The 55697-nt window shown below is 72.0% G+C and carries 56 protein-coding genes (2 of these 56 only partly in view); 21 read left to right on the top strand and 35 right to left on the bottom strand.

Going from position 1 to position 55697, the window contains the following annotated elements; translation table 11 throughout:
• Nucleotides 1-189 carry the 3' portion of a potassium channel family protein gene (locus J2X26_RS09960; RefSeq protein WP_307491876.1) on the top strand. 486 nt of this gene lie to the left of the window's left edge, so 189 of the gene's 675 nt are visible here — the last part of the coding sequence; its start codon lies beyond the left edge, outside the window; the stop codon is at nt 187-189.
• Here the strand turns inward: J2X26_RS09960 and J2X26_RS09955 are convergent.
• The 4 genes from J2X26_RS09955 to dut all read right to left on the bottom strand — a co-directional run bounded on the left by J2X26_RS09955 (nt 122) and on the right by dut (nt 2561).
• Nucleotides 122-889: a DUF3159 domain-containing protein gene (locus J2X26_RS09955; protein WP_307491875.1), complete on the bottom strand. Its 768-nt coding sequence runs from the start codon at nt 887-889 to the stop codon at nt 122-124. The two genes, J2X26_RS09960 and J2X26_RS09955, sit on opposite strands and share 68 nt — an antisense overlap.
• Nucleotides 882-1250, bottom strand: coding sequence for an OB-fold nucleic acid binding domain-containing protein (locus tag J2X26_RS09950; RefSeq protein ID WP_056584684.1), 369 nt, complete (start codon nt 1248-1250; stop codon nt 882-884). Before J2X26_RS09950 ends, J2X26_RS09955 begins: the two co-directional genes overlap by 8 nt.
• On the bottom strand, nt 1247-2026 hold the full coding sequence (locus J2X26_RS09945; protein ID WP_307491874.1) for a DUF3710 domain-containing protein: 780 nt from the start codon (nt 2024-2026) through the stop codon (nt 1247-1249). Before J2X26_RS09945 ends, J2X26_RS09950 begins: the two co-directional genes overlap by 4 nt.
• A 64-nt stretch (nt 2027-2090) precedes the next feature.
• Complete coding sequence (dut, locus tag J2X26_RS09940) at nt 2091-2561, bottom strand: dUTP diphosphatase (protein WP_307491872.1); 471 nt, start codon at nt 2559-2561, stop codon at nt 2091-2093.
• A gap of 38 nt (nt 2562-2599) precedes the next feature.
• On the opposite strand from dut, the gene J2X26_RS09935 reads away from it, so the two are divergent.
• Nucleotides 2600-3079: a DUF3093 domain-containing protein gene (locus tag J2X26_RS09935; RefSeq protein WP_307491870.1), complete on the top strand. Its 480-nt coding sequence runs from the start codon at nt 2600-2602 to the stop codon at nt 3077-3079.
• 70 nt (nt 3080-3149) lie between these two features.
• Here J2X26_RS09935 and J2X26_RS09930 read toward each other — a convergent pair whose 3' ends face one another.
• From J2X26_RS09930 to J2X26_RS09920, 3 genes are all read right to left on the bottom strand, one after another.
• Entirely contained in the window at nt 3150-3449 is a 300-nt protein-coding gene (locus J2X26_RS09930; protein ID WP_055913906.1) for a DUF4193 domain-containing protein, read from the bottom strand.
• Nucleotides 3450-3610: 161 nt separating this feature from the next.
• Nucleotides 3611-4420, bottom strand: coding sequence for an inositol monophosphatase family protein (locus J2X26_RS09925; protein ID WP_439897843.1), 810 nt, complete (start codon nt 4418-4420; stop codon nt 3611-3613).
• A gap of 59 nt (nt 4421-4479) precedes the next feature.
• Nucleotides 4480-5112: a trimeric intracellular cation channel family protein gene (locus tag J2X26_RS09920; protein WP_307491865.1), complete on the bottom strand. Its 633-nt coding sequence runs from the start codon at nt 5110-5112 to the stop codon at nt 4480-4482.
• Nucleotides 5113-5250: 138 nt separating this feature from the next.
• Here J2X26_RS09920 and sepH point away from each other — a divergent pair, with 138 nt between their 5' ends.
• A complete protein-coding gene (gene sepH, locus J2X26_RS09915; protein ID WP_307491864.1) occupies nt 5251-6288 on the top strand; it encodes a septation protein SepH in 1038 nt (345 codons plus the stop codon).
• Nucleotides 6289-6293: 5 nt separating this feature from the next.
• Here the strand turns inward: sepH and J2X26_RS09910 are convergent, their stop codons facing one another.
• From J2X26_RS09910 to J2X26_RS09895, 4 genes are read right to left on the bottom strand one after another with little or no spacing between them, the layout of a single operon-like run.
• Entirely contained in the window at nt 6294-6953 is a 660-nt protein-coding gene (locus J2X26_RS09910; protein WP_307491862.1) for a thymidine kinase, read from the bottom strand.
• Nucleotides 6953-8161, bottom strand: coding sequence for an alkaline phosphatase family protein (locus tag J2X26_RS09905; RefSeq protein WP_307491860.1), 1209 nt, complete (start codon nt 8159-8161; stop codon nt 6953-6955). Before J2X26_RS09905 ends, J2X26_RS09910 begins: the two co-directional genes overlap by 1 nt.
• A complete protein-coding gene (locus tag J2X26_RS09900) occupies nt 8158-8733 on the bottom strand; it encodes a DUF5998 family protein (RefSeq protein WP_307491858.1) in 576 nt (191 codons plus the stop codon). The genes J2X26_RS09905 and J2X26_RS09900 overlap by 4 nt, the downstream gene beginning before the upstream one ends.
• A gap of 49 nt (nt 8734-8782) precedes the next feature.
• Complete coding sequence (locus J2X26_RS09895) at nt 8783-11509, bottom strand: bifunctional acetate--CoA ligase family protein/GNAT family N-acetyltransferase (protein ID WP_307491856.1); 2727 nt, start codon at nt 11507-11509, stop codon at nt 8783-8785.
• A 105-nt stretch (nt 11510-11614) separates the two neighbouring features.
• Here J2X26_RS09895 and J2X26_RS09890 point away from each other — a divergent pair, with 105 nt between their 5' ends.
• On the top strand, nt 11615-14086 hold the full coding sequence (locus J2X26_RS09890; protein WP_307491854.1) for a DNA gyrase/topoisomerase IV subunit A: 2472 nt from the start codon (nt 11615-11617) through the stop codon (nt 14084-14086).
• Between the two features lie 4 nt (nt 14087-14090).
• Here the strand turns inward: J2X26_RS09890 and J2X26_RS09885 are convergent, their stop codons facing one another.
• The 3 genes from J2X26_RS09885 to J2X26_RS09875 all read right to left on the bottom strand — a co-directional run bounded on the left by J2X26_RS09885 (nt 14091) and on the right by J2X26_RS09875 (nt 18164).
• Nucleotides 14091-14837: a lysoplasmalogenase gene (locus J2X26_RS09885; protein ID WP_307491852.1), complete on the bottom strand. Its 747-nt coding sequence runs from the start codon at nt 14835-14837 to the stop codon at nt 14091-14093.
• Nucleotides 14838-14956: 119 nt separating this feature from the next.
• Entirely contained in the window at nt 14957-16009 is a 1053-nt protein-coding gene (locus J2X26_RS09880) for a GNAT family N-acetyltransferase (RefSeq protein ID WP_307491850.1), read from the bottom strand.
• 28 nt (nt 16010-16037) lie between these two features.
• The gene (locus J2X26_RS09875) at nt 16038-18164 is read right to left on the bottom strand and encodes a DNA gyrase/topoisomerase IV subunit B (RefSeq protein ID WP_307491849.1); all 2127 of its coding nucleotides are present in this window, start codon (nt 18162-18164) and stop codon (nt 16038-16040) included.
• Nucleotides 18165-18327: 163 nt separating this feature from the next.
• Here J2X26_RS09875 and J2X26_RS09870 point away from each other — a divergent pair, with 163 nt between their 5' ends.
• Both J2X26_RS09870 and J2X26_RS09865 read left to right on the top strand, forming a co-directional pair.
• On the top strand, nt 18328-18537 hold the full coding sequence (locus J2X26_RS09870; RefSeq protein ID WP_055915761.1) for a DUF7455 domain-containing protein: 210 nt from the start codon (nt 18328-18330) through the stop codon (nt 18535-18537).
• Between the two features lie 140 nt (nt 18538-18677).
• Nucleotides 18678-19043, top strand: a complete 366-nt coding sequence (locus J2X26_RS09865) for a PH domain-containing protein (RefSeq protein ID WP_055915759.1) — start codon at nt 18678-18680, stop codon at nt 19041-19043.
• Between the two features lie 150 nt (nt 19044-19193).
• On the opposite strand, the gene J2X26_RS09860 is transcribed toward J2X26_RS09865, so the two are convergent.
• The 3 genes from J2X26_RS09860 to J2X26_RS09850 all read right to left on the bottom strand — a co-directional run bounded on the left by J2X26_RS09860 (nt 19194) and on the right by J2X26_RS09850 (nt 22626).
• Nucleotides 19194-20768 carry an RNA polymerase sigma factor gene (locus tag J2X26_RS09860; protein WP_307491846.1) on the bottom strand — a complete coding sequence of 525 codons (1575 nt, stop codon included), beginning with the start codon at nt 20766-20768 and terminating at the stop codon, nt 19194-19196.
• A 242-nt stretch (nt 20769-21010) separates the two neighbouring features.
• The gene (locus J2X26_RS09855; protein WP_055913870.1) at nt 21011-21406 is read right to left on the bottom strand and encodes a universal stress protein; all 396 of its coding nucleotides are present in this window, start codon (nt 21404-21406) and stop codon (nt 21011-21013) included.
• 95 nt (nt 21407-21501) lie between these two features.
• On the bottom strand, nt 21502-22626 hold the full coding sequence (locus J2X26_RS09850) for a DUF4192 domain-containing protein (RefSeq protein WP_307491843.1): 1125 nt from the start codon (nt 22624-22626) through the stop codon (nt 21502-21504).
• A 122-nt stretch (nt 22627-22748) separates the two neighbouring features.
• Between J2X26_RS09850 and J2X26_RS09845 the strand changes: the two genes are divergently transcribed.
• Nucleotides 22749-23303, top strand: a complete 555-nt coding sequence (locus J2X26_RS09845; protein WP_307491841.1) for a hypothetical protein — start codon at nt 22749-22751, stop codon at nt 23301-23303.
• A 9-nt stretch (nt 23304-23312) separates the two neighbouring features.
• The gene (locus J2X26_RS09840; RefSeq protein ID WP_307491839.1) at nt 23313-24434 is read left to right on the top strand and encodes a polyprenyl synthetase family protein; all 1122 of its coding nucleotides are present in this window, start codon (nt 23313-23315) and stop codon (nt 24432-24434) included.
• A 35-nt stretch (nt 24435-24469) separates the two neighbouring features.
• On the opposite strand, the gene J2X26_RS09835 is transcribed toward J2X26_RS09840, so the two are convergent.
• Nucleotides 24470-24883, bottom strand: a complete 414-nt coding sequence (locus J2X26_RS09835; RefSeq protein ID WP_307491837.1) for an Rv2175c family DNA-binding protein — start codon at nt 24881-24883, stop codon at nt 24470-24472.
• 144 nt (nt 24884-25027) lie between these two features.
• On the opposite strand from J2X26_RS09835, the gene J2X26_RS09830 reads away from it, so the two are divergent.
• Both J2X26_RS09830 and pknB read left to right on the top strand, forming a co-directional pair.
• A complete protein-coding gene (locus tag J2X26_RS09830) occupies nt 25028-26167 on the top strand; it encodes a lytic transglycosylase domain-containing protein (RefSeq protein WP_307491835.1) in 1140 nt (379 codons plus the stop codon).
• 48 nt (nt 26168-26215) lie between these two features.
• Complete coding sequence (pknB, locus tag J2X26_RS09825) at nt 26216-28255, top strand: Stk1 family PASTA domain-containing Ser/Thr kinase (RefSeq protein ID WP_307491833.1); 2040 nt, start codon at nt 26216-26218, stop codon at nt 28253-28255.
• A 52-nt stretch (nt 28256-28307) separates the two neighbouring features.
• Here the strand turns inward: pknB and J2X26_RS09820 are convergent, their stop codons facing one another.
• The 3 genes from J2X26_RS09820 to J2X26_RS09810 all read right to left on the bottom strand — a co-directional run bounded on the left by J2X26_RS09820 (nt 28308) and on the right by J2X26_RS09810 (nt 31757).
• Entirely contained in the window at nt 28308-29660 is a 1353-nt protein-coding gene (locus tag J2X26_RS09820) for a class II 3-deoxy-7-phosphoheptulonate synthase (protein ID WP_307491830.1), read from the bottom strand.
• Entirely contained in the window at nt 29657-30877 is a 1221-nt protein-coding gene (locus tag J2X26_RS09815; protein ID WP_307491829.1) for a pyrophosphate--fructose-6-phosphate 1-phosphotransferase, read from the bottom strand. The genes J2X26_RS09820 and J2X26_RS09815 overlap by 4 nt, the downstream gene beginning before the upstream one ends.
• Before the next feature lie 79 nt (nt 30878-30956).
• Nucleotides 30957-31757, bottom strand: coding sequence for a lysophospholipid acyltransferase family protein (locus tag J2X26_RS09810; protein ID WP_235518366.1), 801 nt, complete (start codon nt 31755-31757; stop codon nt 30957-30959).
• 134 nt (nt 31758-31891) lie between these two features.
• Between J2X26_RS09810 and J2X26_RS09805 the strand changes: the two genes are divergently transcribed.
• Complete coding sequence (locus J2X26_RS09805; protein ID WP_307491826.1) at nt 31892-32542, top strand: hypothetical protein; 651 nt, start codon at nt 31892-31894, stop codon at nt 32540-32542.
• A 36-nt stretch (nt 32543-32578) separates the two neighbouring features.
• Here the strand turns inward: J2X26_RS09805 and J2X26_RS09800 are convergent, their stop codons facing one another.
• Nucleotides 32579-33526, bottom strand: coding sequence for an ROK family glucokinase (locus J2X26_RS09800; RefSeq protein WP_307491824.1), 948 nt, complete (start codon nt 33524-33526; stop codon nt 32579-32581).
• 209 nt (nt 33527-33735) lie between these two features.
• Between J2X26_RS09800 and J2X26_RS09795 the strand changes: the two genes are divergently transcribed.
• A complete protein-coding gene (locus J2X26_RS09795) occupies nt 33736-35550 on the top strand; it encodes an AMP-dependent synthetase/ligase (protein ID WP_307491822.1) in 1815 nt (604 codons plus the stop codon).
• 4 nt (nt 35551-35554) lie between these two features.
• On the opposite strand, the gene J2X26_RS09790 is transcribed toward J2X26_RS09795, so the two are convergent.
• The 4 genes from J2X26_RS09790 to J2X26_RS09775 form a co-directional block, all read right to left on the bottom strand.
• A complete protein-coding gene (locus tag J2X26_RS09790) occupies nt 35555-35785 on the bottom strand; it encodes a hypothetical protein (protein ID WP_307491821.1) in 231 nt (76 codons plus the stop codon).
• A gap of 35 nt (nt 35786-35820) precedes the next feature.
• Nucleotides 35821-37110 (bottom strand): NYN domain-containing protein, encoded by a 1290-nt coding sequence (locus tag J2X26_RS09785; protein WP_307491820.1) that lies wholly within the window; start codon nt 37108-37110, stop codon nt 35821-35823.
• An 88-nt stretch (nt 37111-37198) separates the two neighbouring features.
• Nucleotides 37199-38692, bottom strand: coding sequence for a S1 family peptidase (locus J2X26_RS09780; protein WP_307491818.1), 1494 nt, complete (start codon nt 38690-38692; stop codon nt 37199-37201).
• A 77-nt stretch (nt 38693-38769) separates the two neighbouring features.
• Nucleotides 38770-39735, bottom strand: a complete 966-nt coding sequence (locus tag J2X26_RS09775; protein WP_307491816.1) for a LysR family transcriptional regulator — start codon at nt 39733-39735, stop codon at nt 38770-38772.
• Nucleotides 39736-39841: 106 nt separating this feature from the next.
• Here J2X26_RS09775 and J2X26_RS09770 point away from each other — a divergent pair, with 106 nt between their 5' ends.
• Together J2X26_RS09770 and J2X26_RS09765 are read left to right on the top strand one after the other, a co-directional pair.
• Complete coding sequence (locus tag J2X26_RS09770) at nt 39842-41767, top strand: DEDD exonuclease domain-containing protein (RefSeq protein WP_307491815.1); 1926 nt, start codon at nt 39842-39844, stop codon at nt 41765-41767.
• A gap of 8 nt (nt 41768-41775) precedes the next feature.
• On the top strand, nt 41776-42057 hold the full coding sequence (locus J2X26_RS09765) for an Lrp/AsnC family transcriptional regulator (protein WP_307491813.1): 282 nt from the start codon (nt 41776-41778) through the stop codon (nt 42055-42057).
• 26 nt (nt 42058-42083) lie between these two features.
• Here the strand turns inward: J2X26_RS09765 and trpD are convergent, their stop codons facing one another.
• Entirely contained in the window at nt 42084-43151 is a 1068-nt protein-coding gene (gene trpD, locus J2X26_RS09760) for an anthranilate phosphoribosyltransferase (protein WP_307491812.1), read from the bottom strand.
• A complete protein-coding gene (locus J2X26_RS09755) occupies nt 43148-43579 on the bottom strand; it encodes a hypothetical protein (RefSeq protein ID WP_307491811.1) in 432 nt (143 codons plus the stop codon). The genes trpD and J2X26_RS09755 overlap by 4 nt, the downstream gene beginning before the upstream one ends.
• A gap of 299 nt (nt 43580-43878) precedes the next feature.
• Here J2X26_RS09755 and ctaE point away from each other — a divergent pair, with 299 nt between their 5' ends.
• From ctaE to J2X26_RS09730, 5 genes are all read left to right on the top strand, one after another.
• Nucleotides 43879-44526, top strand: coding sequence for an aa3-type cytochrome oxidase subunit III (gene ctaE, locus J2X26_RS09750; protein ID WP_307491809.1), 648 nt, complete (start codon nt 43879-43881; stop codon nt 44524-44526).
• Nucleotides 44527-44595: 69 nt separating this feature from the next.
• Nucleotides 44596-45381 (top strand): cytochrome bc1 complex diheme cytochrome c subunit, encoded by a 786-nt coding sequence (gene qcrC, locus J2X26_RS09745; RefSeq protein ID WP_307491807.1) that lies wholly within the window; start codon nt 44596-44598, stop codon nt 45379-45381.
• Complete coding sequence (qcrA, locus tag J2X26_RS09740) at nt 45378-46418, top strand: cytochrome bc1 complex Rieske iron-sulfur subunit (protein ID WP_439897833.1); 1041 nt, start codon at nt 45378-45380, stop codon at nt 46416-46418. The genes qcrC and qcrA overlap by 4 nt, the downstream gene beginning before the upstream one ends.
• Nucleotides 46415-48151, top strand: a complete 1737-nt coding sequence (gene qcrB, locus J2X26_RS09735; protein WP_307491805.1) for a cytochrome bc1 complex cytochrome b subunit — start codon at nt 46415-46417, stop codon at nt 48149-48151. The genes qcrA and qcrB overlap by 4 nt, the downstream gene beginning before the upstream one ends.
• 122 nt (nt 48152-48273) lie before the next feature.
• Nucleotides 48274-48900 carry a superoxide dismutase gene (locus J2X26_RS09730; protein ID WP_307491803.1) on the top strand — a complete coding sequence of 209 codons (627 nt, stop codon included), beginning with the start codon at nt 48274-48276 and terminating at the stop codon, nt 48898-48900.
• A gap of 69 nt (nt 48901-48969) precedes the next feature.
• Here J2X26_RS09730 and J2X26_RS09725 read toward each other — a convergent pair whose 3' ends face one another.
• The 5 genes from J2X26_RS09725 to ctaC form a co-directional block, all read right to left on the bottom strand.
• Complete coding sequence (locus J2X26_RS09725) at nt 48970-49356, bottom strand: META domain-containing protein (protein WP_307491802.1); 387 nt, start codon at nt 49354-49356, stop codon at nt 48970-48972.
• Nucleotides 49353-49751: an META domain-containing protein gene (locus J2X26_RS09720; protein ID WP_307491801.1), complete on the bottom strand. Its 399-nt coding sequence runs from the start codon at nt 49749-49751 to the stop codon at nt 49353-49355. Before J2X26_RS09720 ends, J2X26_RS09725 begins: the two co-directional genes overlap by 4 nt.
• A gap of 69 nt (nt 49752-49820) precedes the next feature.
• Nucleotides 49821-50219 carry a cytochrome c oxidase subunit 4 gene (locus J2X26_RS09715; protein ID WP_307491799.1) on the bottom strand — a complete coding sequence of 133 codons (399 nt, stop codon included), beginning with the start codon at nt 50217-50219 and terminating at the stop codon, nt 49821-49823.
• On the bottom strand, nt 50216-52024 hold the full coding sequence (gene ctaD, locus J2X26_RS09710) for an aa3-type cytochrome oxidase subunit I (protein WP_307491797.1): 1809 nt from the start codon (nt 52022-52024) through the stop codon (nt 50216-50218). Before ctaD ends, J2X26_RS09715 begins: the two co-directional genes overlap by 4 nt.
• On the bottom strand, nt 52024-52905 hold the full coding sequence (ctaC, locus tag J2X26_RS09705; protein WP_307491795.1) for an aa3-type cytochrome oxidase subunit II: 882 nt from the start codon (nt 52903-52905) through the stop codon (nt 52024-52026). Before ctaC ends, ctaD begins: the two co-directional genes overlap by 1 nt.
• Nucleotides 52906-53225: 320 nt before the next feature.
• Here ctaC and J2X26_RS09700 point away from each other — a divergent pair, with 320 nt between their 5' ends.
• A complete protein-coding gene (locus J2X26_RS09700) occupies nt 53226-54344 on the top strand; it encodes a cysteine desulfurase family protein (protein WP_439897842.1) in 1119 nt (372 codons plus the stop codon).
• Entirely contained in the window at nt 54341-54562 is a 222-nt protein-coding gene (locus J2X26_RS09695) for a sulfurtransferase TusA family protein (RefSeq protein WP_307491792.1), read from the top strand. Before J2X26_RS09700 ends, J2X26_RS09695 begins: the two co-directional genes overlap by 4 nt.
• A 45-nt stretch (nt 54563-54607) precedes the next feature.
• Here the strand turns inward: J2X26_RS09695 and erpA are convergent, their stop codons facing one another.
• Both erpA and J2X26_RS09685 read right to left on the bottom strand, forming a co-directional pair.
• Nucleotides 54608-54970: an iron-sulfur cluster insertion protein ErpA gene (gene erpA, locus J2X26_RS09690; protein WP_056026956.1), complete on the bottom strand. Its 363-nt coding sequence runs from the start codon at nt 54968-54970 to the stop codon at nt 54608-54610.
• Between the two features lie 112 nt (nt 54971-55082).
• Nucleotides 55083-55697: the 3' portion of a glycerate kinase family protein gene (locus J2X26_RS09685; protein WP_307491786.1), read on the bottom strand. It continues 567 nt past the right edge of the window; only the last 615 of its 1182 coding nucleotides appear in the window; its start codon lies beyond the right edge, outside the window; it ends in the stop codon at nt 55083-55085.

Raw genomic sequence — 55697 nt, 5'->3', positions numbered from 1 at the left:
GTGCGGGTCGGTCAGATCGAGTGGCCCACCGACACGGTGCTCGCGTGCATCGTGCGCGACGCCCGCCCCATCGCACCGAGCCCCGACGACACGCTCGAGGGCAGGGACGAGCTGCTGTTCGTCACGGCTCGGGAAGCGGACGAGTCTGCTCTCGAGCAGCTGCTGACCCACGGACCAGCAGCCAGCTGACCCAGAGCGCGAGGGCTGTACCCGGTACACCCATGACGAGCTTCGCGGTGCCCAGCCAGGTGACCTCGGAGCTGAAGTAGAGCGGCAGCTGGACCGCCAGGCGCAGGCCGAAGAGCGCCACGAAGGGCACGGTGGCGAGCGCGTAGCGCCTCCGCAGCGGGCGGTCCTGACGCCAGGCGACGGCTCCGGCCCAGGATCCGCCCTCGTTGAGCGGACCGGCCTTCGAGAACAGCCCGACGACGAGACCGACGAGCGGCCAGCCGATCACGATGGTCAGCAGGGTGCCGAGGAACCACGAGACGTTCACCCACAACCCGTAGGCGAAGAAGTCCTTGGCATCCCCGGTGCGCCACGCCCACAGCACGCCGATCCCGACGCCGAGGAAGCCCCCGAACGCTTGGGTCGGAGCCTGCCGCTGCAAGAGCCGCACGGCGACCGTGATGACGGCCACCGAGAGAGCGACGACGAGTGCCGGTGCGAGCGTCTGTCCCGTCGCGATGTACACGACGACGAAGAGCATGCCCGGCGCGACGGACTCGATGATCCCGCGCACGCCCCCGACGGCGTCGGACGCCGAGAAGGTCTCCGACGACAGCACCCGCATCCCGCGCACGGGGCCGTCCTGGGGGTCCACGACGTCGTCGACCGCCTCGAGGAGATGCTCCCCGTCGACCGGGTCCCGGCGCTCCGGCTCACTCACCGGGACGCGGCCTGAGCTCGTAGCGGGGGTTGAACACCGTCCGTCGGCCGTCGATCAGGCACACGAGACCCTCGATCTTGAGCCGGCGACCGGGGGTGACACCGCCGATCTCCCGTCGACCGAGCCAGACCAGGTCGAGCGCGCCGCTGCCGTCGTACAGCTCGGCCTCCAGGGCTGGTACACCCTCGCGCGGCCGCAGCGTGACCGATCGGATGACACCGGAGACGCTGGCGCGCGAACGGTCCGCCAGCTGGTCGACGGGGGTGCAGCCGACCGAGCGGTGCGCGTCCGCGCGCTCCTCGTCGGCCTCGATCTCTGCCTGGGACGCGACAGCCTTCTTCAGGCGCTCCTTGAGGCTCATCGGATCTCCGTGATCTCCGGGCCGCGGGTGAGCGGGTCGAAGTCAGGAGCCGCAGGCTTCGCGCCGTCCTCAGTCTCCGGGGGTGCCGGGTTGTGCGTGAGGTTGGGCGCGCCCGGTCCCGGCAGGGTCAGCGTGAGCAGGTCCCGAGGCGGACGGGCGTCCGTGCCCCGGACCACGACGATCCCGCCGAACAGCTGCTCGAGCGCGGTCGCGGCCGACGGGTCGACCGCGGCGCGACCGGTGATCACGCCGCGCACGAACCACCGCGGACCGTCGGCACCGATGAACCGGGCCGGACGGTGCCCCGTGCGCCCCTCCGGCGTCCGGACGGGAAGCCGCGCCAGGAGCTCGCGACCGAACGGGCCCGGCAGGTCGTCGGCCGAGCCACCCTGCTGGGTCACGGACTCGGCGATCTCGGCCCGGATCTCGTCCCAGATACCGTCGGTGCGGGGTGCGGCGAACGCCTGCACCTGCAGCGAGGAGCCGTCCAGGAGGATCGACGCGGCGGACACCACGTTCGTCGCCTTGTCGATCTCCATCCGCAGCTCCATGCCCTGCACACCCGGCAGGAGGATGGCACCGAGGTCGACGCGCGGCAGGTCGTCGTCGACCTGCGAGGCGTCCCACGGGCCACCCGTGCGCTCGACGGGCTCGGGTGACGGCTGCGCGTCGTCGTCGAGCTCGGGACCGTCGTCGACGACCGTCGGCTCGTCCGTCTCGGTCTCCACCGCGTCTTGGGGGGCGGGATCCTTCCCACCACGCCGGAACAGCGCCACGTGCTCACTCCTCTTCGACGCGCTCGCGCGCATCAGTTGCCTACAGATCGACAGTAGTCCCGACCTAGCGCGTCGGCGCAGCCTTCCAGCCGCCGCTGGACCCGAAACCGCCGTCGCCGCGGTGCGACCCGGGCAGCTGCTCGGCCTCCACGAACCGCACGCGCTCGACCCGCTGGATCACCAGCTGCGCGATGCGGTCGCCGCGGTGCAGCTCGAGCGCGTGCTCGACGTCCGTGTTCAGCAGCGTCACGGCGATCTCGCCGCGGTAGCCGGCATCGACGGTGCCGGGGGCGTTGACGATGGTCAGGCCGTGCCGCATGGCCAGCCCCGAGCGCGGGTGCACGAACGCGGCGAACCCGTCGGGCAGCGCGATCGCCATGCCGGTGGGGACGGTCACGCGGCCCTGCGGGGGGATGACGACGTCGATCCTGGAGACCAGGTCGGCGCCGGCGTCACCGGGGTGCGCGTAGGCGGGCACTGGAAGTTCGGGGTCGAGGCGCAGCAGGAGCACCTCGATACTGGGGTCGGCCGTCACGGGGCCCGACCCTACCCGCCGGATGGGATGCTGGGTGCATGCCAGAAGCTCCCGGTGGAACCCCGCTGCCCTCGTCCCGGGCGACCGCTCCGACGTACGCCGAACGGTTGTGGCTCGGACCGCTCGGCTGGGTCCTGCTCGTCGTGTTCGCGGCCATGATGGCCGTCGCGTTCGTCCCGGTGGACCCGCGAGTCGCTGCCCTGGTCGGCATCGTCGTCCTGGTCGTCGGCGCGGTCGTCCTGACAGGGCTGGCGCCGAGGATCGAGGTGCGCGACGGCGTCCTGCGTGCCGGCGGGGCGCACATCCCGGTCGACCTGCTCGGCGCAGCGGTCGCGCTCGACGCGGAGGCGACCAGGGCCGAGCTGGGTCCGCGGCTGGACGCGCGTGCGCACGTCTGCCTGCGCGGCTGGATCCACACCGCGGTCCGCGTCGAGGTGGACGACCCGCAGGACCCGACGCCGTACTGGGTGGTGTCCACCCGTCGGCCGGACGCGCTCGCCGCAGCCGTGCACGCCTGAGGGTCGGCCGCCCGGTCGTGCTGGGCGGCCGACCCTCAGGTGAGCCGAATCTTCTTCTCGGTGCAGACGGTCAGGCAGCGCACTCCGAGCAGACGGGACGACCGTCACGCTCGTAGGCCAGCTGGCTGCGGTGGTGGACCAGGTAACAGCTCGAGCAGGTGAACTCGTCCGCCTGCCGAGGCAGCACGCGCACGGAGAGCTCTTCGCCGGACAGGTCCGCGCCCGGGAGCTCGAACCCTTCGGCCGCCTCGGTCTCGTCCTCGTCCACCACGCCCGAGTTCTTGTCGGAGCGCCGAGCCTGAAGCTCCTGGAGCGAGTCCTCGCTCAGGTCCTCCTCGGTCTTGCGCGGGGCGTCGTAGTCGGTAGCCATGTGTGGCGTCACACTCCGTGGTCTTGATGGAAACTCATACGCGGGATCAATGCACGCGACGCGCTTTTTGTTCCCGCGCGCGGTGGGATTCTGCACCACTTTCGAGCGCGGTGCGAACCGGACGCGCGACCGATTTCGTCACACGTGCTGTGAGAGCGTTTTCATGCGTCGGAGTCGGCGTCGAGCGCCTCGAGGAACGCCCTCAGCTCCTCGACCCGACCGGGCAGCCCCGCCACGGTCATCGCCTCCTGCGCCGCCTGCCCGCGGAGGCCCGTGACCTGCGCACCTGCCTCCTGGGCGACGAGCGCCCCGGCCGCGAGATCCCACGGCTGCAGCCCGCGCTCGTAGTACAGGTCGAGGGTTCCGGCGGCGATCCCGCACAGGTCGAGTGATGCGCAACCCACGCGACGAATATCACGTACCTGCGGCAACAGTTCTGCGACGATTCGTCCCTGCACCCGTCGCCTCGACGACACGTATCCGAAGCCGGTGCCCACGAGCGAGTCGATCAACGGTCGCGCGGAGCCGACGCGCAGGCCGACCCCGTCCAGCGTCGCACCGAGCCCACGACCCGCCGTGAACGTCCGCCCGTCCTCCGGGGCGAACACGCACCCGGCGAGCGCGGTCCACGTGGCCGGGTCGGGGGCGACCGTCGGGTCGGGACCGGTCACGGCGGCGACCGAGACCGCGTAGGCCGTCGACCCGTACAGGTAGTTGACCGTGCCGTCGATCGGGTCCACCACCCAGGTGATGCCCGAGGTGCCCGGCCGGAAGGCCTCCTCCTCGCCGAGGATCGCGTCGTGCGGGCGCAGCTCGGCCAGCCGGCTCCGCAGGAGCGACTCGGACGCGAGGTCCATCGCCGTCACCACGTCCTGGTCGCTGGACTTCGTCGCCGCGACGGTGACGAGCCTGCGCCGCCCGTCGCGGACGAGCGCACCGGCCTCCCGGGCGAGCTGCTCGGCCACCTCCATGAGCGTGCGGACCAGGTCAGGAGAGTCGGGTTTCACCCGCCCATCCTCGCAGCGCGCGGTCAGCGCACCGTCCCTCGCCACGGCCCCGGTGCCTTCAGCTGGAACCGCAGGGCGCTCACCCGCAGCACGAACACCAAGATCACGACGACCACGCTCGTCGCGGTGGTGATCACGCCCTGCCACCACAGGATCGCCGTCACGGTCGACCCGAGCAGCGCGGGGATCGCGTAGAGCTGCCGGTGGTGCAGGACCACGGGTACCTCGCCCGACAGCAGGTCGCGCAGCACTCCCCCGCCGACGCCGGTCATGACGCCGACGATGACCGCAGCGGTCAGCGTCGTGCCGTACTCGAGCCCCTTGATGGTGCCGACCACGCTGAACAGGGCGAGCGCCCCGGCGTCCAGCACGACGATGAAGCGGCGCGCCCGCTCGAGTCGCGGGTGGAAGAAGTAGATGAGGGTCGCGCCGGCGACGGCGGTCGCGATGAACCGCCAGTTCGAGATCCCGACCGGGGGCACGGCACCGATGAGGACGTCGCGCAGGATGCCGCCGCCCAGCCCGGCCGCCCAGGCGAGCACCATGATCCCGAACACGTCGAACTGCTTGCGCACCGCGGCCAGCGCCCCGGACATCGCGCCGACGAACACACCGACCAGCTCGAGGATCGGCTCCAGGGGGATGTCGGTGTGCACGGCGCCGATCATCGCAGCGGGACGCCGCTGGACGTCGCAGGCGGGCCGTCATCGCGGCGATCGTGCGCCGCACCGCCCGGGGTGCACGCCGACGGGCCGGATCGGTGGCAGGCTCGTGCCGAGTTCCCGGGAGGTCGCATGGGTGAGCTGGAGCTGGTGGGTCTGCACGAGGACGGGGAGCACCTCGTCCTGGTGGCCCCGGACGGGGCGCGCTTTCGTGTGCGCATCGACGAACCGCTGCGCGCGGCCGTGCGCCGCGACCGCCCGCAGCTCGAGCAGCTGCGCGCGGAGAGCGCCGGGACGTTGAGCCCGCGGGAGATCCAGGCGCGCATCCGTGCGGGCGCGACGACGCAGGAGGTCGCGGACTCCGCCGGCCTGCCCGTGGAGCGCGTCCGGCGGTACGAAGGTCCGGTCCTCGCCGAGCGCGAGCACGTGGCGGAGCAGGCACGCGGCACGCGCGTCGGCCGGGACGTCGGTGCACCGACGCTGGGTGACCTCGTGACCGACCGTCTCGCCGCGCGCGGCGTCGACCCCGCCTCGCTCGCGTGGGACGCCGCACGCGACGCGTCCGGACCGTGGGTGGTCCTCGCGCGGTTCGCGGTGGGAGACGTCGAGCACGAGGCCCGCTGGACCTTCGACCTCGCCAAGCGCACCGTCGTGGCCGACGAGGACGAGGCCCGCTGGCTCTCGGAGACCGAGCTGCCCGACGAGCCCGTGTCGCGCCGTCACCTTGCGGCCGTGCGCGACGTGGTGTTCGACTTCCAGGGCGACGGCTCCCTGCGCACCCCGCAGGACCTCGACGCCGAGGAGCCCGCCCCCGAGCCCGTGCCCGACCCGCAGGAGGAGACCGCGTCGCTGCTGGACGACCTGCGCAGCCGACGCGGCGTCCGGCAGGCCGTGGAGCTCGACGACGACACCGAGGAGTTCGAGGGCTTCGGGCCGCAGCACGCGTTCGACTTCGGACGGCCCGATTCCACCGTGCCCGGTGCCCATCCCGTCGATGCCGACGACGCGGCCGAGGCGCAGGTCTACCCGGCGCCCGTCGCCGTTCCCGAGCCGGTCACGACCCCTGCCGCGGAGGCCGAGGACGCCGAGCGACCTCGGGCGGCGGCGCGCCGCGGTCGCGCCAAGGTGCCCAGCTGGGACGAGATCGTCTTCGGCGCGAAGCCGGAGTAGAACCGTCAGATGCTGAGCTCCTCCGCGGAGCTCAGGGTCTGCGGGCTCGGCGAGGACGCCCGGGCCGTGGCCGCGGTCATGTGTCGCATGTGGTGCCGACGGCACAGGACCTCGTAGCCGACCTCGTCGGCACCGGCCTCGACGTCCCCGACGACGACCTGCGCACCCTCGACCACCATGGTCCCGCCGATGGTGCGGGCGTTGTGCGTCGCCCGTGCGCCGCACCAGCACAGCGCGCGGACCTGCAGGATCTCCACCCGGTCGGCCAGCTCGACCAGCCGGGCGGCACCGGGGAAGAGCCGGGCCCGGAAGTCCGTCGAGATGCCGAACACGTAGACGTCCACCCCGAGCTCGTCGACGACGCGTGCCAGCTGCTCCACCTGGTCCGCGGTGTAGAACTGCGCCTCGTCACCGATGAGGTAGTCGACGGGTCGACCGAGCGTGCGGCGGGAGATGACGTCCGACCAGAAGTCCGTCGAGTCGTCCACCTCGTGCGCCTGCTGCGTCAGCCCCAGCCGTGAGGAGATCGTTGCCGCGCCGGCGCGGTCGTGCCGCGTGAACAGCACGCCGTCGCGTCCGCGCGCCGCGTGGTTGTGGTGCATCTGGAGCGCCAGCGTCGACTTGCCGCTGTCCATGGTCCCGGAGAAGAAGACCAGCTCGGCCATCAGGCCACCACCAGGCACGGCACGAGCATCTCGTGGCGGGTCAACGACCCGTGCACCCCGACGAGGTCCATCGACCCAGGCGTCTGGGTCCGGGAGTCGACGACGGTCGCGCGGCCCGTCATCGCCACCACCACGTCCCCGATCACGGGCAGGACGTGCTCGGCGACGTCCCCGAACCACGCGTCCGACATCGCCTCGTCGCGGGTCACGACGACGGCCGCGGCGCCGAGCGTGTCCCGCCACCGGTCCGCCACCTGCAGCGCGTCTGCTCCCGGCTCGAGGTGCAGGTGCAGTGCGCGGGGCTCCCCCGCGACGAGCTCGACACCGGCGCCGAGGGCGGCGTCGGTCGCGACGTCCCACCGCTGCGACCGGTCCACGTCGACCATCCCGTGGTCGGCGGTCACCACCAGCACGGTGTCCCGCGGCAGCAGGCGCGCGAGCCTGCCCAGCTCGGCGTCGAGCTCGGCGAGCGCGTCACCCCACTGCCACGACCCCCACCCGTGGTGGTGGCCCGCCTTGTCGACGTCCCCCCAGTACAGGTACGCAACGCCCGGCCGGCGCAGCGCGTCCACGGTGGCGTCGACCCGGGCCGCCAGGGACTCGGCCGCCTTGTAGGTGGGGCCGCGCAGCGCTGCCTCGGTGAGCCCCGAGCCCGCGAACCGTGCCGGCCCGATGCTGGTCACGCTGGTGCCCGCCGCGACGAGGCGCTCGAACACGGTCGTCTCGCGCTGCCACTGCCGCGCGGGAGGCAGCCCGGTCCAGCTGACCAGGTTGCCGAGCTCCCCGGTCGCGGGGTCACGGACGGTGTACCCGAGCATGCCGGTGCGGCCGGGCGGCAGCGCGACCCCGAAGGTGCCCATCGCGGTCGCGGTCGTGGAGGGGAACGTGCTGGTCAAGGGGGTGGAGTCGCCGAGCCGACGACGCAGGAACGGTGCGTGGCCGGCGCGCTCGGCGAGGTTGGTGTGCCCGAGCCCGTCGACGAGCACGACGCAGACGCGGGTCGCGTCGGGCAGACCCAGCATCCGCTGCGAGCTGCTCGCGTCGGGCACGTCGAGCAGCCCGAGCGCGCCGGCGACGGCGGGGAGCACGCGGCCCAGGCACGGGTGGTCGGAGCCCGGCGCCACGAGGTCGGCCGCCTGGAGCGCGGCGCGCACCCGCGGCGGAACCGTCGACAGCGCTGTCGTCGCGGGTGCCTCGAGGTCGGTCATCGGGCCCGGGCGCTCGCGGCGGACAGCTGCCGGGCGAACGCCGTGGCGGCGCGCACCGAGTCGAGACCCTCCGCGGCGGCACTGACCCGCACGACCACGTCGTCGGGCGCGAGGGTGCCGGTCAGGCCGTGGTCCGCGTCGCAGTTCGGGTCGCCGCACGTGGCCGGCTCCAGGTCAACCCGCGAGACCGCGCCCCAGCCGATCACCAGGGTCAGCTCCTGCGCGGGCCGGCCGCGCTCGTGCTTCTCCGGCAGCGGCACGACGTGGGTCAGCGCGACCGACGTGAGCTGCGCCAGCGGCACGGCCTCGGTCGTGGCCGACGCGGACGCCGAGGGGTGCTCGGAGTCGGCCGGGTGGTCGTCGACGTGGGCGACGATCAGCCGCGTGGGCGTCAGCACCAGCACGGTGACGTGGCGGCGCACCTCGGCGGCGTCGAACGTCGTCTCGGGGTGGACCAGGTGAGCCACGACCTCTTCGTCCGCGAGGGCCACGTCGAGCACGTCGACGACGAGCTCGGGGTAGTAGCCGGCACGGTGGAGGTCGTGGTGCAGGGCAGGAGCAGCAGCGGGCACGTGCCCATCCTCCCACCCCAGCGGGCGTGTCCGGCGAGCGCGCACAGGGTCACACCCTCGGCAGGCGTCGGGTGGCGTCCGCGCGGTCGGCGCGGGACACCGAGGCACGGGCGCCGAGGACCGCCGCACCGTGCTCGGAGACGACCACCGGGTTGAGCTCGAGCGAGCGCAGCTCGGGGAGGTCGTCGGCGAGCACGGCGACGCGCGCGATGATGTCCTCCAGCGCGGCGACGTCGAGCGCCGGCAGACCGCGGTAGCCGAACAGCCGGGGAGCCGCGCGTGCCGTGCGGACGAGCTCGGAGACGTCCACGTCAGTCAGGGGCGGCACGCCGTACGCGATGTCGCCCAGCAGGTCGGACGCGTCGCCGGCCAGCCCGAAGCTGACGATCGGGCCGAACGAGGGGTCCTCGACCGAGCGCACGACGCACGCGGACCCGCGGGGAGCCATCGCCTGCACTTCCAGGGGCTCGTCCCCGTCGGTCGCCCCGAGCCCCGCGGCCAGCGCGAGCACCTGCTCCACGTCCGCCCGCAGCTCGGCCTCGTCCGCGACGTCGAGGCGCACTCCCCCGAGATCCGCGCGGTGGCGGAGCGCCGCTACGGTCGTCTTGAGCGCCACCGGCCAGCCGATCCGCTCCGCGGCGGCGACGGCCTCGTCGGCGTCGTGCACGCGGGTGGACGGCAGCACGCTGACGCCGATCGTCGCGAGCAGCTGCGCGGTGCGGCCGCTGTCGAGCGCCAGGGCTGCGTCGCCCGACGCCTCGGCGTCGAGCCACCCCGCGACGAGCCGCCGGGCGACCCGGGTCTCCGCACCCTCGGGGTGCAGGGGGCGCCCGCGGTCCCCGTCGCGCCACCGCGCGTACCGGGCGGCGTGGCCGAGCGCGAGCGCCGCGTCCTCAGGGGTGCTGTACGCGGGCACCGTCCACTCGCGGCCGTCGTCGTCGCGAGCGGTCAGCTCCTCGGTCAGGCCGTGCAGGTCGTAGATGCACGCCACGGTCGTCCGCCGGGAGCGCGCTGCACGCTGCGCGACGGCGTCCTGCAGGACGGTGTCCGGACCGCCGACGGTCGGGATACGGACCACGATGACGACGTCGCTGTCACCGTCGTCGTAGAGGGCGTCGACGGCCGCACGGACGCGGTCCGGCGGGGCGTCCTCGGCCAGCAGCTGCACGTGCCCGCTGACCACGAGGCCGGCCGCCGCGACCGCCTCGGCGACGAGGGCCGCCACCGACGCGGAGCTGGCCAGGATCGCGGTGCGGCGGCCGGCGGGCAGCGGCTGGTGCGCGAGGACCTGCGCGACGTCGAGCAGCTGGTGGGTGTTCTCGACGCGCACCACCCCCGACTGGCGCAGCATCTCCGCGAGCGTGCGCGGCGGGGCGTGCGTCGGACGGACGGCGTGCCCGGGTGGCACCACCTGACCGGACCGCCCGGCGGTCACGACGATCACGGGCTTGATCAGCGACAGGCGCCGGGCCACGCGGGAGAACTTGCGCGGGTTGCCCAGCGACTCGAGGTACAGGCCGACGACGTCCGTGCTGTCGTCGTCGGCCCAGAACTGCATCAGGTCGTTGCCCGACACGTCGGCACGGTGACCGGCGGACACGAACTGCGAGACCCCGATGCCCCGGCGCCGGACCGCCGCGAGCAGCGCGACGGACAGCGGGGCCGACTGGCAGAACAGGCCGACCCGCCCCGACGCCGGCGGGGACTGCGCCAGGGACGCGTTGAGCTGCAGACCGCCCTCCCGCGTCGAGATGATCCCGTAAGAGCTCGGACCGACCACCCGCATCCCGGCCCCGTGCGCCGCGCGGAGCACCGCGCGCTGGCGGTCCAGGCCGTCGGGGCCGTCCTCGGCGAACCCCGCGCTCAACAGGACGATCCCGTGCACGCCGAGGTGCGCGAGGTCCCGGGCGACGTCGGTCGCCGCGGCGGCGGGCACGGCGACGACGGCGAGCTCGACCGGTCCGGGCACGTCCGAGATCCGCGCGTGCACCGGCAGCGGCGGGTCGCCCGGGACGCCGACCGCGTGCACGACGACCGACGGGTCCCCGACGAGGAGGTCCGCCAGCACGCGCGCGGCCAGCCGACCCGCGAGCGTCTCGCCCGCCTCCGTCCCCGGGCCGACGACGACCACCGACGACGCGTGCAGGACGCCGCGCATCGACAGGGCCTCCGCGCGGTGCTCGCGGTCCGCCATCACGGCCAGCGACCGGTCGGTGGGGTCGATGTCGAACCCGACGGCCACGATGCCGTCCTCGGTCCGCTGCCGGACCTCGTACCCGGCCTGCTTGAAGACGGCGATCATGCGACCGTTCTGCGGCAGGACCTCGGCGACGAACCGCCGCACCCCCCGCTCCCGCGCGGCCGCGGCCAGGTGCTCGAGCAGCACGGACCCCAGCCCACGGCCCTGGTGGGCGTCCGCGATGTTGAAGGCGACCTCGGCCTCGTCGGTGCCGATGCGGTCGTACCGGGCGACGCCGATGATCTGGTCACCGTCGTCCCCGCTCGACACCGCCGCCAGAGCCACCCGGTCGACGTGGTCGACGTTGACCAGCCGTGCCAGGTCACGCTCGGGCAGCCGCTCCAGCGGGGCGAAGAACCGCAGGTACGTCGACCGCTCCGACTGCCCGACGTGGAACGCCTGGAGCGCGTCGGCGTCGTCCGGCCGCAGCGGGCGGACGTGCGTGGTCGAGCCGTCGTGCAGCACGACGTCCGCCTCCCACGCAGCCGGGTACGCGTGCCCCGGTCGCGAGAGGCCGTCAGCCGTGACGTCTGCCATGAGCGTCACGCTAGTGGCGGCAGCCGCGCGCCGCGCCCGCCAAAGGTCCCGGACGGTCCACAATGGTCGCCGCACAGCAGACCGGCCCCCCGAGGAGCAAGCACCATGGCGCGTCGCCCCGCGACCCCTGACCTCCCGCCCGAGGACCTCGTCGAGCGCATCGTCGACATCGACGTCGCGACCGAGATGGAGGGCTCGTTCCTCGAGTACGCCTACTCCGTCATCTACTCGCGAGCGCTCCCCGACGCGCGTGACGGCCTCAAGCCGGTGCAGCGCCGGATCCTCTACCAGATGTCGGACATGGGCCTGCGCCCGGACCGCCCGTACGTGAAGTCGGCGCGCGTCGTCGGCGAGGTCATGGGCAAGCTCCACCCGCACGGCGACGCGGCGATCTACGACGCGATGGTGCGACTGGCGCAGCCGTTCTCGCTGCGCCTCCCGCTCGTCGACGGCCACGGGAACTTCGGCTCGCTCGACGACGGCCCGGCGGCGCCCCGCTACACCGAGGCGCGCATGGCGCCGGCCGCGCTCGCGATGACGACGGGGCTCGACGAGGACGTCGTCGACTTCGTGCCCAACTACGACAACAAGCTCACGCAGCCCGAGGTGCTCCCCGCGGCGATCCCGAACCTGCTGGTCAACGGCGCGTCGGGCATCGCGGTCGGCATGGCCACCAACATGGCGCCGCACAACCTCGTCGAGGTCGTCGCCGCGGCCCGCCACCTCGTCCTGCACCCGGACGCCACGCTCGAGGACCTGCTGCGCTTCGTCCCCGGCCCCGACCTGCCCTCGGGCGGCAAGATCGTCGGTCTCGAGGGCGTCCGCGACGCCTACCGCACCGGCCGCGGCGCGTTCCGCACCCGCGCGACCGCCCGGATCGAGAACGTCACGCCCAAGCGCAAGGGCATCGTCATCACCGAGCTGCCGTACACGGTGGGCCCGGAGAAGGTGATCGAGAAGATCAAGGAGGGCGTGCAGAGCAAGAAGCTCTCGGGCATCTCCGACGCGGTCGACCTGACCGACCGGCAGCACGGCCTGCGCCTGGTCATCGAGATCAAGACCGGCTTCGTCCCGGAGGCCGTCCTCGAGCAGCTCTACCGCTACACCCCGCTCGAGGACTCGTTCTCGATCAACAACGTCGCCCTCGTCGACGGCCAGCCGCGCACCCTGGGGCTGCGCGAGCTGCTGGTCGTGTGGGTCGAGCACCGCCTCGTGGTGGTCCGCCGACGCTCGCAGTTCCGGCTCGCCAAGCGCTTGGAACGCCTGCACCTGGTCGAGGGCCTGCTCGTCGCGATCCTGGACATCGACGAGGTCATCCAGGTGATCCGCACGTCCGACGACGCCGACACGGCCCGGGCCCGGCTGCGCACCGTGTTCGACCTGTCCGAGCCGCAGGCCGAGTACATCCTCGAGCTGCGGCTGCGCCGCCTCACCCGGTTCTCCCGGATCGAGCTGGAGAAGGAGCAGCAGCAGCTCGTCGAGGAGATCGCGGAGCTGCAGGCGATCCTCGCCGACGAGTCCCGGCTGCGCGGACTGGTCTCCGACGAGATGGCCGAGGTCGCCGCGACCTACGGCACCCCGCGCCGCACGATCCTGCTCGAGTCGGCCGGCGGCACGTCGATCACGGGCGCCCCGGCGGCCCGCGGCGCGGCGGCCCCGCTCGAGATCGCCGACACCCCCTGCTGGGTGCTGCTGTCGGGTACCGGGCTGCTCGCGCGCACGGCGTCGGAGGACCTGCCGGCGCGTGCGGACGGTGCGCGGCGGGCCAAGCACGACGTCGTGGCCGCGTCGATCCCGGCCACGGCGCGGGCGGAGGTCGGCGTCGTGACGTCGCAGGGCCGGATCGTGCGCGTCTCCGTGCTCGACCTGCCCGGCCTGCCGCCCACGGACGGCGCCCCCTCCCTCTCCGGCGGTGTGCCGCTCGGCGAGGTCGTGACGCTCCTGCCCCGCGAACGCGTGGTGGGCCTGGCGTCACTCGCCGCCGACGCACCGACGCTCGCGCTCGCCACCGTCCAGGGCACGGTCAAGCGCGTGACGTCCGGCGACATCCCGGGGAACCGGGACGCGTGGGAGGCGATCTCGCTCAAGGACGGCGACGAGGTGGTCGGCGCGGTCGCCGTGCGCGACGCCGACGAGCTGGTCCTGGTGTCCTCCGACGCCTCGCTGCTGCACTTCCCGGCGTCGGCCGTCCGGCCGCAGGGGCGGTCCGCGGGCGGCATGGCGGGCATCAAGCTCGCGACCGGCCAGCGGGTGGTCGCGTTCGCCGCGGTGCCGGCCGACGCCGCCGAGGCGGTCGTCGTGACCGTCGCGGGCGCGTCCGGCGCCCTCCCCGGAACGCAGGCCGGTTCGGCGAAGGTCACCCCGTTCGAGGCGTACCCGGGCAAGGGACGCGCGACCGGCGGCGTCCGGGCACACCGGTTCCTGCGCAACGAGGACGCGCTGCTGCTCGCGTGGGTCGGCTCGGCGCCGGCGTGGGCGACGGGGTCCGCAGGTCAGCCGATCGAGCTGCCCGCGCTCGACCCGCGGCGCGACATGTCGGGCACGCCGCTGGCCGCGCCCGTGCACGCCATCGGGTGAGTCGTCAGACGAGCGCGACCACGTTGTCCGGCACCGGGGGGCGCTGGGCGTAGGTGCGGACCGGCCGCGGCTCGGGCGCCTGACGCTCGGCGATGTTGCGTCCGATCACCGCCGCCGCGAGGAGGCCCTGCCCGACGGTGTACGTCAGCATCACCCAGAAGCCCTGCCCGGCCAGGTCCCACCAGGGCACGAACGCCTCGAGCGCGATCAGGCTGTCGCTGAGCAGGAAGACGGCACCGCCGATCGCGGCCGTGCGGCCGAGGCCCGTCGCGAGGACCGCCATCGCGACGAGGACGCCGCCGTAGATGGCGACGGGCACGAGCAGGGCATCCGCACCGGGTGCGCACAGGGCGATCAGGGCGACGAGCACCGCCGCGTACGGCAGCAGCAGGACCGGGCGGGTGTGCACCACGGAGCGTCGGACGAGGGGCGCGAACGCCACGACGTACGCCACCTGCGCGAGCAGGAAGAAGCCGACCATGACGAGGAAGGCCGCGTCCTCCCCCACGAGCGACGGCACGAGGTCGCCGAGCCAGGAGAAGCCGAGGGCGACGAGCGTCCACGTCACGACGCGGCCGCGCGGCCAGCGCGTGGCGGTGACGACGACCGCGGCGAGTGCGGGCATGAGCATCCACTGGGTGACGTCGGCCAGCGTGGTGGCGTCCGCTCCCTGCGCGGCGAGATGCACGAGCACCAGCACGACGAAGACCGCGACCCACGTGCGCGCGGCCATGGACAGCGAGCGTCCCACGGCGACCTCCAGGAGACCGGACGTCCTCGTCCGGCGACAGAAACGGCGGGACCTCGTCGTCCTGCCGCGCCGATGCTAACCCGCGCCGCGGGCGACCGGAGCACGTTCGCCCGTGCGGCTCACAGCTCGATCGAGAACAGCGTGGAGCTGTGGAACACCGCGTACCCGAGCCCCTCGTAGAGCCGGTGCGCGCCGGACTGGTTCGCCGTGTCGACGCCCAGCTCGGCCATGTCCATGCCGTCCGCGCGGTAGGCGGCCATCACGGTGGCGAGGAGCGCCTCCCCGAGCCGACGACCACGCCACGCGCGGCGCACGCCGAGCAGGTCGGTGTAGCCGGCCTTGTAGCCGAGCAAGGGCCAGTCGTGCTCGAACCGGGCGGACATCAGGTACCCCGCGACCTCGCCCGTGGCGTCGTCGATCGCGGCAAAGCTCCAGGTGGGTGCGAACATGCTGCGGCCCTGCACCCATTCCTGCGCGGTGCGCGGCTCGCTCCCCCAGTGGTCGGCGAACGCCTCGTTGTGCGCGAGCCGCAGCTGCTCGTCCAGCTCGGCGCTCCAGGGCACGATGCGCAGCCCCTCCGGCACGACGACCGGCGGGAGCTCGACGTCCAGGGGGCGGCGCATCTCCGCGTAGAACCGGGCGGGTGTGAAGCCGCCAGCGCGCACCAGCCGGATCGTGGCGTCGGCGTTGTCGTGGACGAACACGGCCAGACGCGCGGGGAGCTCCTTGCCGGAGGCGGCCAGCAGCTGGCGGCCGCGCGCGTTCTCCCACTCGAGCACCTGGCGGCCGATCCCCCGACCGCGCCACTGCGGGTCCACGGCGCCGTCGAGGAAGACCCTGACCACCCGGGCGTCCCCAGGGGGCTGGTTGGCGCGCGCGTACGCGCGGATCACCCCGTCGGCGTCGATCCCGGCGAGCGTGTCGCGGGCGTGGTCCTTCCAGTCCCCGTCGAACTCGTCGTCGATCTCCTCCGCAGAGGTCCGGTACGGCGCCTCATCGGCGTCCTCCGTCGCCGTGATCAGGCGAGCGAGTGCGGGGACGTCGTCGCGCGTCAGTGGACGCCAGGTCAGGCCGTCCGTCCCGATGGGCAGCGGGACGTCGGCGGGCGCGGCGGCGCGCACGGCGATGGGAGCGAGGTCGGCGACGGTCACGTCGTCCACGATCCCGGCCATCGCACCCCGACGGCAACCGGATTGCCGGTCAGGCGTCGATGCGGCTGCGGTCCAGCCCGTCGGCGCCCGCGACGATGAAGTCCTTGCGCGGTGCGACGTCGGACCCCATCAGCAGCTCGAAGATCTCCTCGGCACGCTGGGCACCCTCGACGGTCACCCGGCGCAGCGTGCGGTGCCGCGGGTCCATCGTGGTCTCCGCCAGCTGGTCCGCATCCATCTCGCCGAGGCCCTTGTACCGCTGGATGTCGTCCTTGTAGCGCTTGCCCGCCTTGTCCAGCTTCTTCAGCGTCGCCACGAGCTCGGCCTCGGAGTACGTGTAGACGTACTCGTTCTTGCGCCCCCCGCCGCCGATGACCTCGATGCGGTGCAGCGGCGGGACGGCCGCGTACACGCGTCCGGCCTCGACCAGCGGTCGCATGTACCGGAACAGCAGCGTGAGCAGCAGGGTGCGGATGTGCGCGCCGTCCACGTCGGCGTCGGTCATCAGCACGATCTTCCCGTAGCGCGCGCCCTCCAGGTCGAACGACCGACCCGACCCGGCACCGACCACCTGGATGATCGCGGCGCACTCCGCGTTCTTCAGCATGTCCGTGACGGACGCCTTCTGGACGTTGAGGATCTTCCCGCGGATGGGCAGCAGCGCCTGGAAGTCCGAGCTGCGCGCCAGCTTGGCGGTGCCCAGCGCGCTGTCCCCCTCGACGATGAACAGCTCGCTGCGCTCGACGTCGTCACTGCGGCAGTCCGCCAGCTTCGCCGGCAGCGATGAGGTCTCGAGCGCGTTCTTGCGACGGGAGATCTCCTTCTGCTTGCGCGCCGACAGCCGCGCGCGCATCTCGCCGACGACCTTGTCCAGCAGCAGCGACGACTGCGCCTTGTGGTCGCGCTTGGGCGAGACGAAGATCGCGCCGAGCTCGGTGTCCAGCACCTTGGCGACGATCGCGCGGACCGGTCCGGTGCCGAGCACCTCCTTGGTCTGCCCCTCGAACTGCGGCTCGGCCAGCCGGACGGTGACGACCGCGGTCATCCCGGCCAGCACGTCCTCCTTGTCGATCCGCTCGGAGGTGTCGCGTGCCGAGATCTTGAGCCGCCGGGCGTTCGCGTCGACCGCCTTGCGCATGGTGCGCAGCAGCCCGGCCTCGAAGCCGGCCAGGTGGGTGCCGCCCTTGGGCGTGGAGATGATGTTGACGAAGCTGCGGACCTCGGTCTCGTAGCCCGTCCCCCACCGCAGGGCGATGTCCACCTCGCACGTGCGCGACACCTCCTGCGCGGTCATGTGCCCGCGCTCGTCGAGGACCGGCACCGTCTCGGTGAACGCACCCGAGCCGGTCAGGTGCCACGTGTCGGTGACGGCGGTGTCGGGCGCCAGGTGGTCGACGAAGTCGACGACACCCCCGCTGTGCAGGAACGTCTCCTCGTGCGGGCCGTCGGCTCCGGGCGTGCCCGCGATACCGCGCTCGTCGCGCACCGTCAGCGTGAGGCCCGGCACCAGGAAGCTCGTCTGCCGGGCGCGCGTGACCAGCTCGTCGTAGGCGAAGACCGCCGCCTTGGGGAAGATCTGCGGGTCTGCCCAGTACCGCACGCGCGTCCCGGTCCGGGCGCGGGCGACCTTGCCGCCCATCGTGAGCTCGGACCCGGAGACGAACGGCTCGAACGGGTTGTCCGGACCGATACCGGCCCGGTCGTCGAAGATGCCGGGCTCGCCGCGGTGGAACGTCATCCGGTGGGTGCGACCGCCCCGGTCGACCTCCACGTCGAGACGCGCCGACAGGGCGTTCACCACGGACGCGCCGACGCCGTGCAGCCCACCGGAGGCGCCGTAGGAGCCGCCACCGAACTTGCCGCCGGCGTGCAGCTTGGTGAACACGACCTCGACGCCGGTCAGCCCCGTCTTCGGCTCGATGTCCACCGGGATGCCGCGCCCGTTGTCACGGACCTCCACCGAGGAGTCGGCGTGCAGCACGATCTCGATGCGGTCCCCGTGGCCACCCAGGGCCTCGTCGACCGAGTTGTCGATGATCTCCCACAGGCAGTGCATGAGGCCGCGGCTGTCTGTGGTCCCGATGTACATGCCGGGGCGCTTGCGCACCGCCTCGAGCCCTTCCAGCACCGACAGGTGCCGGGCGGTGTAGCCGGACTGCGGGGAGGTCGTCGTCACGGGCCCGATGGTAGTCGCCGGGCCCGACAGCCCGGAGGCGCCATGCCGCCGGCAACGGCTGTGTTGCGGGCTGGTTACGGTCTGCTACGCGGTGAGCGAACCACCCGGTCCCGGTGCGTGGGATCTGGCATCGGGATGGTTCTATAGATCTGTGACCGGGACCATGACGCATCCACTGACCGCGGCCGACCGCTGCGACCGCTGCGGCGCACAGGCCTATGTCCGAGTTGTCCTCGCCGTGGGAGAGCTGCTGTTCTGCGCGCACCACGCACGCGAGCACGCACCGAAGTTCGCCGAGCTGGCGACCCACGTGCAGGACGAGACCGACCGCCTCCTCGCCGAGCACGGCGCCGGGGCCGGCGCGGCGATCTGACGCAGCGCACCACCCTCTGACGACGCGGGGCCCGGACCTGATGGTCCGGGCCTCGCGCTCTGTCCGCGACGCATCACCCCTATGCTCGCGACGACGGGCACAGCGGCCCATCGTCCCCCGAGCGTGCAGGAGGCCCCCCCGTGACAGAGCCTGACGTCGACAAGGCGGAGCAGCTCGAGCTGGTCAGCCGCGGTCTCCTGCAGGGCGAGGAGGTGCTCGCCGTCTACGACTGCATCGGCACCGGTACCGGCTTCGTCGGGCTCACGACGCTCCGCGTCGTCATGCAGGACAAGAGCTTCGTCGGCAAGCGGGTCGCGATCACCTCGATCCCCTACCGGCACGTGCGCTCGGTCTCGGTCGTGAGCAACACGTCGTTCGCCGGCAAGTTCACGTCCAGCAGCAGCATCGCGATCGACGTCGGCGGCACGGTCCACGAGGCCGACTTCCGCGGCGTGGAGAAGGCGCACAAGGCCCACGACCTGATCCTCTGGTACATCACGCGCTGACGACGGGCGCAGTCGACTCGGGCTCAGCCGACGGACGGCGTGTTTGCGGCCGATGTCCCCCGGTTGCCATCCCGTGAACTCGCGCACCCGGCGCGGACGACGAAAGGCCCGGACCATCCGGTCCGGGCCTTCGTCGTGGAGAGGCGCGTGTCAGTCGAGGTAGTCCCGCAGGACCTGCGACCGCGACGGGTGCCGCAGCTTCGACATCGTCTTGGACTCGATCTGACGGATCCGCTCACGCGTCACCCCGTAGACCTTGCCGATCTCGTCGAGCGTCTTCGGCTGACCGTCCGTGAGGCCGAACCGCATCGAGACGACGCCGGCCTCGCGCTCGGAGAGGGTGTCCAGCACCTGGTGCAGCTGCTCCTGCAGGAGCGTGAAGCTCACGGCGTCCGCGGGCACGACGGCCTCGGAGTCCTCGATCAGGTCGCCGAACTCGCTGTCGCCGTCCTCACCGAGCGGCGTGTGCAGCGAGATGGGCTCGCGGCCGTACTTCTGGACCTCGACGACCTTCTCGGGCGTCATGTCCAGCTCCTTGGCCAGCTCCTCCGGCGTGGGCTCACGGCCCAGGTCCTGGAGCATCTGGCGCTGGACGCGGGCGAGCTTGTTGATGACCTCGACCATGTGCACCGGGATACGGATGGTGCGGGCCTGGTCGGCCATGGCGCGCGTGATGGCCTGACGGATCCACCAGGTCGCGTACGTCGAGAACTTGTAGCCCTTGGTGTAGTCGAACTTCTCGACCGCGCGGATCAGGCCCAGGTTGCCCTCCTGGATCAGGTCCAGGAACAGCATGCCGCGACCGGTGTAGCGCTTGGCCAGGGAGACGACGAGACGCAGGTTGGCCTCGAGCAGGTGGTTCTTGGCCCGCCGGCCGTCGTTCGCGATCCACTCGAGCTCGCGCTTGATCTTGGGCTCCATGGTGATGCCCGCGTTCAGCCGCTCCTCGGCGAACAGGCCCGCCTCGATGCGCTTGGCGAGGTCGACCTCCTGCTCGGCGTTCAGCAGCGCGACCTTGCCGATCTGCTTGAGGTAGTCCTTGACGGGGTCGGCCGTCGCGCCGGCCGTGACGACCTGCTGCGCGGGAGCGTCGTCGTCGTCGGCGTCGGAGTAGACGAAGCCGCTGTCCTCGCTCTCCTCCTCCTTCGCGGCGGGCTTCTTCTCGCCGTCCTCCGAGTCGTCGTCGTCCGCGTCGGCGGCGTCGTCGACGACCTCGATGACCTCGACCGCCTCGACGACGACCTCTTCGATCGACTCGATGTCCGGCTCGTCACCCTCGACGACCTCGACCTCGACGTCGTCACCGACCGTCGCAGCCTTCTTGGCCGCGGCAGCGGACTTCGCCGCGGGCTTGGCAGCAGCGGGCTTGGCCGCAGCGGTCTTCGTGGCGGCCGTCTTGGCGCGAGTGGCGCGGGCCTTGGGGGCAGCGCCCTCCTCGGGAGTCACGACGGCCTTGGTCGACGGACCAGCCCCGGCGCTGGTGGCGGCGACGGCACGGGCAGGCACAGCGGGTGCAGACGGCTCGCGCACGCCGATCCCGGCGGTGGACAGGCCGCGGACGACGGCGCGCAGGCGCTTGGCGTCCTGGACGTCCGCCTGCTCGCACGCGGTGCGCAGCTCCTCGGCGCCCACGGTGCCGTGGGTGCGCCCGCGCAGGACGAGGTCCTGCAGGGCGGGGTGCTCGAACTCACGCGGAAGAGCGGGATGCGGGGTCTGGGACGACACGAACGACCTTTCGGCAGCGCGACACCCGGAACGGGGCCGGGAGGTAGATGGATATTGTACCGACCCCACGGGCCGCTCGGCGCGATCATGGGCACGACGACACGGCCGTCGGGGACGGCAGTCACGGGGTCCTCGTGCTCAACGAACGGCGGGCACCAGAGATTCCCGCGTGCAACGAGGGCTTCGGAGGGTCCGGAGGATCAGCCATCCGGGTGTGTCGGGTGGCGGCGAGACCGACGAGGTCAGGCGGGACCGGGCTTGACGGTGAGCACCGGGCACGGGGCGTCGAAGAGCACCCGCTGCGCGTTGGCCCCGAGGATGAGCTTGCCGACGGGGCTGCGGCGCCGTAGACCCAGGACGACCAGCTGAGCACTGACCTGCTCCGCCGTCAGGATGAGGTCGTCCGCGACGTCGCCACCGCTGAGCAGCCGCACCTCGTGGTCGACGCCCGCGGTCGCCAACTCCGCCCGGACCCGGTCGAGCTCCGCCTCGAGGGCGCTGCGCTGCTCCTCCGGAGCATCGGGACGTGTGCTCACGACGACCACGACGCGCGTGTCGCGCTGTCGTGCCTCCTCGATCGCCGCCCCGAGGGCCGCCCGACCTTCCGGAGTGGCCAGATAGCCGACCACGATGCCCATCGGTCCTCCCCTCGTCCCGCGGCAACAGTGCCGTCACCGTGACGCTACCGGAGGCGACGGGCCGCGACGACCTCACGATGGGATCTCTTCGCAGGTCAGTCGGCGTGCCGGACCCAACCGGGCGGGATGGCGGCCGTCAACGCGTCGTCGAGCAGCTCCGCCAGGTGGTACTCGGCGTCGGCGTCGAGCGCTGCGTCCAGCAGCAGGCGCGCCCGTGCACCGTCGCCGCGCCACCACGCGAGCAGTGCCAGCAGGGTCAGAGCGGGAGCCTGCGCGCCCGCCCTCCCGCGCGCCACGACGGCCTCCAGGACCGCCTCGTGCACCGCCGTGGCCCGCACGGGAGGCACGACACCGCGGCTCGGGTCGAGGATCAGCGCCATCGCGGCACCGAGATCCGCGTCCAGCTCAGGTGTCGACGGGACGGTGCGGACACACCGCTCGGGCAGGTCCGAGGTTCCGGGGACCAGCGCGACGAGGACCCCGTCCCGCACGCGGCGGTCGGCGAGACCGGCCTCGACGCGCCCCCACGGCGCCCCGCCGGGTCCGGGTTCGCCGGCTTCGACGAGCGCGACCGCCTTCCGCCAGGCCGCGAGCGAGTCCTCCCGCCACCGGCTCTGCGCGTCGGCGCCCGCGACCACGGCCTCCGCGCACCGGTGCTCCCACCGGCGGCGGACGCGGGCGACGGAGCGCCGGACGTCACCGTGCTCCGGACGGATCCGGGCGATGTCCTCCCGCGAGTCCGCCACGGCGGAGCCGGCCAGCACCAGCGTGGCGCCCACCTGCGTCGAGTCGAGGTCTCGCAAGGGCCTGCCACCCGGCGGGCAGCAGTCCTCGACGCAGTCCAGGGAGAGGTAGCCGGCCGGGGTGACCACCCACACCAGGACGTCCCCGAGCGCATCTGCCGCCGCCTCGCGGAAGTGCCGGGCGGCCAGCTGCGCGGCACCGTCCTGACCACGTGGATCCTGGTCGGCGTAGAGCACGAGGATGCCGCGGCGGGCCCCGTCACGGCCGAGGTGCGCGACGAGCGTCCGGGCGAGCAGCGGTCCGTCGGCCGTGTCCGCGAGGTGCGGCAGGTCCACGCGCACGACGAGCCCGACCTCCCCTCGCGGGGGCCGCAGGCTGACGGCGACGGCGCTGTCCCGCGGCCGGAAGCCGAGTCGATGAGGGACGAGCGCGAGGATCTCCCGGGGTTCGCTCACCCGGAGCGTCGTGGTCTGCATGGCGTCAGCCCACCCGAGCGGCGGCCGACCGTGGACACCCGTCGGCGGATCTTTGCACGCAGCCACCGGACGAGGGGCATGTGGGCGTCTCGGTGCGCAGCCCGTGCGGCTACCCTGTCGCGGTGCCCCGTCCTGCGCCCCTCTCGGCGCGCGTCCGGTCCGGCCTCGTCGCCGCCGTCGTCGCGCTGGCCGTCGGCGTCTCCACGGCGGCCTGCTCGACCAGCAGTCCCGGCGAGGCCTCCCCCACCGGGAGCGCCGTCGCGCTGGCCACACCGGAGCCCGCTCCTTCCGAGACGCTCCTCCCCGAGGCCGACGGTGACGCGAGCTCCGCGGTGGGCGAGCTCGTCACCGGCTTCCCCACCGCACTCATCCCGGTGCCGGACGGCGCCGAGGTGCTGCTCTCGTCGGCCGCGCTCGTCGACGGCACCGACCTCACCGAGGTCAGCCTGAACCTCCGCACGGCACAGGACACCGCCGGGCTGCTCGACGCCGTCCGGGTCCCGCTCGTCGCGGCGGGCTTCGTCGAGAACGTCCCACCCGCCCCCGAGCCCGGCCTCGCGGCGCAGTCCACCTTCTCGCGCGGCGACGGCTCCGAGCTGCTCGTGGTCGGGATCCTCGACCGGGAAGACGAGCGCACCCTCACCCTCGGTGGGCGGGTTCGCGTACCGGCGCCGTAGGCTGCCCGCGTGAGCCCCACGACCCAGCCTCTCGTCGACGTCGAGGACGTCCGAACCCGCATCGACGAGCTGCTGACCAGGCACGTCGCACGGTTGCGCACGGTGCTGGCCGCGGCCAGCGACGACGCGGACGTGCTCGCCGACGCGGTCGCCCAGATCCTCACGGGCGGGAAGCGGCTACGGGCCGCGTTCTGCTACTGGTCGTGGCGGGCCCACGGAGGCCGGGCCGGGACCGCCGAGGCGGACGCGGTGCTGCGCGTGGGCGCCGCGCTCGAGCTCTTCCAGGCCGCAGCGTTGTTCCACGACGACGTCATGGACGACTCCGACACACGACGCGGGTTCCCCGCGGCGCACCGGGCGTTCGCGGGTCTGCACGCCCAGCACGGCCTGACCGGCGACGCCGAGCGCTTCGGGATGTCGGCCGCGATCCTCCTCGGCGACCTCACGCTCATCGCGAGCGAGCAGGAGTTCGCCGGAGCGCTCGCCCTGCAACCGCTCGCGCGGTCCGAGCGCGCACGCACGGTGTTCGACCTGATGCGCACCGAGGTCACGGTGGGCCAGTACCTGGATGTGCTGGCGCAGGCGCTGCCGTGGGGCGACGACCCGGCCGCCGACGAGGCGCGCGCCCGCGAGGTCATCCGCGCGAAGGCCGCCCGGTACAGCGTCGAGCACCCGATCGTCCTCGGCGCCACCCTCGCCGACGCCACCGAGAGCGAGCTCGAGGCGTGCCGCACGCTCGGTCTGCCGCTGGGCGAGGCGTTCCAGCTCCGGGACGACCTGCTCGGGGTGTTCGGGGACCCGCGGACGACCGGCAAGCCCGCGGGTGACGACCTGCGTGAGGGCAAGCGCACGATCCTGACGGCCCGAGCGGTGGCCCGCGCCCGCGCCGGGTCCGACGAGGCCACCGTGGACCTGCTGCGCACGCGTCTCGGCGACCGCGCACTCACGGACGCCGACGTCGCCGTCCTCGCCGCGGCGATCCGGGACACGGGCGCTCCCGACGACGTCGAGCGGCTCATCGAGCTCCTGGCCGGCCGCGCCTTCGCCCTCATGGACGAGCGCCCGTGGGACGAGCCCGCACGTTCCCAGCTGATCGGGCTCGCGCACGCCGCGGTCGACCGGCACGCCTGAGCGCGCCTGAGCCGACCGCCCGCTCGACGCCCCCGTCAGAGCTCGGCTGCGGCCCTGCGCCGGATCTCGGTCTTGCGGCCCGTGCGCAGCGCCTCGATCGGCGTCCCCGGGAGCGAGTCGTCCGGGGTGAAGAGCCACTCGATCGCCGCCTCGTCGGTGAACCCGGCGTCCGACAGGACGGTCAGTGTGCCCTGCAGCGAGGCCAGGACCGTCCACGGCTGGTCTGCATCGGGCGCCGTGGGCTGTGCGGGGTTGGCGAGGTGTCCCGGCACGAGGAAGGCCGCGGGGACGACGAAGATGCGCGGATCGCCGCGCCGGACGCCGATGATGCGGCGCTCCTGCACGATCCGGCGCACCTTGGAGGCGTCGAGGCCGAGCCGGTCGGCGACATCAGGGACGGTGAGCCACTCGTCGACCAGGCGGTCGAGGGTCTCTGCGGAATCGTTCACCCGACAAGAGTACGCATCGTTGAATTACACCCCCGCAATTCCCCCGTGCGCTTTCCCCGTGTGCCGTATTCGGATACGTTCGCATTCTGTCACTCCAGTCACACAGGCAACATCCGTTCACTTTCGCACCACGAGGTAGGCATCATGTCGCACCAGCACGCCACCGCCCGCCGCGTCGCCACCGGGACCGGCGCGACGCTCGCGCTGGCCGTCGTCGGCGTGACCGCGACCGCCGGTGCGGCCCACGCCGACGACTCCTACACGGTCCGGTCCGGCGACACCGTCAGCCACATCGCCACCCGCAGCGGGACCAGCGTGGCCGCGATCGTCCGCGCCAACTCCCTGGCGGACGCCTCCCGGATCCGCATCGGTCAGGTGCTGACCATCCCGACCACGTCCTCGGCCCCGGCTCCCGCACCCGCCGCGCCTGCGCCCGTCGCAGCCGCCTACACGGTCGTCGCCGGTGACACCGTCAGCCGCATCGCGGCCAAGCACGGGACGACGGTCGCCGCCGTCATCGCGGCCAACGGGCTGGACTCCCGCGCGTTCATCCGGATCGGCCAGTCGCTCTCGATCCCCGGCGCAGCCGCCGCAGCCACGGCTGCTCCCGCTCCCGCAGCCGTCGCGCAGTCAGCCGGTTCCGTCTCCCACACGGTCCGGTCCGGAGACACGGTCACCGCCATCGCTGCCAAGCACGGCGCGACCGTCGCGGCTGTCGTCGCGGCCAACGGGCTGGACTCCCGTGCCCTCATCCGCATCGGCCAGACGCTGACCGTCCCCGTGCCCGCGCCGGCCGCCTCGGTGGGCAACACGTTCGCCGGTCGCACCTACGCCGACTCGGTCGTGGCCGCAGCCAACGCGAACCTCGCGACGCTGCGCAGCACGCCGACGCCGTCGAAGGCGGAGATGCAGGCCAAGATCGCCGCCACGGCACGGGCGATGGGCGTCGACCCGGCGCTCGCCCAGGCGGTCGCGTTCCAGGAGTCGGGGTTCAACCACGCCGTCGTCTCCCCCGCCAACGCGATCGGCACCATGCAGGTCATCCCGACGTCGGGACAGTGGGCGTCGGAGCTCGTCGGCCGCCCGCTGAACCTCGTGAACCCGGACGACAACGTCACCGCGGGCGTCGCCATCCTGCGCGCGCTCGTCGGCAACGCCCCGGACCTGCCCACCGCGATCGCCGGCTACTACCAGGGCGCCACCTCCGTGAAGAACAACGGCATGTTCGCGGACACGCGGCGCTATGTGGCCAACGTCCAGACGCACATGACGCGGTTCCACTGAGGCCCTGCCTGCCGCATCCGCGGCATTCGCGACCGTAGACTCCCTGGCGTGGGAGCCACCATCACCGATCCGTTCGTCGGCCGCCTGGTCGACAGTCGGTACGAGGTCGTGTCCCGCATCGCCCGCGGAGGCATGGCCACCGTCTACCTGGCCGTCGACCGTCGCCTGGACCGGGACGTCGCGCTGAAGGTGATGCACGCCCACCTCGCCGAGGGCACCTCCGGCTCCGACTTCGTCGCCCGGTTCCGGCGCGAGGCCCGGACCGCCGCGCGCCTCACCCACCCCGGCCTCGTCGGTGTGTACGACCAGGGCGTCGACGGCGAGACCAGCTACCTGACGATGGAGTACATCGACGGGTGCAACCTGCGCCGGCACATCGGTGAGCGCGGAGCCCTGACGGTCGGTGAGGCGCTGCGTATCGGCGAGAGCGTGCTCGACGCGCTCGCCGCCGCGCACCGGGTCGGCCTGGTGCACCGGGACATCAAGCCCGAGAACGTGCTGCTCGCCACGGACGGACGCGTCAAGCTCGCCGACTTCGGGCTGGCACGCGCGGTCACCGAGGTCACCTCGACCACGACCGGGACGGTGCTCGGCACGGTCGCGTACCTGGCGCCGGAGCTTGTCGTCCGCGGGCTCAGCGACGCGCGCACGGACGTCTACGCCAGCGGGATCCTGCTCTACGAGATGCTCACCGGGCGGCAGCCCTTCACGGGCGAGACCCCCATCCAGGTCGCGTTCCAGCACGTCAACAACGACGTCCCGGCGCCGTCGGAGCTGGTCGACTGGCTCCCCATCGAGATCGACGACGCCGTGCGCGCTCTCGCCGCGCGCGACCCGGACGACCGACCGGTCGACGCCGCGGCCGCCCTCGCGCTCCTGCGCCGCACCCGCGCCGCGCTGGACGACGAGACGCTCGCACGCCACGCCTCCGTCACCCCGTCGATCGTGCTCCCCACGGCGACCGACCCGGCCGAGACCGACCTGGACGCGGACGACGACGAGTCGGACGACGACGTCGACGCGTCGATGGACGACGAGCCGTCGCGGGGCGACGACGACGAGACCACCCTCATCGAGACCGGGGACGCCCGCGGGACGACGGTCGCCCTGCCCATCGGCCTCGGCGTCGGCGTCGAGGTGCTGACCGCTCCCCCGGCCGACCCGCCGCGCCGGACCCACCGCGCCCGCTGGATCGTCCTGCTCGCCCTGCTCGCTGCGCTCATCGGCGGCGGCACGTGGTGGTACCTGCAGCAGGGGCCGGGCGCCTACACCACCGTCCCGACGATCATCGGTCAGGACGAGGCGGAGGCGACCGCGATCCTCGAGCGCGCCGGGCTCGGCGCCGACCCCTCGTCCGCGTTCGACGGCGAGGCGCCGGTCGGCGAGGTCTTCGCGACGAACCCGGGCCAGGGCGACCGCATCCGCAAGGACGGCACCGTCGCGTTCACGGTGTCCAAGGGCCCCGACTTCGTCGCCATCCCCGACGGGGTCGTCGGCAAGGAGCAGGCCGACGCCGAGGCCGCACTCGTCGCCGCAGGGCTGAAGGCCACCTACGCCGACCCCGAGTACAGCGACGCGGTGCCGAACGCCGCGATCATCAGCGCGACCCTGCCCGACGGCGGACCCGCCGAACCCGGCGCCCAGGCGATCAGGGGCACCGAGGTGCGGCTCACGGTCTCCAAGGGTCCCGAGCCGGTCACGATCGCGTCCGTCGTCGGGACGACGCTCGCGGACGCCACCGCTCAGCTGCAGGCGGACAACCTCAAGCTCGCGCCGACGGAGGTCTTCAGCGACACGGTCGCGGCGGGCCTGATCATCGACCAGAGCCCCGTCGCAGGCGCCGAGGGCCACCGCGGGGACACCATCGCGGTCAACGTCTCCAAGGGCCCGGAGATGCTCGCCCTGCCCAGCACGTACGGCCAGAACGTCAAGACGGCAGAAGCCGCCCTCCAGGCGGCCGGGTTCATCGTGAAGGTCGAGCACCCCCAGGGCATCTCGCCGCTGAACATCGTCTACTCGCAGAAGCCCGAGGGCGGCGAGGGCAAGACGGCTCCCCGGGGCAGCACGATCGTCATCAACGTCTTCTGACAGCGCTGCCGCCCCGCCCGCCAGCGCGGATTAGGGCGGCAGCCGCCAGTCGTCAGGACGCGCGGAGCAGCTCCACGACCTGGAACGCCATCTCCAGCGACTGCTGGTGGTTCAGCCGCGGGTCGACCAGCGTCTCGTACCGTCGCGCGAGGCCCTCGTCGTCGATCTCCTCGGACCCGCCCAGCACCTCGGTGACGTCGTCGCCGGTGAGCTCGATGTGCAGTCCGCCGGGCACCGTGCCGAGACCGCGGTGCACCTCGAAGAATCCGGCGACCTCGTCCATCACGTCCGAGAACCGTCGCGTCTTGTAGCCCGACGCGGACGTGATCCCGTTGCCGTGCATCGGGTCGCACACCCACGTGACGGGACGGCCGTCGGCCGTCACCTTCTCGACGAGCGCGGGCAGCAGGTCTCGGACCTTGCCGGCACCCATACGCGTGATGAAGGTGATGCGTCCGGCTTCCCCCTGCGGGTTCAGCTTGTCGATGAGCGCCAGCGCGTCGTCACCCGACGTCGTCGGCCCCAGCTTGATGCCGAGCGGGTTCTGCACGCGCGAGAAGTAGTCGACGTGCGCACCGCCGAGCTGACGGGTCCGCTCGCCGATCCACACGAAGTGCGCCGAGCAGTCGTACGGCAGACCGGTCCGCGAGTCGATGCGGGTCAGCGGGCGCTCGTAGTCGAGCAGCAGACCCTCGTGGCTGGAGAAGAAGTCGACCGACCGGAGCGCGTCGAAGTCGGCGCCGCACGCCGCCATAAAGCGGATGGCCCGGTCGATCTCCGCCGCGATCTCCTCGTAGCGCGAGTACGACGGGTTCGTCATGAAGCCGCGGTTCCACTCGTGCACGCGCAGCAGCGAGGCGAAGCCACCCGTGGTGAACGCCCGGATCAGGTTCAGCGTCGAGGCGGACGTGTGGTACGCCTCGAGCAGTCGCTGCGGGTCCGGCGTACGAGCCTCGGTGGTGAACTCGTAGTCGTTGATGATGTCGCCGCGGAACGCCGGCAGCGTCACGCCGTCACGGGTCTCGGTGTCCGAGCTGCGCGGCTTGGCGTACTGCCCGGCCATGCGGCCCATCTTGATCACGGGCAGGCTGGCGCCGTACGTCAGCACGACCGCCATCTGCAGGATCGTCTTGATCTTGTTGCGGATGTTGTCCGCGGTCGCGGTGCTGAACGTCTCCGCACAGTCGCCGCCCTGGAGCAGGAACGCCTCGCCCCGACCGGCCGCAGCCAGCTGCGCCCGGAGGTGGTCGGCCTCGCCGGCGAAGACGAGCGGCGGGAGGGTGGACAGCTTCGACGTCACGGCGTCGAGCGCGGTCGCGTCCGGCCACTGCGGCTGCTGGAGCGCGCCCATCGACCGCCAGGCGTCCAGCCCGGCGACGACCTGCGGGTCCGGCTCGACGCTCATGAGTGGCTCGCAGGGACCAGGGGCTGACCGATGTCCTCGAGGAGCGCACCGAACCACGGCTGCGAGACGTCGAACGCCTTGCCGCCCGCGATGCGCGGGAACTCGATGGCACGCAGCACGTCGTCCCGCTCCTCGTCGTGACCGATCACGCCCGACTCACCGCGCAGGGCGGACTCGACGGCGAGGTCGGTCATCGACTTGATGAGCCGCAGGTCCTCGGCGTTCGCGGCCGCGGCGCGCGAGTAGTACCCGGACTTCTGCACCATCGTCTTCTCGGCGCCCAGCTTCTCGCCGAACTGCTTGGCGAACCACTGCCCCGGGTTCACGGTGTCCAGCTTCACGTGCCCGAACGGGTCGCGCTCCACCGGCGTGCCGGCGGCCTCGAGCTGCTCCACGATCTCGTGCATGCCGGCGCCCTCGGACAGGAAGATGTTGACGTTGCCCTGCTCGTCCATGATCGCCTTCAGGCGCGCGGCCTCGGCGTCGATGTCGAGCGCGAGCTCCGGCACGAAGACGGCGTGGATGTCCCAGCGCTCCCGCGTGAGGCCGATGCCCGGCACCCACTCCTGCGTGTCGAGCCACTTGCGGTACTCGGCGGCCGCGGCCGCGGTGAGCCACCCGCAGTGCCGGCCCATGACCTCGTGCACGATGAGCATGCGGGGGCCGGAGCGGTGCTCGCCGATGATGTTCGCGGCGAACCCGGCGGCCTCCTCGGCAGCGGTCCAGGCGCCCAGCGACTGCTTGATGGGCACCACGTCGTTGTCGATGGTCTTGGGCAGGCCGACGACGGTCAGGTCGTAGCCGTTCTCGTGCAGGTAGGCCGCGAGGTCCGCGGCCGTCGTGTTCGTGTCGTCGCCACCGATGGTGTGCAGCACGTCGACCCCGTCGGCCTTGAGCTGCTCGGCCGCCACCTGCAGCGGGTCCTGCCCCTCCTGGACGAGCCCACGCTTCACGCAGTCCTTCGCGTTGGTGAGCTTGACCCGCGAGTTGCCGATGGGCGAGCCGCCGAACCGGTGCAGGATCCCGGCCTTCGCGCGCGTCTCGGCGTCGACGACGATCTTGTCGCCACGCAGCAGGCCGTAGTACCCGTGCTGGTACGCGATGATCTCGATGTCGGGAGCGATCTCCGTGTATCGCTCGATGAGCCCGCCGACGGCGGACGACAGGCACGGGGCGAAGCCACCTGCGGTCAGGAGGGCGACGCGACGAACCGACATGAGACACACCTCTCGTAGACAACCTTCGGCACACCCGCATCGGCGGCGCGCCACGACGTCGGCGCGACGGCCGACCGCGTCATCCTACTGACGTCCCGCTCTCGTCCTGCGGCGGTACCGGCACCTGGACGTCGGGCACCGGACGACCGCCCGGTGCGGCCGGCAGGTGGTCGGCCGCGTCCCCCGCGACGGCCGGGTGACCGGTCGCGATGCGGGCCTTCTGCGTCGCCGCGTACACGTCGACGTACTCCTGGCCCGACAGGCTCATCACGGCGTACATGATCTCGTCGGTGACGGACCGCAGGATGAACCGGTCGTTCTCCATCCCCTGGTAGCGGCTGAAGTCGAGCGGCTCGCCGATGACGACGCCGATGCGCATGACCTTCGGGATCCGCCGGCCCGGGGGCTGCGCCTCGTCGGTGCCGACCATCGCGACCGGGATCACGGGGGCGCCGGACTCCAGCGCGAGACGCGCGATGCCCGTCTTGCCGCGGTACAGCCGACCGTCGGGGCTGCGGGTGCCCTCCGGGTAGATGCCGAAGAGGTCCCCGTCCGCCAGGCGGCGCAGTCCGGTGCGCAGCGCGGCCTCGCTGGCCTTGCCGCCCCCGCGGTCCACGGGGATGGTGCCGACGCCGCGCATGAACCCCGCCGTGAGCCGGCCCTTGACCCCGGCACCGGTGAAGTACTCCTGCTTGCCGATGAACACGAGCTCACGATCGAGGACCAGGGGCAGGAAGAACGAGTCGATCACCGCGAGGTGGTTGCTCGCCATGATGGCGGCACCCTCCTCCGGCACGTTCTCGGCACCGCGCACCCAGGGTCGGTAGACCAGGTGCAGCAGCGGGCCCACGAACACCCGCTTCATCAACCAGTAGAACAACGGCTCACCTCTCGACCCGACACACGGACTGTCCGTCCACCCGAGCCCGGCGCTCGCTCCTGACGACCCCTTGCGGGACACCTGAGCGGAGCGCGAACCACCCCGACTGCTCGGTCCGACTCTAGAGTGCTCCTATGGCACCTCGCCCTGACGACTCCGACGACGGCGTCCAGCCGACGGGCGCGGACGTCCCGCCGTCCTCGACCGACGCGGCTGCGGAGCTGCCCGCTGACGGGCCCGACGGGGCGCCCGATCATGCCGCACCCCAGCAGCCCACGGACGACGAGGTGTGGGCGGCGATCGTCGCCGAGCTCGGTGAGCTCGACGGGTACGACGGCGCCGAGCCGTCCCCGGCGCCCGAGAGCGTCCCTCCGACGGGCGCGAGCTCGGAGCCGACGTCCGGACTGTCGTTCCCCGTCGCACCCTGGGTCGCGGACCGCCGCGTCGTGCGTCCCGCCGCGGACGCGACGCCGGAGCTGAGCGGCCGGGACTGGGACGGGACGTCGCAGATCGACGACGCCGAGGCGAGCATCGACGCGGAGGAGCACTTCGTGCCCCCGGACCCCGGCCCGGTCCTCGGCGGCGACCCGCTGCTGACGATGGCGTGGTGCGCGGCCGCGGGCGTGCCGATCTTCCTGCTCATCGTGCTCGTCGTGTGGCGTGATGCTCCCCCGGCCCTCGTGCAGGCGGCCGCGGCGCTCTTCGTCGTCGGGGTCGGTGTGCTGCTGTGGCGGATGCCGCATCGTCGGGACCCCGACGACGACGACACCGGCGCGGTGGTCTGACCGGCGCTGGAGACCGTGGTGATCGGCACCCCGTCGTCAGCCGCGCGCGAGGTCGGCCGCGCCGACCAGGCCCGCGTCGTTGCCCATCGACGCCACGACGATCGCCGCCTCCGGCCGGTGGCCGCGGCCCGAGAGCTGCTCCGCGAACGCCTTCCGGGCTGGTGCGAGCAACAGCTCTCCCGCATCCGCCACGCCGCCACCGATGACGATGAGCGCCGGGTCGAGGAGCGCGGTCGCCGACGCGGCGCCCTCGCCGACCCACCGGCCGAGCTCGGTGAGCAGCTCGACGGCCAGCGGGTCGCCCTCCTGCGCCGCCTGCGTGACCTGCGGGCCGCTCAGCTTGTCGGCGTTGCCGCCGGCGAGCTCGAGCAGCCGGGTCGCGCGCTCCGGGTGGATGATCACGGTGGCCTGCGCGTCCCGGACCAGAGCGCTGCCCGAGGCGTACTGCTCCCAGCATCCTTCGTGGCCGCAGCCGCAGTAATGACCGCCGGGGACCACGCGCATGTGCCCGATCTCGGCGGCGACGCCCCAGGCACCACGGACGAGCTTCCCGTTGGACACGATGGCGCCACCGAGGCCCGTGCCCACGGTGAGCATCAGCATGTCGTCGACGTCGCGGGCCGCACCGAACTGGAACTCGGCCCAGCCGGCCGCGTTGGCGTCGTTCTCGACGACGATCAGGACGTCCTCGTCCCCCAGGATCGCCTGCACCTTCTGTCGCAGCGGGTAGTCACGCCACGCGATGTTCGGCGCGAAGAGCACCGAGGAGCGGTCCGCGGACACGAACCCGGCCGCGGCCACGCCGACGGCACCGATCTCGTAGGACCCGCTGAGCTCCAGGTAGACCTCGGCGATCGCCTTGTCGATGCCCGCGACGTCGTCGGGCGACGTGTCGCGGCGCGTCTTGGCAAGGATCGTGCCGTCCTCGTCGACGACGCCCGCAGCGATCTTCGTCCCGCCGATGTCCACACCGATGGCGTGCATGTTCGTGTGTGCTCCTACGCGCTCGTACCCGTGCTCGCTACCGTTCGGTGCGGGCTCCCACGCTATCCGCCTGCGCGGCCCCGGGCTCACATGCCCGGCGACGCCGCCACCTGTCCGCCGCAGAGCGTACCCATTCGGGTGCTCCCGGCGTCGGGCCGCACGTCCCGTATCCTCAGGGCACACTTCGCCCCTCTGTCACTGGAGCCAGCATGGACGAGTTCCACCTTCCGTTGCGCGTCGAGGTCGACCCCTCGAAGAACCTCAACGACCTGTTCGCCGAGCGCGTCAGCCGCACGCCCGACGGAGTGCTCGTCGAGCACAAGTCGCAGCAGGACGGCCCCTGGATCCCCCTGACCGCGCGGGAGTTCGACGCCGAGGTCGTGGCCGTCGCCAAGGGCCTGGTCGCACGTGGCGTCCAGCCGGGCGACCGCGTCGGCATCATGTCCCGGACCCGCTACGAGTGGTCGCTGCTCGACTGGGCCACCTGGGCCGCCGGCGCCGTGCCGGTCCCGCTCTACGAGACGTCGTCCGCCGAGCAGGTCCTGTGGATCCTGACCGACGCGGACGTCTCGGTGCTGGTCGTCGAGTCCGCCGCGCACGCGGCAGTCGTCGACGAGGTCCGCGCGGACACGCCGCACCTGCGCGAGCTGCTCGTCATCGACGACGGCGCCATCGACGCGCTGGTCACCGCCGGCAGCGGGGTGAGCGACGACGAGATCGTCCGCCGCCGTGCGCTGTCGTCGCTGACCGACGTCGCGACGATCATCTACACGTCGGGCACCACCGGTCGGCCCAAGGGCGTCGAGCTCACGCACGGCAACTTCTACGAGCTGACGGTGAACGCCGTCGCCGACCTGCACGAGGTGTTCAGCGAGCCCGGCGCACGCACCCTGCTCTTCATGCCCCTCGCGCACGTCTTCGCGCGGTTCATCGAGGTGCTGTGCATCCCCGCCGGCGCGGTCCTCGGGCACAGCCCCAGCACCGTGACGCTGATCGAGGACCTCGGCACCTTCCGGCCGACGTTCATCCTCGCGGTCCCCCGCGTGTTCGAGAAGGTCTACAACTCGGCCGAGCAGAAGGCTGCTGCGGCCGGCAAGGGGTCGATCTTCCAGCGGGCCGCCAAGACCTCGATCGTGTACTCGCGCGCGCTCGACAACCCGCGCGGGCCCAGCCCGTGGCTCCGCCTCCAGCACAAGGTGGCGGACGTCCTCGTGCTGCACAAGCTGCGCAACGCGCTGGGCGGTCAGGCGCGCTGGGCCGTCTCGGGCGGCGCCCCCCTCGGTGAGCGTCTGGGTCACTTCTACCGTGGCCTTGGCCTGAACGTCCTCGAGGGCTACGGCCTCACCGAGACTACGGCACCGGCGACGGTCAACCGGCCCGGCCGAGGCACCAAGATCGGCACGGTCGGGCTCCCCCTGCCCGGCAGCGGGGTCCGGATCGCCGCCGACGGCGAGATCGAGCTCCAGGGCGTCCAGGTGTTCCGCGGCTACCACAACAACGACGCGGCGACCGCGGAGGCCGTCCACGACGGGTGGTTCCGGACCGGTGACCTCGGGTCCCTCGACGACGACGGCTACCTGCGGATCACGGGACGCAAGAAGGAGATCATCGTCACGGCCGGCGGCAAGAACGTCGCGCCGGCGGTGCTCGAGGACCGCATCCGCGCGCACCCCCTGGTCAGCCAGGTGGTCGTGGTCGGCGACCAGCGCCCCTTCATCGGTGCGCTCATCACGCTCGACCCCGACGGTGTGCCGGGCTGGCTCGCCGCGCACGGGAAGCCGGAGATGACCCTGGCGGAGGCGAGCAAGGACGCCGACGTCCTGGCGTCGCTCGACAAGGCCGTGGAGAAGGCGAACAAGGCCGTGTCCCGTGCCGAGTCGGTGCGCAAGTACCGGATCCTCGACACGGACCTCACCATCGCCAACGGCTACCTCACGCCGAAGCTCAGCATCCGTCGCAACGAGGTGCTGAAGGACTACGCGGGCGAGGTCGACGCGCTCTACGACGGCCCAGCGCAGGACTGACGGCTCACACCGCACGCACCAGACGCAGGGGCGGGACGAGACCCGACGCCGCGAGCACGCCGATGGCGTGCTGCTCCGCGGCATCGAGCTCGACCGCCCCTGCGGCTGTGCCCGGCTCGGCACCGGCGGTCACGGGGACAGCCGGTGCGGCTCGCACGGGGATGGTCAGGAACGTCACGACGCAGTCCGCGCACGCGGAGGCGGGCGCCGTGCAGGTGTCGCAGTCGATGATCATGCGTCGGACGCTAACCACGACCACCGACACGGGCCTCAGAGGCGCTGCAGCCGGGCGACCAGCGTGCTCGACGGCACCACCCACGCGCCCCCTTGCTCGACGTCCCGGGCAACCTCCCGGTCGCTGGTGACGACGACGAGCACGCGCCCCGGCGGCTCCGCGTCGACGAGCCGGCGGATGAGGTCGTCGGCGATCTCCCCGACGGCGAACAGGACCCGGACCCCCCGCGCGTACCCGCCGGGCGGGTGCTGCTGACCCTCCTGCCCGTCGAAGCAGCACGTCACCTCGGCCCCGGTGCGGGCCGCGACCACGGCGAGCCCGTCGACGAGGCGGCGACGCTGCTCCGCCAGCGACAGCTCCCCGTACCCGGTCTTGGAGACGTTGTAGCCGTCCACCACCAGGTGAGCCCAGGGCTGGCGCAGCAGCTCGTCGAGGAGAGCCGGGTCGTCCACCGAGCGCCCACGCGACCCGAGGCGCGCCGCGACGCGCTCCGTCGGCGGGCTGACGAGGTCGGCGGGCAGGTCCGCGACGGGCGGCAGTGCCAGCTCGGACCGCAGGCCGCTCGCGGCGTCGACGATGGTGTCGAGCAGCAGGCGCACGCGGACGTCGGCGAGCTTGCGGGCAGCACGCAGCTCAGCCCGCGCGGCGGTCCGTTCGGCGTGCGCGGACTTCCGCTCGTCGTGCGCCAGTCGCAGGTCCTCCTCGGCGCGCGACCGCGCGAGCTCGGCCGCGTCGAGCGACGCTCGGGCGTCCTCGGCCGCACGCCGACCCTCGCTGCGGGCGCGGTCCGCGTCCGACCGCAGCCGCCGCAGCTCGCGCTGCAGTGCCCCCAGCTGGTCCTGCGCTGCTCGCGCCTCCTCTCGTGCGGCGACGGCGTCCGACCGGAGCCGTTCCGCGTCGCTCTGGGCACGTTCGAGCCGCGCCTGCACCTGCGCGGTTCCGGCCCCCTCGCCCACCTCGTCCGGGGGCAGCAGCTCGCGCCACCGAGCGGTCCCGAGGAGCCAGGCGCCGACGGCTGCCTGCACGGACGGTGGGACGGGCGCGGACGCGTCGGGCGCGACGGAGGCAGCGAGCTCCGCGTGCGACTGCGCCCATACGCGAGCCACCTTGGCCCGGAAGGCGTCGTCCTGCAGGGCCTGCCAGAGCGGCCCGGCGCCCGCTGTCGCGCGACGTCGGGGGGCGAACCTGTGGACGGCCCGCAGCGACGGGGGCACGTCGACGGGTTCGGCGGCACCGAGGACGTCCGCTGCGACCTGCACGAGCGCCGTCCGCAGCGCCGCCGGCACGTCCCCCGCCTCGTCGCCGGTCCCCGCGTCAAGACCCATGCCCAGCACCCTAGGTCGCGACGCGACGAGACGCGGCCCGACACCCACCCCGCCAGGGTGAGCGTCGGGCCGCGCGTGCCGTCCGGCGTCAGGGCGTGGTCGCGCCCAGGACGTAGGAACCGGAACCGGAGTACGCGAGCACGACGTACCGGTAGGTGCCGGCCGTGCCGTTGTAGGTGAACGCCTCGTTGTTCGACGAGGTCGTGCCCTGCCCGACGGTCGACCACGTCGTCCCGCTGCGCTTCTGGAGGTAGAGATCGAAGTCGGCGCCTGACGGACCTGCGAGGCAGAGCCGGAAGGTGCCGCTGCGAGTCACGGTCACGGACCCGCCGGACGGCTGGGCGACGGCTGCCCCGGAGCTGAGCGAGCCCTGGTAGCTGGCGGCGTAGCCCGTGCACGCCGTGGTCGGGGGCGGCGTGGTGCCGCCTCCGGTGGTCAGCGTGAGGCCGTAGGCGGAGAGGATCTCGTTGACCGGCTGGAAGTACGTGGTGCCGCCCGAGGAGCAGTTGCCGGACCCACCGGAGGTCACGCCCTGCGCCTGGGTGCCCGCGATCAGCGAGCCTCCCGAGTCACCGGGTTCCGCGCACACGTTCGTGCGGATCAGCCCGCTGACGGTGCCCTGCGAGTAGGTGACGCTCGCGCCGCGGGCCTGGATCGTCCCGCAGTGCCAGCCCGTCGTCGAGCCGGACCGGCAGACCGAGGCGCCGACGGCCGCGTCGGTCGACCCGGCCACCGTGACCCGGGAGCCGTCGTAGCGGTTCACGGCGCCGACGGGGGTGTTGCCCGAGGCTGCGCGGACCCACGCGTAGTCGTTTCCGGGGAAGCTCGACCCCGCGAACGTCCCGCTCGGCGACGTCGTCGTCGCACCCGACCTCCCGCAGTGGCCGGCCGTCACGAAGCCGCCGGTCACCGCGAAGCCGACCGAGCACCGTGAGCCGCTGCCGATGTAGTAGGCGTTCCCGCCGACGATGTCGATGTAGGTCTGGGGCGCCTCCTCCGTGGCCTCGAACGACACCGACCCGGCCGGGACGCCCGCACGTTCGATCAGAGCCTGGGCGGTGGCCTCGCCGCCGGGACGCACCGAGACGACGACGGAGTTGGTGACGACATCCACGTACCAGCTGGGGACCTGGTCGGCCGCGGCCGGGGTCGCCGCGTCGAGCGACGCCTGCCAGCCCTCCAGCTCGGCGAGCGTGTCGTCGACGACGACCGCCTTCGCGCCGGCCGCCTGGACCGCGGCAGCGGCTCCCTGGTCGGCCACGCCGACGTACAGCACGTTCGCCGTGGGATCGACCCACGCTCCCGCGAACGAGGCGCCGAGCCGGCGCTCGAGGGCGTCCTCGATGCCTGCCGCTCGCGCCTGGAAGGTCAGGCGTGCTGCTGCGTCGCCCCGGCTGATCCCGAGGTCGCGCTCCAGCGCTCGGGCGATGCCGGGGTCGACCTTCTGCTCGATGCCGAGCTCGTGGGGGCTCGTGGATCCGGGGTCGGATGCTGCGGCAGTCGATCCGACCGCCAGCGGTCCGACGAGGAGCGCGCCGGCCGCACAGGCCGTCATCGCCCCTCTCCAGGTGTGTCGCGTCATGTCTGTCGTCCCTCCGTCGTCACATCGGCCGGGTAGGCCGCTTGTCACACTAGGGATGACAGGTGTCGAGCAACAGATCACTCGCGGGGCATAGCACCGCCGTTATGCCCCGGGGCCAACCAGTCGACGAAACGAGGGCTGCTCCGGCTCACCGCTTCGGCATGCGCGCTCATGGCGGCGTCGATGATGCCCTCGACCGGCAGCGTCGCGCTCTCCTCGTGCCACCCGACGTGGTGCGCCCACTGGAGCGGAGCGCCCGCGAGCGGGACCACGGAGACACCGGGCGTGTCCGGGAACGTGGGCTGCACCAGCGCCACGCCGTGCCCGGCACGCACCAGGTCGACGCACGCCGCCCGGTCAGCCTCGCTCACCTTGACCGGTGTGAACCCTGCCCGCGCACAGGCGGTGACGAAGCAGCGCTGGAAGCATCCGGCGCCGGTCACCCCGAACCACTCCGCGTCCGCGAGGTCGCCCAGGGTGACCACGGGCTGCGGGGCGAGGGGGTGGTCGTCGGGCACCAGGAGGAACACCGGGTCGGTGCTCACCCGCGACCACCGGACACCGTCGGCCGCGGGCGGCTCGGAGTTCCCGCACAGGCCGACGAGCGCGACGTCGAGCGCCCCGGACGCCAGCTGGTCGGTGACCCCGTCGACGTCGGGGAGCGTCACGCTCGTCACCTCCACGTCGAGCTCCGAGATCAGCCGGTTCACGAAGAGACCGCCGAGCGCCGTGCTCGCGGTGCCCATCCGCACGGACCGCGTGCCCAGCTCTCTTCCCGCCACGATCCGGTGCGCGTCCTCGACCAGGGCCGCCATCGCCGGGAGCAGGACCTTGGCCCGTCCGAGGACGAACTCGCCCAGCGCAGTCGGCCGCGCCCCGCGCTGGTCACGCGTGAACACCGCGGCCCCGAACGTCCGGTCGATCCGGTTGAGCTGCGCGGTCAGGGCCGGCTGCGTGAGCCCGAGCGCGGTGGCCGCGCGCGTCACCGACCCCTGCTCCGCGACGGTGACGATCAGGCGCAGGTGACGCAGCTCGAGCTCCATCCGTCGAAACTATCGACCTGCCACCGCGGAGGGGAGCCCGCGCAGACCCGCGACGCACCGCGTGCGGATCCCGGACGTGTCGGTGGCCGTGGGTAGCGTCCGCACCATGTCGACCGTCCGCCGCCTGCGCCCCGTCTGGGCGGACGCCACCCCCGACCCTGCCGGGCGCCCGGTCCAGCTCAGCCTGGAGGACGTGGGGACGCCGTTGTCGGACGTCACGTTCGTCGTCGTCGACCTCGAGACCACCGGGGGAACCCCTGCGGACTGCGCGATCACCGAGATCGGGGCGGTCAAGGTGCGCGGCGGTCAGGTCCTCGGCGAGTTCCAGACGCTCGTGGACCCCGGTGGCCCGGTTCCGCCCTTCATCCAGGTGCTGACCGGCATCACCACCACCATGCTCATCGGCGCCCCGCCGATCGAGCAGGTGCTCCCCAGCTTCCTCGAGTTCTCCCGCGGAGCAGTGCTCGTGGCGCACAACGCCCCGTTCGACATCGGCTTCCTCAAGGCCGCCGCGGCACGGACCGGCCATGCGTGGCCCGGCAACCAGGTGGTGGACACGGTGCGGCTCGCCCGACGTGTCGTCACCCGCGACGAAGCGCCGAACCACAAGCTCTCGTCCCTCGCCAACCTGTTCCACGCCACCGTGACGCCCAACCACCGCGCGCTGTCGGACGCGCAGGCGACCGTGGACGTGCTGCACGCCCTCCTGTCGCGGCTCGCGCCGCTCGGCGTCACCCACCTGGAGGACCTCGCCACCGCGACGGACCCCGTCCCGCAGGACGTGCGGCGCAAGCGCACGCTGGCCGACGGTCTGCCCGACAGCCCTGGCGTCTACCTGTTCCGCGGGCCCGGCGACGAGGTCCTGTACGTCGGGACGTCCACCACGTCCCTGCGCCAGCGCGTCCGGTCGTACTTCACGTCCGCCGAGAAACGCAGCCGGATGATCGAGATGGTCCGCGTCGCCCACCGCGTCGACCCCGTCCCGTGTGCCACACCGCTCGAGGCGCGCATCCGGGAGCTGCGGCTCATCGCCGCCCACTCCCCCCGGTACAACCGGCGCTCCCGGTTCCCCGAGCGCATGCCGTGGGTCCGACTCACCTCCGAGCCGTACCCGCGCCTGTCCGTCGTCCGTGAGGTCAAGGACGAGGACGGCGCCACCTACATCGGCCCGTTCTCCTCGGCGACCACCGCGCAGCTTGCCGTCGAGGCCCTGCACGAGAGCTTCCCGATCCGCCAGTGCACCCGTCGGCTCCCTCTGGTGGCTCCGACGGGCTCCTCGTCGTGCGTGCTCGCCGGGCTCGGCAAGTGCGGGGCGCCCTGCACCGGCCACCAGAGTGCGCTCGACTACGCGGACCTGGTCGACCGCGTCCGGCACGCGATGGTGGCGGACGCGGCACCGGTGGTCGAAGCCCACGCCGACCGGATCGCCTGGCTCGCGGCGCAGGAACGGTTCGAGGAGGCGGCGACCGTGCGCGACCGGCTCGGCGGGTTCCTGCGCGGCGCGGCGCGGGCGCAGAGGTTCGCACCGCTCGCCGCCTGCCCCGAGCTCGTCGCGGCGCGCCGGGCCGAGGACGGCGGGTGGGAGATCGTGCTCGTACGCTACGGGCGCCTCGCGGGGACTGCGCGTGTCGACCGGCGCACCGATCCCCGGCCGACGATCGCCACGCTGCAGGCCACCGGCGAGCAGGTCGAGCCGGCCGTGGCGCCCGCGACGGCCGCGCACCCGGAGGAGACCGACCTGATCCTGGCGTGGCTGGAGAAGCCAGGCGTGCGGCTCGTCGCCGTCGACGTGCCCTGGGCGTGCCCCGTGCGGTCGGCGGAGTCGCTGGGTGACCCGGCGACGGCGGTCGCCGGCCTGGTCCGCCCGCGTCTCGCCACCGCCGACGATGGCCGCATCGTCCAGCTGGTGCCGGCGTCCGACGGCTCCGCCGGGGAGCGTGAGCTCGACATCACCGAGGCTCGGCCGGTGACGCTCGCCCTCGACGACGCGCGGGTCGTCCCGATCAGCGTTCGTCCGCCGCGCACGGCATGATGACGAGCATGCTGACCGCCATCGTGCTCATCGACTCGGACGCCGCGAGGATCCCGGAGGTCGCCGCCGCGATCGCCGACCTGCCCGGCGTCAGCGAGGTCTACTCCGTGACCGGAGAGGTCGACCTGATCGCCATGGTCCGCGTGCGCGAGCACGACGACCTCGCGGACGTCATCGCGGACAAGGTGAGCAAGGTCGAGGGCGTCCTGCGCACCCAGACGTACATCGCGTTCCGCACGTACTCGCAGCACGACCTGGAACAGGCGTTCGCGCTCGGGCTGGAGGACTGAGCCGCAGCGCCGGCTCAGTCCGACCCTCAGCGCCCGCTGGCAGCCCGCCAGCGCGCCAGCGCGTCCGCGGCCGCACCGCTGTCCAGAGCCGCACGCGCATGCTCGCTGCCGGCCGCCAGGCGTTCGACGAGCGTGCCGTCCGCGGTGCCGGGCAGGGTGCCGTCCGCCACGAGCGCGGCTGCCGTGTTGAGCACGACCGTCTCGCGCACGGGACCGGTCCGGCCGTCGAGCAGCTGTCGCGCGACGTCGGCGTTGTAGTCCGCCTTCGCCCCGCGCAACGACTCCAGAGTGATCCGCGCGACCCCGAGGTCGGTCTCCCAGTCGATCACCGACTCGGTGACGCCGCCGTTCCGGACCTCCCAGATGCGGGTCGGACCGGTGGGTGCGATCTCGTCGAGACCGTCCTCGCCGCGGAACACGAGCGCGCTGGCTCCGCGTCCGGCGAGGACCCCGGCCAGGAGCGGTGCCATCCGAGCCTCGGCGACACCGATCGCGGCGGACCGCGGCTGGGCGGGGTTGGTGAGCGGCCCGAGGAAGTTGAAGGCGGTGCCGATGCCGAGCTCCGTGCGCGCTGCGGCGGTGTGCCGGAACGACGGGTGGAACACCTGCGCGAAGCAGAAGGTGATGCCGACCTCGGTGGCGAGCTCCGCGATGCGGGCGGGCGGGTGGTCGAGCCGGATGCCGAGCGCCTCGAGCACGTCCGCCGAGCCGGACGACGACGACGCGGCGCGGTTGCCGTGCTTCACCACCGTGATGCCGGCGCCGGCGATGACGAGGGCGGACATCGTCGAGATGTTCACCGTGTGCGACCGGTCCCCACCGGTGCCGACGATGTCGAGCGTCCGCCCGGGAACCTCGATGCGGACGGCGTGCGCGAGCATCGTGTCGGCCAGCGCCGTCAGTTCGCCGACGGACTCGCCCTTGGTCTTCAGGCCGAGGAGGAACGCGGCGATCTTCGGCGTCGACGCGGCGCCGCTCATGATCTCGGACATCGCCCACGACGTCTGGGCGGTCGAGAGGTCCTGTCGTGCTGCGAGCGTGGCGAACAGGTCAGGCCACGTGGGCGAGGTCGTCGTGGTGGGGGCGTCCGTCATCGGGTGACGGCCGACGACTCGACGATCGCCGCGACGGCCCCGTGCAGCTCGACCGGGTCGAGGGGGCGGCTGACGACGGCGTCGGCGTTCGACCAGGACGCGAGCCAGGCGTCCTGCGGCCGCCCGGTGAGGACCAGGGTCGGCGGGCACCGGAAGATCTCGTCCTTGAGCTGACGGGCGAGCCCGAGGCCACCGACCTTGTCGGCCTCGCCGTCGAGGATCACCAGGTCCAGCCCGCCCGACTCGGCCTGCACGATGACGGCGGCCGCGGTGGCCACCTCGACCCACTCGATGTCGGGGGCACCACGCCGGAGCCGACGACCGACCGCGAGCCGTACCTGCGCACGCGCCTCGACGTCGTCGCTGTACAGAAGGATCCGCGGGCCGGGGGTGGCGGCTCCTGCGTTCTCGGGCTGCGCCGTGCTCATGGAAGGTCCTCACTCGTCGTCGACGTGCGTCCGTGGGGATTCTGGCACGCCTCGTCCCGCCGGGGTGAGCAGGCCCGCCATCGGGTCGCCGGAACCCATAGCACGGGCCTCGCGACGCGCCGCGCACGACCACCCTGACGACGATTCGCACGCGCGTCCGGACACGCTCGTGGGCGCTCCAGATCCGCGTGATCTCCAGGTCAGTCCTCGCGCGCGAGGCTCCGGATCATGACGGTGTGACATTTACCTGTGGCCACGCTGAGGTTCCGACGTCCCATGGGGGTGCGTCATCAGCCATAATGGCGATCGTGTCGACCGCAACGGCTGCCCCGCGCACCAGCCCCCACGTGAGCGTCAACCGACCGAACCCCGTGTCGGTAGGGACGATCGTCTGGCTGGCCAGCGAGCTCATGTTCTTCGCCGGCCTCTTCGCCATGTACTTCACGCTGCGTGGAGCGGATCCGGAGGCCTGGGCGGAGAACACCCCCAAGCTCAACATCACCTTCGCCGCGATCAACACCACGGTGCTGGTGCTGTCCTCGGTGACGTGCCAGATGGGCGTGTGGGCTGCAGAGCGCTTCCAGCCCGTGCGCACCGGATCCCTGATCCAGGTGAACCGCTGGGGCATGAACGAGTGGATGGCCCTCACCTACGTCATGGGCGCGTTCTTCATCGGCGGCCAGATCTACGAGTACGCCGAGCTGGTCCACGAGGGCCTGACCATCGCGTCGAGCCCGTACGGCTCTGTCTTCTACCTGACGACCGGGTTCCACGGTCTGCACGTCGTCGGCGGTCTGCTCGCCTTCCTGTTCCTGCTCGGCCGTTCGTTCACCGCCAAGCGGTTCGGTCACCACGAGGCCACCACCGCGATCGTCACGTCGTACTACTGGCACTTCGTCGACGTCGTGTGGATCGCGCTCTTCGCCGTCATCTACCTCCTGAAGTAGAGGCGGCGGGCGCCCCCGCCCATCGCCTCGTAGTCCCCTATCCCCCATGTGCGAGACGAGGATCGATCCGTGAAGGCACTCGCAGCCCGCAGGCAGGATCGGCGCGCGCCGATCGTGCTGCTCCTGCTGGCGCTGCTGCTCACCGGTGGCCTGTACGCGGTGCTGGCACCGACGTCGGCCGACGCGACGCCTGTGCAGGCGAGCACAGACGACATCGCGACCGGCGAGAAGCTGTTCCAGGCCAACTGCGCCTCCTGCCACGGACCGGCCGCGTCCGGCACGGCGAGCGGACCGTCCCTCATCGGGGTGGGCGCTGCTGCCGTCGACTTCCAGGTCGGCACCGGTCGCATGCCCATGCAGATGAGCGGACCGCAGGCGCAGGTCAAGCCGGTCCAGTTCGACCAGGACCAGATCAACCAGCTGGCCGCGTTCGTCGCGTCGCTGGGCGCCGGACCCGCCATCCCCACGGCGGAGCAGGTCGACCCCGCGCTCGGCAGCGTGTCCAACGGGATGCTGATCTTCCGCACCAACTGCGCGATGTGCCACAACGCCGTCGGCGCGGGCGGTGCGCTGTCCCAGGGCAAGTTCGCGCCCAACCTGTGGGAGACCACACCCACCCACCTGTACGAGGCCATGCTGACCGGCCCGCAGTCGATGCCCGTGTTCAACGACGCGAACATCACCCCCGAGGAGAAGCGCGACATCATCGCGTTCATCGACCAGCAGGGCGGCACCTCGCCCGGCGGTCTCGACCTCGGTGCCCTCGGCCCGGTGAGCGAGGGCCTGTGGGCCTGGGTCGTCGGCATGGGCCTGCTCATCGGCGCAGCCGTCTGGATCGGAGCGAAGTCCTCGTGACCAACCACGACACGGGCCACGAGGCCAGCAACGAGATCGTCACGCACGAGGCGGGCGCTCTGCCCGACAGGTTCGAGGACCCGGGTCACCCGGAGCACCACGACCGCATGGGTGACAACGACCCGAAGGCCAACAAGCGGGCCGAACGACAGGTCGTCGCCCTGTTCGCCGTCTCGGTGCTCGCGTCGATCGGCTTCCTCGTCGCGTACTTCGCCGTCCCGCCCGGTGAGACCCCCGAGTCGATGCTCCGGTCGAACCTCGCGCTCGGCCTCGGCCTCGCACTGAGTCTCCTCGGCATCGGCTTCGCCGCCGTCCACTGGGCGAAGGCGCTCATGAACGACCACGAGAAGTCCGAGGACAGGCACCTCCAGCGCAGCTCGGACGAGAACCGCGAGGCCGCGGTCACCGTCCTGAAGGAAGGCGCAGCGGACTCGGCCATCGGCCGTCGCGGCGTGCTCCAGGGCGCGATGATCTCGGCCCTCGCGCTGTTCCCGGTCGCACTTCTCGTCCCGTTCATCGGGAACACGGGCGGTGACTGGAACGTCTCGAAGTTCCGGCACACGATGTGGAAGAAGGGCACCAAGCTCGCGACGGACCCGTCGGGCCGGCCGATCAAGGCCGCCGACGTGACCATCGGCTCGGTGTTCCACGTGATCCCTGAGGACCTCCACGAGGCGGAGCACCCCCTCGACGAGAAGGCCAAGGCCGTCGTCCTGCTGGTCCGCCTCGACCCGGCCGACCTCACCGAGGCGGAGGACCGCAAGGGGTGGTCCTACGACGGGATCGTCGCCTACTCCAAGATCTGCACCCATGTGGGTTGTCCGGTCGCGCTGTACGAGCAGCAGACCCACCACCTCCTGTGCCCGTGCCACCAGTCGACGTTCGACGTGGCGGACGGAGCGAAGGTCGTGTTCGGACCGGCGAAGCGGCCCCTGCCGCAGCTGCCGATCACCGTCGATGACGAGGGCTACCTGATCGCTCAGAGCGACTTCACGGAGCCCGTCGGCCCGAGCTATTGGGAGCGTCTGGCCAGATGACGACCACAGCCACCCCCACCCCTGTCGAGAAGGTCGCCGCGGGAACCGCGGACTACCTCGACCAGCGCACCGGAATCGGGACGTTCGTCAAGACGTTCGCCCGCAAGATCTTCCCCGACCACTGGTCGTTCCTGCTCGGTGAGATCGCCCTCTTCAGCTTCATCACGATCCTGATCTCGGGCGTGTTCCTCACGCTGTTCTTCGTGCCGAGCATGACCGAGGTCCACTACGAGGGCCCGTGGGCCGCGATGAACGGCGTCGAGATGTCCGAGGCGTTCGCCTCGACGCTCCGCCTGTCGTTCGAGGTGCGCGGTGGTCTGCTCATGCGGCAGATCCATCACTGGGCCGCCCTGATCTTCATGGCCGCGATCGTCACGCACATGATGCGCGTGTTCTTCACGGGTGCGTTCCGCAAGCCGCGCGAGGTCAACTGGGTAGTCGGCTTCCTGCTGCTCATCCTCGGCCTCGCCGCCGGCTTCTCGGGCTACTCGCTCCCGGACGACGTCCTGTCGGGCAACGGTCTGCGCATCACCGACGGTGTCGTGCGCGCCATCCCGATCATCGGCAGCTACATGTCGTTCTACATCTTCGGTGGAGAGTTCCCGGGGCAGGACCTCATCCCCCGCCTGTTCACGGTGCACATCCTCCTGGTGCCGGGCATCATCCTGGCGCTCATCGGGCTGCACCTGTTCTTCGTCGTCCTGCACAAGCACACGCAGTACCCAGGCTCGGGCCGGTCGGACAAGAACGTCGTCGGCTACCCGCTGTTCCCGATCTACGTGGCGAAGGCGGGCGGCTACTTCTTCACCGTCTTCGGCGTCATCGCGCTCATGGCGGCGACGATGTCGATCAACCCGGTCTGGAACTACGGCCCGTACGACCCGTCACCGATCTCGGCGGGCGCTCAACCGGACTGGTACATGCTCTTCCTCGAGGGATCCCTGCGCCTCATGCCAGGGTTCACCGAGGTCGTCATCGGGCACTACACGCTGTCGCTCAACGTGATCATCCCGGCGATGGTGGTGCCGGGCATCCTGTTCACGCTGCTCGCGGCGTACCCGTTCGTCGAGGCGTTCGCGACGGGCGACAAGCGTGAGCACCACGTCCTCGACCGTCCCCGCAACCGCCCGTTCCGGACCGCCTTCGGTGTCTCGCTCCTCACCGCGTTCTTCATCCTGGTGCTCGCGGGCTCCAACGACCTGATCGCGACGCACTTCCACATGTCGCTCAACGACATCACGTGGGCGTTCCGCGTCCTGATCTTCCTCGGCCCGTGGTTCGCCTTCTGGGTGACCAAGCGCATCTGCCTCGGTCTGCAGCGCAAGGACCGCGAGCTGGTCCTGCACGGCCACGAGACGGGCCGCATCGTGCGGTTCGCCAACGGTGAGTACATCGAGGTGCACAAGCCGCTGGACGCCCACGAGCGCTGGCTGCGGGTGCAGCACGACGCGATCCGCCCGCTGGAGATCGAGCCGGCGGAGGACTCGCGCGGGGTCCGTCGCAAGGGCTACGGGCTGGACCGGATGCGTCAGCGCCTCTCGCAGACGTTCTACGAGGACCGCATCGAGCCCGTCACGCCCGCCGAGCTGGCGGCGTCGCACTCGCACGGCCAGCACGACGCGATCGAGCCCACGGGTGAGCACGCTCCGGCCGAGCTGACCGGTGCCGTAGGCGGCGGGCAGCACCTGGTGGATCCGCAGGATGAGACGGCCCTCGACGGGCGGAATCGCTGATCCTGAGCAAGAGTTGACCGTGGAGTCGGGCGGCTCGCCGTAACGGCGAGCCGCCCGTTCCTTTGTACAGAGCGGACCGCGGCACGTGGTCCCAGACCGACGCAGGAGAGGTGTACTCACGCATGGCTGACTACTCGCTTCCGGATCTGCCCTACGACTACGCGGCACTCGAGCCGCACATCTCGGGCCGGATCATGGAGCTGCACCATGACAAGCACCACGCCGCGTACGTGACGGGCGCGAACACTGCGCTCGAGAAGCTCGCGGCGGCCCGTGCGGCCGACGACTTCGCCGCCGTGAACCTGCACGAGAAGAACCTCGCGTTCAACCTCGGCGGTCACGTCAACCACTCCGTGTTCTGGCAGAACCTCTCCCCCGACGGCGGCGACAAGCCGAACGGTGAGCTGGGTGCCGCGATCGACGAGTTCTTCGGCTCGTTCGAGGCGTTCCAGAAGCACTTCGCCGCCAACGCGCTCGGCATCCAGGGCTCCGGCTGGTCGATCCTCGCGTGGGACTCCGTCGGCCAGAAGCTCGTCATCGTGCAGCTGTACGACCAGCAGAGCAACATCGCGCTCGGCCTGGTTCCCGTCGTGGTCCTCGACATGTGGGAGCACGCCTTCTACCTCGACTACGTCAACGTCAAGGCGGACTACGTCAAGGCGTGGTGGAACATCGTGAGCTGGGCTGACGCCGCCGCACGCTTCGACCGTGCCCGGACGCAGACCGCGGGACTCATCGTCCCCGTCTGATGCACCGACACTGACGCCTGAGGGCCGCCTCCCCGTGCGGGAGGCGGCCCTCAGGCGCTCTGTAGGCGCTCAGGAGTTCGGCTGCAGCGTGCCGATCTCGATGCCGTTCTCGTCGACGAAGACGAGGTTCTCGCCCTCGAGCGTCGCCTTCACCGACAGCGACAGCCAGGTGTCGACGCTCTGGCAGGCCATGCGCGTCGTCGCCCACTCGCCGAAGGCCACCTGGGTGTCGTTCTGCTTCCAGGTCCCGACCATCCGGTTGCACCCATCGGTGCCGGTGGCTGTGCCGTCCTCGGCGAGCTCGAGCGAGGCGATCCCCTCGGTGTCCTGCATACCCCAGAGCCCGGCGACGTCCTCGGCAGAGGCGCTCCCGGTGGTGCCGTCGGCACACGCCCCCAGCAACGCTCCTGCGAGCGTCAGGACGACGATCGAGGCGGTCACCCGGGAGCGGTTCACTCAGACTTCTCCAGCGTCCCGATCTCCTTGTCGCCTGCACCCAGGATGGTCATCTCGTCGCCGTCGACGGTCGCCGACTCGGCACCCGAGAGCCAGGTGTCGACGTCCTCGCAGGCCATCATCGTGGCTCCCAGGTCACCGAACACGACCGTGGTCCCGTCGACCTCCCACGACCCCGTGAGCTGGTTGCAGCCGTCGCTGCCGGTGAGACCCCCGTCCTCGGCGAGCTCCAGGTAGACCGGCGGTTCCGAGTCCGTCTGGGTCCACTCACCCTCGACATCGGTGTCAGACAGCTCGGCGCCCGAGCCGGAGCTGCTCGCGCAGCCGGCGAGCACACCTCCGGCGACGACGACGAGGACGAAGGATCGGGCGACGGATCTGCGCGAAAGCCTCATAACGGCGACGCTAGCGCAGAGCACACGAGAAAACCCCCACCTGTCGGCAGGGGTTTCTCGAGTCGTCGATCAGTGCGCGTGCTGGCCGCGGGAGAACTCGAACACCCAGCCGACAAGGCCGATGACGCCGAGGGCGATGCCGATGTAGGACAGCCACCAGCCGATCGCGAGACCGGCGAAGGTGATCGCGCCGGCCACGCCGAGCACCAGAGGCCACCAGCTCCACGGGCTGAACACGCCCTGGTCGCCGGCACCCTGCTCGATCTCCCCCAGCGGGTCGTCCTCCGGACGGTCGTCGATACGACGCGACAGCAGGGCGAAGTAGGCGCCGATCATGCCGACGAGGCCGCCGACGAGCGGGATCCCGACGGTGCCGACAGGCTCGCCCCCGCTCCACGCCGCGTAGATCAGCCCGACGGGGACGAAGAACAGGACACCGTAGAGGAAGAGCTTGGTCTCGAGCTTCATCGGGTGCCCTCCTCGTCCGTGCCCGGGCGCTCCTCGACGATCGTCGCGGTCGACTGCTCCGGCTCACCCTTGTCGTTCACGACACGATCGGTGGCGACCGCACCCTCACCGCGGCGGTCCGCCTCCCAGTCCAGCGGTCCCGGGTTGGGTTCGACGTGGTCCATGGCGGCGACCTCGGGGTGGTGCAGGTCGAACGCGGGGCGCTCGGACCGGATGCGCGGCAGCGACGTGAAGTTGTGCCGCGGCGGCGGGCAGCTGGTGGCCCACTCGAGGGACGCGCCGTAGCCCCACGGGTCGTCGACCGTGACCAGGGGCGCGTTGCGCCACGTGGTGTAGACGTTCCAGAGGAACGGCAGTGTCGAGGCGGCGAGGATGACGGCGCCGATGGTGGAGAGCTGGTTCATCCACGTGAAGCCGTCGTCGGGCGAGTAGTCCGCGTACCGACGCGGCATGCCCTTGACGCCCAGCCAGTGCTGGATGAGGAACGTGGTGTGGAAGCCGATGAACAGCATCCAGAAGTGCACCTTGCCCAGCCGCTCGTCGAGCATGCGGCCCGTCATCTTGGGCCACCAGAAGTAGAAGCCCGCGAACATCGCGAACACCACGGTGCCGAAGACGACGTAGTGGAAGTGCGCGACGACGAAGTAGGAGTCCGAGAGCGGGAAGTCGAGCGCCGGGCTGGACAGGATGATGCCCGTCAGGCCACCGAACAGGAAGGTGACGAGGAACCCGATCGTCCACAGCATCGGCGTCTCGAACGTGAGCTTGCCGCGCCACATCGTGCCGATCCAGTTGAAGAACTTCACACCGGTCGGGACCGCGATGAGCATCGTCATGAAGGCGAAGAACGGCAGGAGCACGGAGCCGGTGACGTACATGTGGTGCGCCCACACGGTCACGGACAGGGCCGCGATCGCGATCGTCGCGTACACCAGACCCTTGTAGCCGAAGATCGGCTTGCGGCTGAAGACCGGCAGGATCTCCGTGATGATGCCGAAGAACGGCAGCGCGATGATGTAGACCTCGGGGTGCCCGAAGAACCAGAACAGGTGCTGCCACAGGATGGCTCCCCCGTTCTCGGGGTTGAACACCTGGGCACCGAGGCGCCGGTCCGCACCGAGGGCGAACAGCGCGGAGGCCAGCGGCGGGAACGCCATGAGCACCAGGAGCGACGTCACCAGGGTGTTCCAGGTGAAGATCGGCATCCGGAACATCGTCATGCCGGGGGCACGCATGGTGACGATCGTGGTGATGAAGTTGACGGCACCGAGGATGGTGCCGAAGCCGGCGAGCGCGAGGCCGAAGACCCACAGGTCACCGCCGACGCCCGGTGAGTACACCGTGTTCGACAGCGGCGCGTAGGCGAACCAGCCGAACGACGCGGCGCCCTGGGGCGTGAAGAACCCGGCGCCGGCGATGGTCCCGCCGAAGAAGAACATCCAGTACGCGAGCATGTTCAGACGCGGGAACGCGACGTCGGGCGCGCCGATCTGCAGGGGCATGATCACGTTGGCGAACCCGGCGAACAGGGGCGTCGCGAACAGCAGCAGCATGATCGTGCCGTGCATCGTGAACGCCTGGTTGTACTGCTCACGGGACTGGAAGATGTCCATGCCCGGCGCGAAGAGCTCGGCGCGGATGAGCAGCGCCAGGATGCCGCCGATGGCGAACCAGACGAACGACGTGATCAGGTAGAGGTACCCGATCGTCTTGTGGTCGGTCGAGGTGATCCACTTGATCACCGTGCGTCCGAGGGTCTGACGCGAGGGCGCCAGGCCGGGGATGTGCTCCGCGACGGCGGCCATCAGTTCTCACCCTCCTGCGGAGTGCTGTCCAGGTCCTGCTGACGGCTGTACTCGAGACCGAGCGAGCCTTCCTGACCCTTGGCCTTCAGCTCCTCGATGTGCGCCTCGTACTCCTCGCGCGACACGACCTTCACGTTGAAGAGCATCGACGAGTGGTACTCACCGCAGAGCTCGGCGCACTTGCCCAGGTAGTCGCCCTCCTCGGTGGGGGTGACCTGGAACGTGTTCGTCTTGCCCGGGATCATGTCCATCTTGAAGAGGAACGCGGGAACCCAGAACGAGTGGATGACGTCACGGGAGTCGAGCGTGATCTCGACCCGCTCGTCGACGGGCAGGTAGAGGGTGACCTGGTCGCGGAGCACGCCGGTGCCGGCGGAGCCGACGTCCTGCGCGTGCTGACCGGTGTCGTACGCGTCGTCGTCGAGGTAGTTGAAGTCCCAGCTCCACTGCTTGCCGATGACCTGCACGTGGACGTCCGCCTCGGCGGAGGTGTCCACGATCGCCGTCGTGTCGCGGTTGGTGTAGTAGAAGAGCACCCCGACCATGATGATCGGCAGGATCACGTACATGACCTCGAGCGGCACGTGGTACCGGAGCTGCACGGGGAGGGTGTCGTCACCCTTGCGCTTCCGGTAGACCGCGACGCACCACAGGATCAGGCCCCACGTGATGAGGCCGACGATGAGGGCGGCGATCCACGAGCCGACCCACAGGTTGGTGATGCGACCTGTCTGGTCCGTGATCTCGGCGTCGGAGTTGCCGGGGAGCCAGCCGCGCTGCACCTCGGCGGAACAACCGCTGAGTACGACGGCGGCGACGCCAAGCAGACCGGCCAGCAACACGGCTGGTCGCCGCGTGCGACGGGGGTTGTCCGGGTGCAACGGGGGGACCTCTCACTCGCGTCCCGTCGACACCCCTGCGTTGCAGAAGGGCACCGTCCGGGACCTTCGTCCTCGACCTGTGCAGCCTAGCGCGCCGACCAGATCCTTTCGTGCTGACGACACCCGTTGACGACACGGTGTCAGCACCATCACATCGCGCCTCCTTCACCGGACCCGACCGTCGCGACGCCGCGATGCCGGTGGTCCCGCGCCTGGTGACGGGTCTACGGGGTTACGGTGCCCCGGTGAGCAGCCCGTCCGACCGCGACCCCGCCGACCGCTCGGCGGCTGCCCCTGTGACGCACGCCACTGCCCGGCGGGTGGTCCTGGACGCCGGTGGCCGCGCGCCCCTGCTGCCCGAGGCGCGAACCGCGTTCCTCGAGGCGCTCGACCAGGGCTGGGCAGACCCGCGGCGTCTGCACGCCGAGGGCCGTCGGGCGCGGATGCTGCTGGACGGCGCGCGGGAGGCGATCGCCGCGTCGGTCGGCGCCCGGACGCCGGAGGTCGACCTGGCCCCGTCGCACACAGCCGCGCTGCACGGCGCCGTCCGGTCCGTCGCCCGGGGACGTCGGCGGACCGGCTCGCAGGTCGTCGTCAGCGCCGTCGAGCGGGCGGCCGTGCTGAACGCCGCGGACTTCGCCGGGGACCGCGCGACCGTCGGGGTCGACCGGGACGGTCGGGTGGACGCCCAGGAGTTCTCGGCGGCGCTCACCCGTCCGGGCGTCGCGCTCGCCGCGCTGCAGCACGCGAACGGCGAGGTCGGCACCCTGCAGCCCGTCGATACCGTCTACGCCGCCGCGCGGAGCGCAGGGGTTCCGCTGCTCGTGGACGCCGGCGCGAGCCTCGGGCACGTGGACGTCGGCGACGCCTGGGACCTGCTCGCGGCGGACGCCGGCGACTGGGGCGGACCGGGCGGGCTCGGGGTGCTCGTGTCCCGGTCCGGGGTCCGTCGATCTCCCGACTGGCCGGAGGACGAGGACCGGTGGTTCCCGGGCGGGGTCAGCGTGCCCGCGGCGCTCGCGGCCGCGGTCGCGCTCCAGGTGGCGGTCTCGACGCGCGCGCAGGACGACGCCGCACGCCGCCTGCTCGTCGACACGCTGCGCACGCGCGTCGCGGCCGAGGTCCCGGACGTGGACGTGGTCGGTCACCCGGTGGACCGTCTCCCCCACGTCCTGACGTTCTCGTGCCTGTACGTCGAGGGCGAGGCGCTCCTGTCGGCGCTCGACGAGCGCGGCTTCGCCGTCGGCTCCGGGTCGGCCTGCACGTCGAGCGCGCTGGAGCCGAGCCACGTGCTGGCCGCCATGGGCGCGCTGACGCACGGAAACATCCGGCTGGCGCTCCCCCGCGGCACGGCTGCTCAGGACGTCGAGCGGTTCCTGGCGGAGCTGCCCGGCATCGTCGCCGGCGTCCGTCAGGCGTGGGGGGTCGGCGGCCTGTGACCACGGTCGACGCACGCGGGCTGCGCTGCCCGGCACCGGTGATCCGCCTCGCACGGGCTGCTGCGGACGCGCCCCCCGGCACGGAGCTGACCGTCCTGGCCACCGACCCTGCGGCGGTGCACGACGTGCCCGCCTGGGCGCGCATGCGGGGCCACGAGATGGTCGGCGCGACCGAGCAGGACGGCGTGCACGCGCTCACCGTGCGGACGCACGCATGACGAAGGCCCGGCCCCCGAGGGAGACCGGGCCTGGGTCAGGTCAGATCAGCTGAACGAACCGCCGCACGCGCAGGCGCTGCCGGCGTTCGGGTTGTCGATCGTGAAGCCCTGCTTCTCGATCGAGTCGGCGAAGTCGATCGTCGCGCCGTCGAGGTAGGGCACGCTCATGCGGTCCACGACGACCTCGACACCGTCGTAGTCCTTGACGACGTCGCCGTCGAGGACCCGCTCGTCGAAGTAGAGCTGGTAGATCAGGCCGGAGCAACCACCGGGCTGGACGGCGACCCGCAGACGGAGGTCGTCGCGGCCCTCCTGCTCGAGCAGGCTGCGGACCTTCGAGGCGGCGAAGTCGGTGAGGAGGACGCCGTGCGTCTCGGTCGCGTTCTGCGTCGCGGTGGTCTCGCTCATTGGTCTCTCCTGGGTGCTCGCTGGACAGCAGTTCTGGTGCGTCAACCTCGGCAACAGCACCGAACGCGAGGTTGTTCCCGTCCAGGGTACGACTCCCACGGCCGACTTCCGCTCAACGTGACCAGGTTCTCGCTACCCGGGCGGTGCGTGCGGCGAGCGTCTGTGCGGGGGCGGCGAGCGCGGCGGCCACCTGCTCGGGGTTCTCGCCGACCGCGTAGGCGGCCGTGATCCCCGCAGCGGACAGCTCGCGACGACCGACCAGCACCTCCCCCGCGACGACGACGGTCGGGACCGCGTGCGGGAGCGCGCGCGACGCGACCTCGGACACGACCTTCCCGTGCAGGGACTGCCAGTCGAACCGGCCCTCGCCCGTGATGACGACGTCGTGGTCGGCGATCAGGTCGCCCAGGCCCACGGCGTCCGCCACGAAGACCGAGCCGGGCACCAGCCGGGCGCCGAGCAGCGCCAGCCCGAAACCCAGCCCGCCCGCCGCACCGGCGCCGGGCGCGGCCGTCAGCCGGGACGCCGTCGACGCGGGGCGCGCGCCGGCGAGCAGGTCCGGGCGGACCGCATCGCCGAGGGCCGCCGTGGCGGCGTGCGCGAAGTGACCGAGCGCCCGCTCGAGGTCCTGCGCCTGCTCGGGCGTCGCGCCCTTCTGCGCGGCGAACCCGGCACTCGCGCCGTGCAGACCCAGCAGCGGGACGTCGACGTCGGTGGCGACGACGAG

Source organism: Cellulomonas humilata (assembly GCF_030814415.1).
GTDB lineage: Bacteria > Actinomycetota > Actinomycetes > Actinomycetales > Cellulomonadaceae > Cellulomonas > Cellulomonas humilata_A.
This window is presented reverse-complemented; position numbering and strand designations above follow the sequence as displayed.

Bases quoted from the DNA above. Each gene is read 5' to 3' on its own strand.
- J2X26_RS09795 (WP_307491822.1), top strand. From the start codon at position 33,736: ATGGACGAGTTCCACCTTCCGTTGCGCGTCGAGGTCGACCCCTCGAAG.
- trpD (WP_307491812.1), bottom strand. From the start codon at position 43,151: ATGACGGACGCCCCCACCACGACGACCTCGCCCACGTGGCCTGACCTG.
- J2X26_RS09880 (WP_307491850.1), bottom strand. From the start codon at position 16,009: ATGGCCGGGATCGTGGACGACGTGACCGTCGCCGACCTCGCTCCCATC.
- ctaE (WP_307491809.1), top strand. From the start codon at position 43,879: ATGGCGATCGTGTCGACCGCAACGGCTGCCCCGCGCACCAGCCCCCAC.
- J2X26_RS09925 (WP_439897843.1), bottom strand. From the start codon at position 4,420: ATGGAGGTGGCCGAGCAGCTCGCCCGGGAGGCCGGTGCGCTCGTCCGC.
- J2X26_RS09715 (WP_307491799.1), bottom strand. From the start codon at position 50,219: ATGAAGCTCGAGACCAAGCTCTTCCTCTACGGTGTCCTGTTCTTCGTC.
- J2X26_RS09780 (WP_307491818.1), bottom strand. From the start codon at position 38,692: ATGACGCGACACACCTGGAGAGGGGCGATGACGGCCTGTGCGGCCGGC.
- J2X26_RS09910 (WP_307491862.1), bottom strand. From the start codon at position 6,953: ATGGCCGAGCTGGTCTTCTTCTCCGGGACCATGGACAGCGGCAAGTCG.
- J2X26_RS09950 (WP_056584684.1), bottom strand. From the start codon at position 1,250: ATGAGCCTCAAGGAGCGCCTGAAGAAGGCTGTCGCGTCCCAGGCAGAG.
- ctaD (WP_307491797.1), bottom strand. From the start codon at position 52,024: ATGGCCGCCGTCGCGGAGCACATCCCCGGCCTGGCGCCCTCGCGTCAG.
- J2X26_RS09850 (WP_307491843.1), bottom strand. From the start codon at position 22,626: ATGCAGACCACGACGCTCCGGGTGAGCGAACCCCGGGAGATCCTCGCG.
- J2X26_RS09765 (WP_307491813.1), top strand. From the start codon at position 41,776: ATGCTGACCGCCATCGTGCTCATCGACTCGGACGCCGCGAGGATCCCG.
- J2X26_RS09770 (WP_307491815.1), top strand. From the start codon at position 39,842: ATGTCGACCGTCCGCCGCCTGCGCCCCGTCTGGGCGGACGCCACCCCC.
- qcrB (WP_307491805.1), top strand. From the start codon at position 46,415: ATGACGACCACAGCCACCCCCACCCCTGTCGAGAAGGTCGCCGCGGGA.
- J2X26_RS09805 (WP_307491826.1), top strand. From the start codon at position 31,892: ATGGCACCTCGCCCTGACGACTCCGACGACGGCGTCCAGCCGACGGGC.
- J2X26_RS09755 (WP_307491811.1), bottom strand. From the start codon at position 43,579: ATGAGCACGGCGCAGCCCGAGAACGCAGGAGCCGCCACCCCCGGCCCG.
- J2X26_RS09890 (WP_307491854.1), top strand. From the start codon at position 11,615: ATGGCGCGTCGCCCCGCGACCCCTGACCTCCCGCCCGAGGACCTCGTC.
- J2X26_RS09720 (WP_307491801.1), bottom strand. From the start codon at position 49,751: ATGAGGCTTTCGCGCAGATCCGTCGCCCGATCCTTCGTCCTCGTCGTC.
- J2X26_RS09895 (WP_307491856.1), bottom strand. From the start codon at position 11,509: ATGGCAGACGTCACGGCTGACGGCCTCTCGCGACCGGGGCACGCGTAC.
- J2X26_RS09930 (WP_055913906.1), bottom strand. From the start codon at position 3,449: ATGGCTACCGACTACGACGCCCCGCGCAAGACCGAGGAGGACCTGAGC.
- J2X26_RS09870 (WP_055915761.1), top strand. From the start codon at position 18,328: ATGACGCATCCACTGACCGCGGCCGACCGCTGCGACCGCTGCGGCGCA.
- J2X26_RS09855 (WP_055913870.1), bottom strand. From the start codon at position 21,406: ATGGGCATCGTGGTCGGCTATCTGGCCACTCCGGAAGGTCGGGCGGCC.
- sepH (WP_307491864.1), top strand. From the start codon at position 5,251: ATGGGTGAGCTGGAGCTGGTGGGTCTGCACGAGGACGGGGAGCACCTC.
- J2X26_RS09790 (WP_307491821.1), bottom strand. From the start codon at position 35,785: ATGATCATCGACTGCGACACCTGCACGGCGCCCGCCTCCGCGTGCGCG.
- J2X26_RS09820 (WP_307491830.1), bottom strand. From the start codon at position 29,660: ATGAGCGTCGAGCCGGACCCGCAGGTCGTCGCCGGGCTGGACGCCTGG.
- J2X26_RS09815 (WP_307491829.1), bottom strand. From the start codon at position 30,877: ATGTCGGTTCGTCGCGTCGCCCTCCTGACCGCAGGTGGCTTCGCCCCG.
- J2X26_RS09775 (WP_307491816.1), bottom strand. From the start codon at position 39,735: ATGGAGCTCGAGCTGCGTCACCTGCGCCTGATCGTCACCGTCGCGGAG.
- J2X26_RS09730 (WP_307491803.1), top strand. From the start codon at position 48,274: ATGGCTGACTACTCGCTTCCGGATCTGCCCTACGACTACGCGGCACTC.
- J2X26_RS09935 (WP_307491870.1), top strand. From the start codon at position 2,600: ATGCCAGAAGCTCCCGGTGGAACCCCGCTGCCCTCGTCCCGGGCGACC.
- J2X26_RS09905 (WP_307491860.1), bottom strand. From the start codon at position 8,161: ATGACCGACCTCGAGGCACCCGCGACGACAGCGCTGTCGACGGTTCCG.
- J2X26_RS09785 (WP_307491820.1), bottom strand. From the start codon at position 37,110: ATGGGTCTTGACGCGGGGACCGGCGACGAGGCGGGGGACGTGCCGGCG.
- J2X26_RS09830 (WP_307491835.1), top strand. From the start codon at position 25,028: ATGTCGCACCAGCACGCCACCGCCCGCCGCGTCGCCACCGGGACCGGC.
- erpA (WP_056026956.1), bottom strand. From the start codon at position 54,970: ATGAGCGAGACCACCGCGACGCAGAACGCGACCGAGACGCACGGCGTC.
- J2X26_RS09800 (WP_307491824.1), bottom strand. From the start codon at position 33,526: ATGCACGCCATCGGTGTGGACATCGGCGGGACGAAGATCGCTGCGGGC.